A 57282-nucleotide genomic window follows, 5' to 3' on the forward strand; every position below is an offset into this window, starting at 1 on the left:
CGCAGCCCCTGGCGACATCATGACCCAATCCGCAATGTTGTCGGCCTGCTCCATGAAGGTGACAAATTTCTCTGCGGCTTCTGTCTCTTCGGTTTTTTGACCAGCAGTAATGGTTAGCGACGTCAGCATGCCGTAAACCGCGGAATTTTTTTCCGTCGGTACCATAAAGCCAACATTTTTAGGATCGCCCTCTTTGATCACCGCCGGGAGGATATAGGTGGAATAAATCGCCATTGGCGCCGTGCCGTTCATGAAAGCGTCTTTGACTTCCATGATGTCGTTAGAGCCCGGCATGGTGTTCATGGCAAGTTGGCGGTAATACTGCAGCGCCTGCGCCATCTCAGGTGTGTCGAGCGTAATCTTTCCCTGCGCATCAAAAACGTTGGCCTGGTTAGAGAGCGCGAACTGAGAGAATGACTGTTCGGTCAAAACGCTTTCTGCCGTGGGCAGCGCAATACCGTATTTCTTACTGCCAGGATTGTTGAGCTTCTGGGCCACGTTCAGCAATTGCTGCCAGTCTTTTGGTTCTTCCAGTCCAGCTTTTGCCAGCACATCCTTGCGATACCAGATCCCGCCAATCCAGGCGCTGACCGGAACTCCGGTCCATGCACTACCGTCTTCAGTGCGCACAATTCGCAGGACGCCATCATAAAAAGTACCTTCACCGACGCCGTTGATGACCTGCGCCACCGCTTTACGATCGATAAGGGATTCTTTATCCATAACTTTCGCGTAGTCATGGCTGGTTTCAATGACTTCAGGCAGTGAACCGCTGCGCGCCAGGGTAATGACCTTGGTGTTGTAAGCATCTTCTTCCACAGGAACCTGTTTGACGCTGATGCCCGGATTTTCTTTTTCAAAACGCTCAATCAGTTTTGCAATAACTGCTTGCCGCTCCTGCTCGACAGAAGAGTGCATAAATTCAATCGCGACAGAGGACTTTTTATCATCCTTACACCCGGAAACCAGGGCGCAGGAAACCAGTGCTGAAATCAGCACAATTTTAGCTTTAAGCATGAAATGTTCCTTTTTATTACTTAACCCACATGACCTGCCAGGCGTACAACGTTAATTCTTTACCTGAAATAGTTTCACCGCTAATCAAATCAAATCCATTTTCAATATCAATGCAAATGGTTTGCGTATGACCGCTGACATTAAATAGTCCAGTAATTTCCTCGCCTGTTTCCGCCGTACGTTTAATTTGCATGACAGCTGGTGTAACATTGCAAATTTGAAAATTACTATCAGGGTGGAATGCTTTATTATTACGACGTATTACAATGAGTCGGGATAACTCATGATAAATAGCGTTACGCAAACTGGTTTCATCTGCCAACTCCGTTTCTATTTGTCTTATCTGATATTTTTTGCGGTTGATCGCACGGTTATAACCTAACGTCTCAACACCTTTATAGTCATTGCGTGATCCAAGGATGCTTTGAATGTAAACCGCCGGCACACCAGGAAAACTCAGCAAAATGGCATGTGCGAGAATAAAGCGAGAAAACCGCTCAGCATCGCTACAATTTCCTGGCGTTAGCGCATCCATATATGTCACGTTAATTTCATACGGACTGCGAGTACCATCAGGATTATTTTTCCAGTTAACCAGCGCGCCTTCCTGTTGTAATTCTGTCACCAGACGCATGATCTCGTCTTCAGGCAACAAACCGCGCAATGGATTGAGACCAATACCGTCATGCGATGCGAGAAAATTAAACCAGGTGGTCTCGCCAGACGGCAGTTCCAGTGATTGCGCCCACTGGCACAATGTCGACGTGTCCTGGCGTTGTACCGCATGCAGCACCAGCGGCGGCAGCGAGAACTGGTACACCATATGCGCTTCATCACGGCCATTACCATAGTAAGACACGTTATCCTTATGTGGGACGTTCGTTTCGGTAATAATCGCTGTGCCAGGCGCCGCACAGTCAGCAATAGCGCGGAATAGTTTGATAAGCTGATGCGTTTTTTCCAGATGAATACAGCTCGTTCCTGGCTCTTTCCACATAAAGCCAACTGCATCCAGGCGGACATAATCTGCGCCCTGCTCAAGATAGCTCAATAGCACATCGACCATCGCCAGTAGTACTACCGGGTTGGCATAATTGAGATCGACCTGGTCGTCGCTGAACGTCGTCCATAAATGGCGTACGGTGTTATCTTTTAGCGTAAACGGCGTCAGTAACGGTAATGCGCGTGGACGTGTGACGTTGCTCAGGTCCGTATCAGGATCCATTGCAATAAAGAAATTTTCATAACCGTCAAGCTGTTGTAAATAATTATTAAACCACTCGCTTTTAGCTGACATATGGTTACAAACAAAATCAAACATCAGTCGACTGGATTCACCTAATTCCTTAATATCATTCCAGTCACCCGTTTCTTCGGCAACCTGATGGTAATTAATCACGGAAAACCCATCATCCGATGACCACGGATAAAACGGCAGCAGATGCACATGAGAAAATGTCGTCTTAAGCCATTCATTATAAAATTGATTAAATGTAGGCAGCGGTTTTTTACCAGCCCCGTGGAATTGATCGGCGTAGGTAATAAGAACGACATCACCCTCATCCCAATGCGCTTTACGGATCTTTTTAATTAATCCCTGTGACTTCTCTAAACGTGCAAGCAGCGCTTCATAGTGGCATGAAGTGAATGTATCACCATAAACTTCTGTCAGACATTTTTGGATTTTTTGGTTCACCTTCAATTCTCGTGGTAGCGGTCCCATGAATCAAGAGACTACTCTGAGGAAAATAAGCTGTCAATCAGCCGAGGTGGTCTGGAGGGGGGTAAAAAAAGAATTTTGGCAGCCAAAAAATCGTATTTGTGAGCTGCCGCAAATTAACTGAGGGAATGTTGATTAATTGTTGCTTGCTTTTGCTGATTCAGATATCAGGTTTGATTACCAGAATAGCGTTTCGACAATTTTGCTGCTGCCCGACTCAACACCGGCTCCAGAACCAACGCCAGCAGCATTTTTAGCGGGCGTCGGGCGACGGATTTCACCGCCCACCCTGCTACCCCTGCCGGGCCGTAACGAAGCGCCGTCAAAAGCACCAGCTTACCTGCTATTTTAAAGCCCGGCTTAACCCTTTGCCCGGCACGTTGCCAGCGATTGTTCATGTCTAACCTCACAATTGGCGGAAGCGACTACGTAATGAAAAAGTATCAGACGTCACATAACGTTCCATTTCACGCAAACGCTTTTCACTTGCTGCCAGCTCGCGATCGACAGCATCCAACAGCTCGCCGCTAGATGGCTGTTGCTCGCCACAGACCACATTGTCCGGCATCGGGTCTAACACAAACGTCAGCACGATGTAGGCGACGAAGGTGAAAAAGGCCAGGCCAAAAAAGACTGACAACACCACCAGGATCCGTACCAGCTTCACAGGCACATCGAGATAATGCGCAATACCTGCGCAAACCCCCTTCACCATGCCCTGCTGCGGAATACGCCACAGTTTTTTGTTCAGGTTAACGCCTCCCATTAGCGGTCCCTCCAGTTTGGATGTTCAGCATCAAGGATGTCTTCCAGCGCCTGAATGCGCTCGCGCATCCGCTGTGCGTCATCGTTGAGTTCGACCAGACGTTGCTGTTCACTTTGCGACAGTTCGCCACGACTGGAACGGTTGCTGTAATGCAGCCAGAGCCAAATCGGTAAAACGAACAACACAAAGATGGTTAACGGGATAGCCAGAAATAGCGCGCTCATGAGTACTCCTTACAGGTGATGAGCGGCGGCGCGTTCGGGCGCCGCCAGATGTTATTATTGCTTGTCTTGCTGCATTTTGGCTTTAAGTTGCGCCAGCTGCTCGCTGATTTCATCATCTGCTTTCAGGTCAGCAAATTGCTGATCCAGAGACTTTTGTTTACCGAAGTTATGGCTTTCAGCCTCAGCTTCCATATGATCGATACGACGCTCGAAAGATTCAAAGCGCGCCATCGCTTCATCCAGTTTACCGCTGTCCAGTTGACGACGGACATCACGCGAAGAACTCGCTGCCTGATGACGCAGCATCAGCGCCTGCTGACGAGCCCGGGTTTCACTGAGTTTATTTTCCAGCTCACCAATCTCTTTTTTCATACGCGCCAGCGTATCGTCAACCAGCGTCACCTCATGCTCCAGAGAGGCAATCAGGTCAGTCAGTTTCTGTTTTTCGATTAACGCAGAACGCGCCAAATCTTCTTTCTCTTTACGCAGCGCCAGCTCGGCTTTTTCTTGCCACTCTGCCTGTTGCGCGCTGGCCTGTTCAATACGGCGAGATAATTGTTTCTTTTCTGCCAGAGCGCGTGCGGAATTTGAGCGCACCTCAACCAGCGTATCTTCCATTTCCTGGATCATTAACCGCACCAGCTTCTGCGGATCTTCAGCCTTTTCCAGCAACGCATTAATGTTGGCGTTCACGATGTCGGCAAAACGAGAAAAAATACCCATAATGTAATCCTCACTTACTGTTCTGATATCGGGCTATGCCCTGCTGATTTCGTAATGCACTTGGCGTGCCAACTTTTTATCTCATTGATTTTAATAATTATATCTAATTTTACCTGTCGAGATAATTAGGGTAAATTGGTGAATAACACTAACAAATGGTGAATTTCATCATGGCAGAATACAAAGATAATCTTCTGGGTGAAGCAAACAGCTTTATTGAAGTGCTGGAGCAGGTTTCTCATCTGGCGCCACTGGATAAACCTGTGCTGGTTATCGGTGAGCGAGGTACAGGGAAAGAGCTTATTGCCAACCGCCTGCACTACCTCTCTACGCGTTGGCAAGGTCCGTTTATTTCACTTAACTGCGCGGCGCTCAACGAGAACTTACTCGATTCCGAACTGTTTGGTCACGAAGCGGGTGCCTTTACCGGCGCGCAAAAACGCCACCCTGGACGTTTCGAGCGCGCCGATGGCGGCACGCTGTTTCTTGACGAGCTGGCGACTGCCCCCATGCTGGTGCAGGAAAAACTGTTGCGCGTCATTGAGTATGGCGAGCTGGAGCGCGTTGGCGGCAGCCAGCCGTTGCAGGTTAACGTACGCCTGGTTTGTGCGACCAATGCCGACCTGCCACGTATGGTCAGCGAAGGCACTTTCCGCGCAGACCTGCTGGATCGTCTGGCCTTTGACGTGGTGCAACTTCCCCCGTTACGCGAGCGTCAAAGCGACATCATGTTAATGGCCGAACACTTTGCCATTCAGATGTGTCGCGAGATCGGGTTACCGCTGTTCCCGGGGTTTACCGCCGAGGCCAGGGAGACCCTCCTCCACTACCGTTGGCCGGGCAATATTCGTGAACTAAAAAACGTCGTGGAGCGTTCCGTATACCGGCACGGTACCAGCGATTACCCGCTGGATGAGATAATCATCGACCCCTTCCGTCGCCATGTTGCGCAGCCGCAGGTAGAGGAAACAACGCTGGCATCTGCAGCATTACCGCTGGATTTGCGTGAATTCCAGCAGCAACAAGAGAAAGACTTTTTACAAACCAGCTTGCAGCAAGCGAAATTTAATCAGAAAAAGGCCGCTGAACTACTGGGTCTGACTTACCATCAGCTTCGTGCCTTGCTGAAGAAACACCAGATTTAGGACACTTTCGCCGACGTTATACTGGAGGATTTGACGCATAGCGTTAAAACAGATTACCATGATGAAATCACTGTATAAAAAAACAGGCATATCATTATGACTCTGGCACTAGTCAGCGAAAAAATTGACAGAAACCGCTTCACCGGGGAAAAAGTTGAAAACAGTACTTTTTTTAACTGTGATTTTTCAGGGGCCGATCTTAGCGGCACTGAATTTATCGGCTGTCAGTTTTATGATCGCGAAAGCCAGAAAGGGTGTAATTTTAGTCGCGCAATGCTGAAAGATGCCATTTTTAAAAGTTGCGATTTATCCATGGCGGATTTTCGCAACGTCAGTGCCCTGGGAATTGAAATTCGCCACTGCCGCGCGCAGGGTTCAGATTTTCGCGGCGCGAGTTTTATGAACATGATCACCACGCGGACCTGGTTTTGCAGCGCATACATCACGAATACCAATCTAAGCTACGCCAACTTTTCGAAGGTTGTCCTGGAAAAGTGCGAGCTGTGGGAAAACCGCTGGATGGGAACTCAGGTAGCGGGTGCAACGTTCAGTGGATCAGATCTCTCGGGCGGTGAATTTTCAGCGTTCGACTGGCGGGCCGCAAACTTCACGCACTGTGATTTGACCAATTCAGAACTGGGTGATTTAGATATTCGGGGTGTAGATTTACAAGGCGTCAAATTGGATAGCTATCAGGCAGCGTTGCTGATGGAGCGCCTTGGCATCGCGGTGATTGGTTAGCATTCTCGGAGCGGTAAGTACCGCTCCCGCCCTTATACACTAGTGTCCGTCCTTGCCTTAAAAGTCACTTTCGACGTACAGAGAATAAACGCTAGAGGGTTCCGGTTCCCCCATCAGAACACCAGACCTGACCAGACGTATAGCTGTTCTCCTGAGCGGCCAGGGTGACATAAAGCGGCGCGATTTCCACCGGTTGTCCAGGACGTCCCAGCGGCGCATTTGCCCCAAATTTCTCCACCTTTTCCTGCGGTTGACCGCCACAACACTGCAGCACCGTCCAGTATGGACCCGGCGCGACGGCATTAACACGGATCCCTTTCGGGGCCAGCTGTTTCGCCAGCGATTTAGTAAATGCCACGATAGCTGCTTTAGTCTGAGCATAATCAAGCAAGATTTCACTTGGCTCATAAGCCTGTACCGAGGAGGTATTAATTATCACGCTGTCTGGTGAAAGATGGGGTATGGCCGCTTTGGTGATCCAAAACATAGCGTAGACATTGGTCTTAAATGTTGCGTCGAAATCTTCTGTGGTGAGTTCCTCAATTGACTCACAAAATTGCTGACGACCCGCATTATTGACGAGGATATCCAACCCTCCCAGTCCTTTTACCGCCTGTGTTACCAGATGACCGCAAAAAGCTTCATCACGGATATCTCCGGGGATGGCCAAAACATTTCTGCCTGCTTTTTTTATCAGGTCGACCACTTCACGCGCATCGTCTTCTTCTTCAGGTAAATAGTTGATCGCAACATCAGCGCCTTCACGAGCATAGGCAATAGCAACAGCACGACCAATCCCTGAATCCCCACCGGTAATTAATACCTTGCGCCCATTCAGGCGACCGCTTCCCTGATAGCTGTCTTCTCCATGGTCGGGACGCGGTTGCATTTTCCCCGCCAGCCCAGGAAAGGGCTGCTGCTGCTGTTGAAAAGGCGGCGCCGGAAAACGCGCAGAATTGGTTTTATTGAAGGTCTTTTTTTCCTTGTTTAAGCCAGCCATGCAATTACCTCTCTTTATTTATCACAAAGACTAATAAGCGTAGACCAAAATGAATGGCATGACCTATATTATCCAGCTGTACTTAATTTTCTCGGAATATTACCCTCCCTACTTCCCCCTACCGTTACGCTTATATCCCCACCAACGTTATACTTAATTTAAACAATGTCATTTGAGACTTTTCCAGTTCGCAGTATTAATAAATAGCAACCACAATTTACATCTCAACCCAGGCAAAAGGGAGAACGTATGAAATTATCCATAACGCCATTATTATGTTGTTTTTTATTGTCGCCAGCGCTTGCTGATGATAACGGCGGGTTGAAAAATGATACAGCTCCACCGCCAGCCCACGCTCTGGATGAAGGTTATCGTGGGACCGAAGATGCAAGAATCATGACTGTCGAACAGGCCAAAACGATGCATGACGGTGCGACCATTTCTCTACGAGGTAATCTCATCGAGGATCAAGGCGGAGACAAATTTATCTTTCGTGATAAAACCGGCAGTATCCAGACTTTAATTCCACACGCGGTTTTCGATGGCCGAACGGTTAAACCCGATCACATGATCAGTATTAACGGTAGCCTCGATGCGAAAATGCAACCACCAGTTGTTCGCGTAAATAAGATCCAGAAGTAACGCAATAACCGGGAAGGAAGCCACTCTTCCCGGTCGATTTTCTTTATTCCTACGATTTTGCTAATGCTCACTTCTGCCCGTCATGGTCATTTCCTCCCCTCTTTTCCCTCACGTTTTTCTGTCTGCCAGCGAATCACGCGTTTAAGCGAGTCAGATGGGTCATGAAAATGCTAAGATAGTTAACAGAGTAGATTCAAAGTGGATAGCGGGTATGAATGTTGAACATGTCGCGATGTTGAATTCGCGTTTATCACCCTTGCTGCCCCCAAACACAAACGGTAATGGCAAATGTCATTAAGTATTAGTAAGATAGCCTCTTTATTTATAATCCTTTAAAATTATGCGCCTGGTTTTATCATCTCTGATCGTGATGGCTGGATTTCTGAGTGGTCAGGCTGCTGCCGCGCCTGAACAGGCTTCGCACGCCGATATTCGTGACAGCGGCTTTGTCTATTGCGTCAGCGGGCAGGTCAATACGTTCAATCCGCAAAAAGCGAGCAGCGGCCTCATCGTCGACACGCTGGCGGCCCAATTGTATGACCGACTGCTTGATGTCGACCCGTACACCTATCGACTGGTGCCTGAGCTGGCCGAAAGCTGGGAGGTGCTGGATAACGGCGCAACCTACCGCTTCCACCTGCGTCGTGACGTCCAGTTTCAGAAGACTGCCTGGTTTACCCCCACCCGTAAACTGAATGCGGACGACGTGGTGTTTACCTTCGAGCGCATCTTTGATCGCCAGCATCCGTGGCATAATGTGAACGGCAGTAGTTTCCCCTACTTCGACAGTTTGCAGTTCGCCGATAATGTCCAAAGCGTACGCAAGCTGGACAATAACACCGTTGAATTTCGTTTAACCCAGCCCGATGCCTCCTTTATGTGGCACCTTGCCACGCACTATGCTTCGGTGATGTCAGCAGAATATGCGGCTAACCTTGCAAAACAGGATCGCCAGGAACTGCTCGACAGACAACCCGTCGGCACGGGCCCGTACCAGCTTTCGGAGAATCGCGCCGGCCAATATATTCGACTGCAGCGCCATGAAAAATTCTGGCGTGGTACTCCGCTGATGCCGCAGGTGGTTGTGGACCTTGGCTCCGGCGGCACCGGACGCTTATCGAAACTCCTGACCGGCGAGTGCGACGTTCTGGCCTGGCCTGCCGCCAGCCAGCTCAGCATTTTGCGTGATGACCCACGCCTGCGTCTGACACTGCGTCCGGGGATGAACATCGCGTATCTGGCATTCAACACCAATAAACCGCCGCTGGATAACCCTGCCGTGCGGCATGCGCTGGCGCTGGCCATTAATAACCAACGGCTGATGCAGTCCATCTACTACGGGACGGCGGAAACCGCAGCATCTATTTTGCCTCGCGCCTCGTGGGCATATGACAACGAAGCTAAAATTACAGAATACAACCCGGCAAAATCGCGCGAACAGTTAAAAGCGCTGGGGCTGGAGAACCTGACCTTGCAACTTTGGGTTCCCACCAGCTCACAGGCCTGGAACCCAAGTCCGCTGAAAACCGCCGAGCTGATTCAGGCAGATATGGCTCAGGTGGGTGTGAAAGTGAAAATCATTCCGGTAGAAGGTCGATTTCAGGAGGCGCGATTAATGGATATGAACCATGATCTGACGTTATCCGGCTGGGCGACGGACAGTAACGATCCTGACAGTTTTTTCCGACCGTTGCTAAGCTGTGCCGCCATCAACTCGCAAACCAACTTCGCCCACTGGTGTAATCCGGAATTTGACAGCGTTCTGCGCAAAGCCCTCTCGTCGCAGCAGCTCTCATCGCGAATTGATGCCTATGACGAAGCGCAAAATATTCTCGCGAAAGAGTTACCAATCCTGCCGCTGGCCTCTTCACTGCGTCTGCAGGCTTACCGCTACGATATTAAAGGGCTGGTGCTCAGTCCGTTCGGTAATGCCTCTTTTGCCGGGGTTTCCAGGGAAAAGAAAGATGAGGTGAAAAAACCATGATTATCTTCACCTTGCGCCGTTTTTTATTGCTGCTGATCACCCTGTTCTTTCTGACCTTTATTGGATTCAGTCTGAGCTACTTCACACCTCATGCGCCGTTACAGGGCGCATCACTGTGGAACGCCTGGGTATTCTGGTTCAATGGCCTCATCCACTGGGATTTCGGCGTCTCCAGTATTAATGGCCAATTGATTTCAGAACAGTTGAAGGAGGTGTTCCCGGCGACGATGGAACTGTGCATTCTGGCCTTTGGTTTTGCGCTGATGGTCGGGATCCCCGTTGGTATGTTGGCAGGCATCACGCGGAACAAATGGCAGGACCGCTGCATCAGCGCATTAGCGCTAATGGGTTTTTCGATTCCGGTTTTTTGGCTGGCGCTGTTGCTGACATTGCTCTTCTCACTGACCCTTGGCTGGCTTCCCGTGTCGGGGCGTTTTGATCTGCTCTACGAAGTAAAACCCGTTACCGGTTTTGCCATTATTGATGCGTGGATCTCCGACTCGCCCTGGCGCGATGAAATGCTGGTCAGCGCAATCCGGCACATGGTGCTCCCGGTGTTGACGCTTTCCGTCGCCCCTACTACCGAAGTTATTCGCCTGATGCGTATCAGCACCATCGAGGTCTTTGATCAAAACTACATCAAAGCGGCCGCCACGCGTGGTCTGTCACGCTTAACAATTCTGCGCCGTCACGTCCTGCACAACGCCCTCCCGCCGGTGATCCCGCGCCTGGGTTTACAGTTTTCCACCATGCTGACGCTGGCGATGATCACCGAGATGGTCTTTAGCTGGCCTGGCCTTGGCCGTTGGCTGATTAACGCGATTCGCCAGCAGGATTACGCGGCGATTTCGGCGGGCGTTATGGTGATTGGCTCACTGGTTATCATCGTCAACGTCATCTCTGATATTTTGGGTGCTATGGCTAACCCTCTGAAACATAAGGAATGGTATGCCTTACGATAGCGTCTACAGCGAAAAGCGCCCACCGGGAACGCTGCGCACCGCGTGGCGTAATTTTTACGGCGATGCGACGGCGATGATTGGCCTGTATGGTTGCGCGGGATTAGCGATTCTGTGTGTTTTTGGCGGTTGGTTTGCCCCTTATGGCATCGACCAGCAGTTTCTCGGTTATCAGCTTTTACCGCCGTCATGGTCGCGCTATGGCGAAGTCTCATTTTTCCTCGGAACTGACGATCTGGGGCGTGACGTGTTAAGCCGCCTGCTCAGCGGTGCGGCCCCGACCGTTGGCGGCGCGTTTGTCGTCACCCTCGCCGCTACCCTGTGTGGTCTGTTGCTGGGCGTGGTTGCCGGTGCGACGCACGGTTTACGCTCCGCGGTACTGAACCACATTCTGGACACTCTGCTCTCGATCCCTTCGCTGCTGCTGGCGATTATTGTGGTGGCCTTTGCGGGGCCGCATCTGACCCACGCGATGTTTGCCGTATGGCTGGCGCTGCTGCCGCGCATGGTACGCTCCGTCTACAGCATGGTGCATGACGAGCTGGAAAAAGAGTACGTTATTGCCGCTCGTCTGGACGGCGCAACCACACTCAATATTCTGTGGTTCGCCGTTCTGCCCAATATTACCGCCGGGCTTATCACCGAAATTACCCGTGCGCTGTCGATGGCGATTCTGGACATCGCCGCGCTGGGTTTTCTCGACCTTGGCGCACAGTTGCCGTCACCAGAATGGGGAGCCATGCTGGGCGACGCGCTGGAGCTGATTTATGTCGCGCCGTGGACGGTGATGCTGCCAGGTGCAGCGATTATGATAAGCGTACTGCTGGTTAACCTGCTGGGTGATGGCGTGCGCCGCGCAATTATTGCGGGGGTGGAATAATGCCATTACTGGATATCCGTAACCTGACCATTGAATTCAGGACCGGCGACGAGTGGGTAAAGGCGGTTGACCGCGTCAGCATGACCCTCAATGAAGGTGAAATCCGCGGGCTGGTCGGCGAGTCCGGGTCCGGAAAAAGTCTGATCGCCAAGGCCATTTGCGGCGTTGCTAAAGATAACTGGCGCGTAACCGCAGACCGTATGCGCTTTGATGATATCGATCTGCTGCGCCTTTCAGCTCGTGAACGACGCAAGCTGGTCGGTCATAACGTTTCTATGATCTTTCAGGAACCGCAATCGTGTCTCGACCCCTCCGAGCGCATCGGACGTCAGCTGATGCAAAATATTCCGGCATGGACCTACAAGGGCCGCTGGTGGCAGCGCATTGGCTGGCGCAAACGCCGCGCGATTGAACTCCTGCACCGCGTCGGGATAAAAGATCATAAAGATGCCATGCGCAGCTTCCCGTACGAACTCACCGACGGCGAATGCCAGAAGGTGATGATCGCTATCGCCCTGGCTAATCAGCCACGCTTGCTGATTGCCGACGAACCGACGAACGCGATGGAACCCACCACTCAGGCACAAATTTTCCGCCTGCTGACCCGGCTAAATCAAAACAGCAACACCACCATTTTGTTGATAAGCCATGACTTGCAAATGCTCAGCCAGTGGGCAGACAAAGTTAACGTGATGTACTGCGGGCAAACGGTAGAAACTGCGCCCAGTAAGGACCTGGTGACGATTCCGCATCATCCTTACACTCAGGCGTTGATTCGCGCCATTCCTGATTTTGGTAGCGCAATGCCGCACAAAAGCCGCCTGAATACCATGCCAGGAGCAATTCCATTGCTGGAACAATTACCTATCGGCTGTCGTCTGGGGCCGCGCTGCCCTTATGCTCAGCGCGAATGTATCGAAACCCCAAGACTGACCGGAGCAAAGAATCATCTCTACGCCTGTCATTTCCCGCTGAATATGGAGAGAGAGTGAGATGGTAGAAACCCTGCTCGAAGTTCGTAATCTGAGCAAAACCTTTCGCTACCGGACGGGCCTATTTCGCCGTCAGACCGTTGAAGCCGTTAAGCCCCTGAGCTTTACCCTGCGCGAGCGTCAGACGCTCGCTGTGATAGGCGAAAATGGTTCTGGTAAATCTACTCTGGCGAAGATGCTGGCCGGTATGATTGAGCCCACCAGCGGTGAGGTACTGATTGACGATCACCCGTTAAAATATGGCGATTACTCATTCCGTAGTCAGCGTATCAGGATGATTTTCCAGGATCCGTCAACGTCACTTAACCCGCGGCAGCGTATCTCACAGATCCTCGATTTCCCGCTACGTCTTAACACCGACCTCGAGCCGGAACAGCGTCGCAAGCAGATCGTCGAGACCATGCGTATGGTGGGTCTGCTGCCTGACCATGTGAGTTATTACCCGCATATGCTGGCCCCGGGACAAAAACAGCGTCTGGGCCTTGCTCGAGCGCTCATTTTACGACCCAAAGTAATTATCGCCGACGAGGCTCTGGCCTCTCTCGACATGTCGATGCGTTCGCAGCTCATCAATCTGATGCTGGAATTGCAGGAAAAACAGGGTATTTCATATATTTATGTGACCCAGCACATTGGCATGATGAAGCATATCAGCGATCAGGTATTAGTCATGCACCAGGGGGAAGTGGTTGAACGTGGCAGCACAGCAGATGTTCTGGCCTCGCCGCTGCATGAGCTTACCCGTCGCCTGATTGCAGGCCATTTCGGCGAAGCGCTTACCGCTGACGCGTGGCGTAAAGATCGCTAGCAGATGCAGCCCTCCTTCAGCGGAGGGCAATTTTGCAATCAGTGGCAAACGCTGGGTAAGAGCAGTGTATCTACCTCGCTAAAAGCAACCGAAGGGAAAAGGGTTCCCTGCATCACCCAAACACCCGCAGCGCCTGCCTCGTCGATAAGACGTGCTGTTTCCACGCCCTCCACTGCAATACGGTCGCAATATTCACGAATGTTTTTCATTAGCACCGGGAACATTGGTTTTTCAACCTGCTCCAGGAAGAAACCACGATCCAGCTTCACAACGTCAAAACGACCGCACACCAGCGGACTGGCACCAATGCTGCCGGAACCCAGATCGCCCAGCCATAATGCGTTTGGGCCGTCGCGAAGTGAATTAATCAGTAGATTATTCAGACACACGGTATTCGTCAGAAAACGTTCTGAAAGTTCCAGTGCAACAAATGGCATTGCATGTAATGCCGATTTGACGATCGGGTCTCCAATCGCCAGTAGCGCCATTTCATCAATAAGGTTCAGAGTACAGAAAAGGTTGTGGCTTTCAAACCAGTCACGTTTTTCGGCAATTAATCGAATTTGCTCGAGCATGAAATGACGTTTTTGTTCGCTATTCCACGCTGAAATGATGAACTCCGGATGTAACGGAGAAACCGTATCTGAAGCAAACCGGGCGCTCATCTCAACTCCCAGTAACGTATCAGTTGTGTCTCTCATCGGTTCCGCGATGAAATGATAGTGCATAAGACCACTCCAATTGATCATAACTTCCTGATAATGCACTTTTAATCACAATCAATCAATAATATCGATCAATGTATCAATATCGATCGATAAAAACAATATATCATAAAGAACTGAATCTGGTCATATTTTTTGTTTTAAGAAAGTTCCTACCTTGCTATGTTTATAAACATAAGCTAGCAGTTAATAATACCATTGAGATGCCTTTAAAGCCTTGTATTTTCTCCATCCTTCCGCGCTTGTATAATCCTCATATGTCATGGGTAGTGATTGTCACTGCGGGCTGATTACTCTTCTACAAGGAACAAAGAGTGGGATATAATTGCAGCCCCATTTCGGGCAAGCTTGAAATTGTGATCATAACTCATTGATTGCTAAAAATAAGCAATGACCATAAGGATTAAAACTATGGGTTTCCTTTCCGGTAAGCGTATTCTGGTAACGGGTCTTGCCAGCAAACTTTCTATCGCCTGGGGTATCGCTCAGGCAATGCATCGCGAAGGCGCTGAACTGGCTTTCACATACCAGAACGACAAACTAAAAGTCCGCGTGGAAGAATTTGCAGCTCAACTGGGTTCCAGCATCGTACTGCAGTGTGATGTGGCGGAAGACGCCAGCATTGATGCAATGTTTTCGGAACTAAGCAAAGCCTGGCCGAAATTCGATGGTTTCGTTCACTCAATTGGGTTCGCACCTGCTGACCAACTGGATGGCGACTACGTGAATGCAGTCACCCGCGAAGGCTTCAAAATTGCTCATGACATCAGCGCTTACAGCTTTGTAGCGATGGCAAAGGCCTGCCGTTCCATGCTGAATCCAGGCTCTGCGCTGCTGACGCTATCCTATTTAGGCGCTGAGCGCGCCATCCCTAACTACAATGTGATGGGCCTGGCGAAAGCCTCTCTGGAAGCGAACGTTCGCTACATGGCTAATGCGATGGGTCCTGAAGGCGTGCGTGTGAACGCTATTTCCGCAGGTCCTATCCGGACACTTGCCGCTTCCGGCATTAAAGATTTCCGTAAAATGCTGGCGCATTGTGAAGCGGTTACGCCGATTCGCCGCACTGTAACCATTGAAGATGTGGGTAACTCCGCGGCATTCCTGTGCTCCGATCTCGCTGCCGGCATCTCTGGTGAAGTCGTTCACGTCGATGGTGGCTTCAGTATCGCGGCTATGAACGAGCTGGAACTGAAATAATCGTAAGTCCTCAATGGGCGGAATTAACCCGCCCATGACTCTTCTCTACCCGCCGCCATATATGCTTTTCTGATATTTATTATCACGTAACAATCTTTCATCCCCTCTTCTGCTTACGTCAGGATATTGCAGCGCAAACGATCCGGCGTAGTGGTATGACGACGTGTCCGGGTCGCCACTTTTTAGACCAAGGACCGCCCATGGAACAACGCCGAATTGAAGGCAAAAGCCACTGGTATCATGAGACGCAATCCAGCACGTATCCGCAAGATGTTTTGCCGCTGGTGCCGGAAGCCGCTCATGTCGACGACAGCTTTTTACTGGATCTGGCGATACCTGATGACGCCCTTTTGCCTTTTCAATCCTGGTTAACTCCTGCCCGTAAACTCGCCCAGACCCTCTTCCCGGCTCATGTAAACCAGGATCAGATGCACACATTCAGCGCCTATGATCGGATGAGTACAGCCTTAACTGTCGCTCAGGTGTATGGCGTCCAGCGATTGTGTAATCACTATGCCGCACGTTTAACACCGCTTCCTGGGCCGGACTCCTCACGGGAGAGTAACCATCGACTGGCGCAAATCACCCAATATGCGCGTCAACTTGCCAGCTCTCCTGCCGTGATAGGTGCACGCGATCGCCAGCATCTGGATGCTGTCGGGCTGACCACCAGCGATACCATTTTGATGAATCAAATTATCGGATTCGTCGGTTTTCAGGCCCGTATCGTAGCCCTGTTTCAGGCCTGGTCCGGACATCCGGTACGCCGAATTCCGGGACTGGATATACAGCAATTCGCTCACGCTGCGCCATTTAATGCAACAAACACAACCTGGCACGCTGCGCCATTCCCGATAGAAAAACATCCTGGTCTTGATGAGGCGGCGACCAGACGTTATCCCGATGAACTGCAAGCTCTGGCGCCATTACTGATACATTCACCGGTCATTTTGGATTTACTTGCGACGCTTATTTCCAGTACCCGGCGCAGCGCTGTACCGGCGCGGGCATTTTCTCTGACGGTGCTAATGACGTCACGGATTAACGGCAGCGTGGCCTGCTTTAATGAACATACTCACACAGCAAATGAATTAGCCGAGGTCATCGCCCTGCTTCGCCTGGATGAGCGTGAATTACAGCGTTGGGAACAACGACATCCGGTTGAGCGCGTCACCCTGCAGGCGGTACAATGGCTAACCCGAGCGCCTGACCGCTTTAGCGCCACGCTGTTAACTCCCTTGTTCGATCAGGACATCTCCTCTGAACAAGCGATTAACCTGCTGGCCTGGAGCGGATTGTGCGGATGGTTGAATCGCTTGAAAATCGCGCTGGGCGAGACTTGTTAACCGATCCACTTACTGAAAGAGCGCTTGCCGCAACTGATAGAATCGCGTAAAACTGTCAGCCGCTCTTTTAGCCACGAAAATAGACAATTATGCTTCAGGACAACCCGCTGCTAGCGCAGCTTAAACAGCAACTGCATTCCCAGACGCCACGTGCTGAAGGGGTGGTAAAAGCCACGGAAAAAGGCTTTGGCTTCCTGGAAGTCGATGCACAAAAAAGCTATTTCATTCCGCCCCCGCAGATGAAAAAAGTCATGCATGGCGACCGTATAGTAGCGGTTATCCATACAGAAAAAGATCGTGAATCTGCCGAGCCGGAAGAACTGATCGAACCCTTCCTGACGCGCTTCGTGGGTAAAGTTCAGGGCAAAAATGACCGCCTGGCGATTGTGCCAGATCATCCGTTACTGAAAGATGCTATCCCTTGCCGTGCCGCCCGCGGCGTCGAGCATGAATTTAAAGAAGGTGATTGGGCCGTAGCTGAAATGCGCCGCCACCCGCTGAAAGGCGATCGCACCTTCTATGCCGAGTTAACCCAATTTATCACGTTTGCTGATGACCACTTTGTTCCGTGGTGGGTCACGCTGGCACGCCATAATCTCGAAAAGGAAGCACCGGACGGTGTGGCAACTGAGATGCTGGATGAAGGTCTGATTCGTGAGGACTTAACCGCCCTCAACTTTGTCACCATCGACAGCGCCAGTACCGAAGATATGGACGATGCGCTGTATGCTGAAGAACTGGCCGACGGCAAACTGCAATTAACAGTCGCCATTGCCGATCCTACCGCCTGGATTGCAGAAGGCAGCAAACTGGATAAAACGGCAAAAATTCGCGCGTTTACTAACTATCTGCCGGGATTCAATATCCCGATGCTGCCACGTGAACTGTCTGACGATTTGTGCTCTCTACGTGCAAACGTTGAGCGTCCGGTTCTGGCATGTCGGATGACCATCACCGCGGATGGCGCGATTGAAGACAACATCACGTTCTTCGCAGCAACGATTGAGTCGAAAGCGAAGCTGGTCTACGACAACGTCTCCGACTGGCTGGAAGGCGCAGGCGACTGGCAGCCTGAAAACGACGCGATTGCTGAACAAATCCGCCTGCTGCACCGTATTTGCCTGAGTCGTGGTGAGTGGCGTCATAATCATGCACTGGTATTTAAAGATCGCCCGGATTACCGTTTCGTTCTGGGTGAAAAAGGCGAAGTGCTGGACATCGTCGCAGAACCGCGCCGCATCGCAAACCGTATCGTGGAAGAATCCATGATTGCGGCGAACATTTGTGCCGCCCGCGTGCTTCGCGACAAGCTGGGCTTCGGTATTTATAACGTCCATATGGGATTTGACCCCGCTAACGCCGACGCTCTGGCCGCGCTGCTGAAAACCCATGGCATGCACGTGGATGCCGAAGAGGTCCTGACGCTGGAAGGTTTCTGCAAACTGCGCCGCGAACTGGATGCACAGCCTTCTGGTTTCCTCGACAGTCGAATTCGCCGCTTCCAGTCTTACGCTGAAATAAGTATCGAGCCAGGTCCGCACTTTGGGCTGGGTCTGGAGGCTTATGCCACCTGGACATCTCCTATTCGTAAGTATGGCGATATGATCAACCACCGCCTGCTTAAGGCCGTCATCAAAGGTGAAAACATCGCCCGCCCTCAGGATGATACCACCGTGCAAATGGCGGAACGTCGTCGCCTGAACCGGATGGCTGAGCGTGATGTTGGTGACTGGTTATACGCCCGTTTCCTGAGCGACAAAGCCGGGACCGATACCCGCTTTGCAGCCGAGATCATTGACGTCAGCCGTGGCGGCATGCGTGTGCGTTTAATTGATAATGGCGCTGTTGCATTTATTCCTGCCCCGTTCCTGCACGCCGTTCGTGACGAACTGGTATGCAGCCAGGAAAGCGGCACCGTACAAATTAAAGGTGAAGTGGTTTACAAAGTCACGGATGTGATTGACGTAACTATCGCCGAAGTGCGGATGGAAACTCGCAGCGTTATCGCACGTCCCGCTATGTAAAATGTCGTAATCCAGCGACCTTTCTCATTTTGTGAAAGGTCGTTTTCTTTTTTCCGCCCAAATTCCCACCAGGCACTACACTTCTTTCAATCGGTCAAAATTATTTTTTTACTATTTTCAGTTCCGTTTGCTTTGCTTTTTACGGATTCTGGATTACACATAAATATATAAAAAAAACAATACGTTCAGCCATAATCACCCTGAATGAATCATGGCTACCCTTACTTTTGAGGCTCTATGCGCTTTAAACGGGATAGTACACATCATGAAAGACGTCCGGGAGCTGGTTACGTTGTATAGCTATGTGGGCACTCATAACCCCTACTGGCGTTTGTCAGAGGATTGCAACATCCTGCATTTCTCTATCGACGAAACGTCAGGCGCCGATCAGACCATCGAGTTATCACCTGAACAAGCCGATCGCATTCGCGAGATGACGGTGATTACGTCAAGTCTGTTAATGACGTTGCCCATTGAAGATGACGACATACCTGTGCATCTGGTCGGTCGAAAAATCAATAAACGCGAATGGGCCGGAAGCGCATCCGCCTGGGATGACACCCCTTCCGTCGCCCGCGACCTGGCTCACGGGCTCTCTTTTGCCGAACAGGTCGTTTCTGAAGCCAATTCCGTTATTGTCATTCTTGACCGGATGGGCAACATTCAGCGGTTTAATCGCCTGTGTGAAGAGTACACTGGCCTCAAAGAACGTGAAGTTATTGGCCAAAGTGTATTCACATTATTTATGAGTCGACGTGAGGCTGCGGCTTCACGGCGCAATATCGAGGTCTTTTTCCGCGAAGGTAATTCGTATGAGGTTGAGCGCTGGGTGAAAACCTGCAAAGGCCAGCGTCTGTTTCTGTTTCGCAATAAATTTGTGCATAACGGTAGCGGCAAGAACGAAATATTTCTGATCTGTTCCGGGACCGATATCACTGAAGAACGCCGCGCGCAGGAGCGACTACGGGTGTTGGCAAATACCGACTCCATCACAGGCTTACCTAACCGCAACGCAATTCATGAACTGATCGGCAATGCGATTGAGAACGCAGGCGATACGCAGGTCGGTATTGTGTACCTCGATCTGGATAACTTCAAAAAGGTAAACGATGCCTACGGGCATATGTTTGGCGATCAATTATTACAAAGCGTATCGCTGGCAATCCTCAGTTGTCTCGACGACAACCAGATACTGGCGCGGTTTGGCGGCGATGAATTCATTGTCCTGGCCACCGAAACATCCCAGGGCACACTGGAAGCTACCGCATCACGCATTCTGACGCGCCTGCGCCAGCCATTTCGCATCGGCCTGATTGAAATCTATACCGGATGCTCTATTGGTATTTCCCTCGCACCTCAGCATGGTCAGGACTGCGAGAGCGTCATTCGTAATGCGGATACAGCCATGTACACCGCAAAAGAAGGCGGTCGCGGACAGTTTTGTGTTTTCTCTCCGGAAATGAATCAGCGCGTATTTGAATATCTGTGGCTGGATACCAATCTGCGTAAGGCGCTGGAAAACGATCAGTTGGTTATCCATTATCAGCCAAAGATAACCTGGCGCGGTGAAGTGCGTAGTCTGGAGGCGCTGGTACGCTGGCAGTCCCCGGAACGTGGCCTCATTCCCCCACTGGAGTTTATATCCTACGCCGAAGAATCGGGGCTCATCGTCCCGCTGGGTCGTTGGGTTATTCTCGACGTAGTGCGCCAGGTCGCGAAATGGCGCGCCAAGGGCATAAACCTGCGCGTGGCGGTAAACGTTTCTGCCCGCCAGCTCGCCGACCAGACGCTTTTTACCGCACTGAAGCAGGTACTTCAGGAACTCAACTTTGAGTATTGCCCCATCGATGTTGAATTAACGGAAAGCAGCCTGATTGAAAATGAACAACTGGCGTTGTCCGTTATTCAGCAATTTAGTCAGTTGGGAGCGCAAATCCATTTGGATGATTTTGGTACCGGTTATTCGTCGCTGTCGCAACTGGCCCGCTTCCCGCTGGATGCAATTAAACTGGATCAGACCTTTGTCCGAGATGTACACAAGCAATCCATTTCACAGTCGCTGGTGCGAGCCATTGTTGCAGTAGCACAGGCGCTCAACCTGCAGGTGATTGCTGAAGGCGTGGAAAGCGCGAAAGAGGATGCGTTTCTGACCAAAAATGGCGTCAATGAGCGTCAGGGGTTTTTATTCGCTAAACCAATGCCAGCAGCCGCATTTGAACGTTGGTATCGCCGACATCTGAGTAAAAAAATGCGTTAATGTAGAGAAATTATACGTAGTGAATAGCCATAAATGGACATTACATGGAGATCTTATCTGCATGTAATCACAGAATATATAATATTCTCCAATCGTTCAGGTTAATACTATTTTTCCCTTCTCTTTTGCCATGAAATTCTGCATCATGAAATTCAAACTCTATTGCCATTAGGATGATGACCATGTCTGATATCGACGCTCAGCGTCTGGCCGAACGTATTGATACCGTGCTGGATATCCTCGTTGCAGGTGATTACCACTCAGCCATCCATAACCTTGAAATTCTGAAGGCTGAACTGTTAAACACTGTCAAAGAAGATACCGAATCTTTGGCGAAAAAGCCTAAGGCTCCGTGGGAGATCTGATGACATCGCACTTTTGATGTCGCTGCTATCAGCAAACTGCGGATAATGCAGTTTCCGTTTAATTTCCGATACGATATCGCTATAAAATTAATACTATGAATTCCCGACAACAATCTATTTTGCAGATGGTGACCGACAAAGGTCAGATGAGCGTCGCCGATCTGGCAAAACTCACCGGCGTATCAGAAGTGACGATCCGACAGGATCTGAACACGCTGGAAAAACAGAGTTATTTACGCCGAGCGCACGGCTTTGCTGTTTCATTGAACAGCGATGATGTTGAAACACGCATGATGACCAATTTCACCCTGAAGCGTGAGCTGGCTGAATTCGCCGCATCGCTGGTAAGCCCAGGCGAGTCCGTGTTCATTGAAAACGGCAGCAGCAATGCGCTTCTGGCCAGAACATTGGCTGAGCAAAAGGATGTCACCATTATCACTGTGAGCAGCTACATTGCCCATCTGCTGAAAGAAACCCCCTGCGAGGTAATTCTTCTCGGTGGAATTTACCAGAAAAAAAGCGAGAGTATGGTCGGCCCTTTAACTCGCCAGTTTATCCAGCAGGTACACTTCAGCAAGGCCTTTATCGGCATTGATGGCTGGCAAGCAGACACCGGCTTTACCGGACGCGACATGATGCGTTCTGACGTGGTTAACGCGGTGCTGGAAAAAGGCGCAGAAGTCATTGTGCTAACCGACAGCTCAAAATTCGAAGCCATCCACCCTTACACGTTGGGTCCGTTAGAGCGATTCAGCCGTGTAGTGACGGACTCCAGACTCAGTGCCAGCGTGCAAATGCAGCTCGAGCATTCAGGATTGACCGTCAATATCATTGATGCCCACGCATAAAATCTTCAGCAGATGATTTGTCAGCAGGCAAATCATCTCCTCTCTGAGAGTTATCTGACAGTCCAATTAAGACTTTTTACCTGTCGTTAACAGGATAAAGTCGTAAAATTAATGTTAGCGATATAACAGGAACGAACATCCAACTTCAGGATAGTGTTTGTAATGCCTTCGCTACACGGTTTCACGGAAATATCTTCTATAGTCTTAATTTAGCGCTATTCTTAAAGAACACTGGATTCCGTGAATCAATAATTCAGGAGAAAGTATTATGTTAGTAACGAGCAAAAAAATGACCGCCGCCATTCTGGCAATTACTCTGGCAATGTCTCTGAGTGCCTGCTCTAACTGGTCCAAACGAGACCGTAACACCGCTATCGGCGCTGGTGCGGGTGCAGTGGGTGGCGCAGTCCTGACTGATGGCAGTGCGCTGGGTACGCTGGGTGGTGCTGCAGTAGGTGGTATAATTGGCCACCAGGTGGGTAAATAATCTACGGTTGAACGGCTCGATATAATAATACGTTTACTTTTTCAGGTCTGTATTATTAAAAAGCCACGGATTTTTTCCGTGGCTTTTTTTATTAACCGCCTGCCAGTTTAACCTTCATTCCTTTGGCTTCCAGCAACGATTTAATCAGGTCGCGTTTGTCACCCTGTATTTCAATCACACCGTCTTTTACCGCTCCACCACACCCACACTTTTTCTTCAGTTCAGCGGCTAATTTGGTCAGTTCGGCATCGTCTTGATCAAGACCGGTAATCAGACACACGCCCTTACCTTTGCGGCCACTGGTCTGGCGCTGGATACGCACAATGCCATCGCCTTTTGGACGCTCAGGCGCCGTTTTCGGTTCATCAATACGCCCGGAGTCGGTTGAATAGACCAGACGAGAGTTTGAGTCGTTCATTTACGCACCTCGTTTCAGGGAGGCGTTGATCATCTTCAGCGTCTGCGCGGGATCCGCAGACTGCGTGACCGGACGACCAATCACCATGTAATCCACACCGGCTAACTGCGCCTGCTCCGGCGTCATAATACGACGCTGATCGCCCGCCTCGCTACCTTCCGGACGAATCCCTGGCGTCACCAGCTTAAATGCCTGACCAAACGCCTGCTTGAATCGCACCGCTTCCTGCGCTGAACACACTACCCCGTCCAGACCACAATTTTGAGTTAAGCGCGCCAGTCTCTCAGCATGCTCTGCAGGTGACAACGTCACGCCAAGATCGGCGAGGTCGCTGGCTTCCATACTGGTCAGAACCGTTACCGCAATCAGCAGCGGCGCGTCCTTGCCAAAAGGGAGTAAGGCTTCACGGGCTGCGGTCATCATACGTGCCCCGCCAGAGGCATGAACGTTAACCATCCACACACCAAGATCGGCTGCGGCTGCAACGGCATGCGCGGTGGTATTGGGAATATCATGAAATTTCAAATCAAGAAAGACATCAAAGCCACGCTGTTGTAAATCGCGAACCATCTGAGGTCCAAAAAGCGTGAACATCTCTTTGCCCACTTTCAAACGGCAATCACGAGGATCAATTCTGTCGACAAAAGCTAATGCTTTATCACGATTGGAATAATCGAGAGCGACAACGACAGGAGAATCAGTAACAGCACGAGAAGAAGATGAAGCAGTAAACGTCATGACCAGACCTTCTTGAGGATGGGCGCCTCCGGCGGCGCGAAATGGGTAAACGGCGTGCATTCTACCTGCGGTAATAGAAAATTAACAGGCGCGATTACATTTCTGCCAGGCGAAACTGGCAGCGGAGGTGAAGGATGGATCTATTAAATATAACTAGTATGTTGTAACTAAAGTGAGGTTTTTTTAAAAATTACAGCCCATCAAGTCCGCGAATGGGCTTAATGCTTGACCATGAACGGCAAGATGGGCAATGCCAGTACAGCGTATACGCGGTAAAACCACATTTCTGGCAGCGGTAGCGCGGCTTGCTGCGTACCTGCTCCCCGACCATATCGCGCAGAACCATCAGGCTTTCTTTGGCACGCCCTTCTTCTGCTTCGTTGAGATGGTAATCCATCAGTTTGTGGAACACGCGCATCGTAGGATGGCGTTGCAACTGCCGAGTGATATAAACCTGAGCTGTCTCAGCACCCTCACGCGCTTCAAGAATATCAGCCAGCATCAGTTCGGCGGCGGCGCCAGTATTCTCCTCAACGGCCCGACGCAAAAACTCCACCCACTCATCGTTTTTCCCCAGATGCTGGTAGCAGCTTTGCAGCATTTCCAGCGTTTCACTGACCAGTTCTTTATCCTGGGAAATCACCCGCTGTAGGCTTTCAACTGCCTTTGCGTAATCACCTTTCTCCATATACACGCGCCCCATCATGATGGATACCCGCGCACTGTTTTTATCTGCCGCTGCGCCTTTTTTCAACAGCGTCATGGCGCGATCCAAATCGTCGCTACCCATTTGCTGTAGGGCCAGTTCGCAATAGAAGTGGGCTATCTCATTACGCTGCTTGTCTTTACCAAGCTTCACCAGACGCTCCGCGACATCAATGGCTTTTTGCCATTCGCTGGTGGCCTGATAAATTTGCAACAGCTGCTGTAATGCGCCGACGCGAAAATCAGTTTCATCGGTCAGCTGATTGAACATGTCTTCAGCGCGGTCATACAAACCCGCGGCCATGTAGTCGCGTCCCAGTTGTTGCACGGCCAGTAAACGCTGCTCGTAGGTCAGCGAGGCACTTTCCATTAGCGTTTGATGGATGCGGATTGCGCGATCGACTTCACCGCGAGAGCGAAACAGGTTTCCGAGGGTGAGATGAGCCTCAACGGTGCCTGTGTCCTCTTTTAGCATATCAAGGAACAGATCCACCGCTTTGTCTTGTTGGTTGCTCAGGAGGAAGTTAACCCCGGCGACATAGTCACGGGAAAGACGGTTAGCTTCATCCTGCTTGTTTTGTTGCGCACTTCTGCGACCCATATACCACCCATAGGCAGCGGCTACAGGTAAAAGCAGAAACAACAACTCCAACATAAATAATTATTCCTTCACAACCGACGAATCGGCAGAAACCGCAACGTCGGTCGCAGGCGCAAGCTGGTTTTCCAGTCGTTTGATTTTACGTTCGGCGCGCGCAAGAGACACACGAACCTTCAGCCAGAAAAGGCCGCAAATTAACCAACCAATCGCAAAACCTGCGGCAAACAATACAGCAAGCAGCGTAGAGATACGATACTCACCCTGAGCCAGCAGGTAATTAAACGTAACCTGTTGATCGTTTTGCGCGCCTAATGTCACCGAAATAACAAAAATCGCCAACACCAGTAAGAAAATGAGTAAATATTTCACATTACTTCCCGTTATGTGGTTTGAGCGAATAAATCGTGTCCAACTTACCGCATTGAGCCCTTTAAATTACCATTTTCACAACGAGTGCGAAACGGAAAAGCGCTTTCCACTTTCTGATTTAAGGGCAAAATTTGAAAAATCAATCATCGCTAGCTTTCTTGTTCTCGCTGCGCAATTTCTTTTTTCTCCTGTACTGGCGGTGTTAATGGCCCGCATACCCGCTGCGCAAGCCACGTCGCCAACGTCACCAGCAGCCACGAAATCAGCGTTGCCACCACCAAATCACGGGGCCAGTGCATGCCTAACAGCAAGCGGCTACCCATAACGCCGGTGGCCCAGGTCAGCAAAAACACAATTGTCAGCGTACGTCTGCGCGGCCATAACAATCCTACTGCCAGTAAAGCCCAACTGGCGGCAAACATCGTATGCCCGGATGGAAAAGCGAACCCCGTTTCTTTTTGCCAGTGCTTGCGTAAAAACGTTGGAATATCCTGCTGTTCTGCCAATTGTTCTTTGACTAAGTGCCCACGATCTTTACGTTTTAAAGTGTAGAACTCATCAACCGGAATATGGTGCGTTTTTTCCAGCCACATGACAAAAGGTCGCGGCTCTTGCACCCTGTCTTTGACCCAGGACTTCACGCCCTGCCCGACTAAAATCGCTGCCGCCAGAATAGCAAACAACATCACTGCGGCTTTCAGACGAAAGCGCAGGCACCACAGAAACCATGCGCAGAGAACAACATGAGTGATAATTCCCCACGGCTGCGTCACCGTTTCCGTTACCCAGTACAAGGACTTTAACCACCAGACATTGTGTCCCGGCTGCCAGCTCCAGCCAGATACCCATACGGCAACCGGCATGATAAGTAGTAGTCCAGCCCCAACTGCGGTGCGCTTTGCAATAGAAAGCATTGCCTCTCCTTTCGTCGATAAGTCTCACAATCATAACTGAAAATTGCGCATGCCGGGAAAATTGACAATTTTGTGCCATTCCAAAAGCGAATCCTTGGTCGCGATTAGGTGAACGTCGTTGCCTTATGGCAAAATAGTGTAATACAGAACAGAAGCCGACAGGCGAAGGCACGACGAGTGCCAGCATAATCTGGAGAATTACATGCAGCTTAAACGTGTGGCAGAAGCCAAACTGCCAACCCCCTGGGGTGATTTCCTGATGGTGGGATTTGAAGAACTGGCAACCGGACACGATCATGTCGCATTGGTTTTTGGCGATATTACAGGCCAAACGCCTGTCCTGGCGCGCGTCCACTCGGAATGTCTGACTGGCGATGCACTGTTTAGCCTGCGTTGCGATTGCGGTTTCCAGCTCGAAGCGGCCCTCACCCATATTGCTGAAGAAGGGCGAGGGATACTGCTTTATCACCGTCAGGAAGGACGTAACATCGGCCTGCTCAACAAAATCCGCGCTTACGCGTTGCAGGACCAGGGTTATGATACCGTTGAAGCTAATCATCAATTGGGATTTGCGGCAGACGAGCGCGATTTCACGCTGTGTGCGGATATGTTCAAGCTGCTGGGTGTGGATGAAGTTCGTTTGCTGACCAATAATCCGAAGAAAGTAGAAATCCTGACCGAAGCGGGAATCAATATTGTTGAACGTGTGCCGTTGATTGTGGGCCGTAACCCAAACAATGAACATTACCTGGACACCAAAGCCGCCAAGATGGGACATTTGCTGAGCAAATAAGCATTGCCAGCACTGGTAAAAAAGCCTGCCCTCGCAGGCTTTTTGCATTTTAATTCAACATATTACGAATCACGTAATGCAGAATACCATCGTTTTGATAGTACGTTAGCTCCGTTGCGGTATCAATACGACAGCGGCATAGTATCACCTCTTTACGCCCATCCGGGCGTACCATACTCACCGGGACTGTCGCCCCCGGCTTAATGTTTTGTAAGTCCGTGATATCGATCGCTTCCTCACCGGTTAATCCCAGCGTTTTACGCGTGACGCCCTGCGGGAATTCCAGCGGTAAAATCCCCATACCAATCAGGTTAGAGCGGTGAATACGCTCAAAAGACTCAGCGATAACTACGCGAACCCCTAGCAAGCGCGGGCCTTTCGCCGCCCAGTCGCGGCTGGAGCCGGAGCCATACTCTTTCCCGGCAATAACTGCCAGAGGTACGTTCTCCTGCTGATATTGCATGGCCGCATCATAGATAGCCACCACTTCAGTTCCCGGCAAATGACGCGTCATGCCGCCTTCCACGCCGGGTACCATCTCATTGCGAATACGAATATTGGCAAAGGTACCACGCATCATCACTTCATGATTCCCGCGTCGTGAACCGTAGGAGTTAAAATCTTTACGTTCAACGCCGTGACTTTGCAGATAACGCCCGGCCGGGCTGTCCGGTTTAATACTGCCGGCAGGAGAAATGTGGTCGGTGGTGACGGAATCCCCGAGCATTGCCAGAATACGCGCGCCGTGAATGTCCTGAACCGGATCCGGCGTAGCCTGCATACCATCGAAGAATGGCGACAAGCGGATATAGGTCGAGTCAGACTGCCAGCCATAGGTATCAGCCCGATCAACCTGGATTGCTTTCCATTCTGGCGTGCCTTCAAACACTTCAGCATACTCTTTATGGAACATGGCGGTAGAGACCTGCTCTACGGCACGGGCTATTTCCTGGGCTGTCGGCCAGATATCTTTCAGATAAACGGGATCGCCTTTCCTGTCATGGCCTAACGGATCTTTCGTCAGGTTGATATTCATATTTCCCGCCAGCGCGTAAGCCACCACCAGCGGCGGAGACGCCAACCAGTTAGTTTTCACCAGCGGATGGATACGACCTTCGAAGTTACGGTTGCCGGAAAGTACCGCCCCTACCGTCAGATCGCCTTTTTTGATGGCGGTCTCGATAGGATCGGGTAAAGGCCCAGAGTTACCTATACAGGTGGTACAGCCATAACCTACAAGATTGAATCCCAGCTCATCAAGATATGGTGTGAACCCGGCCTGTGCCAGATAATCAGAGACCACCTTCGATCCAGGCGCCAGCGAGGCTTTTACCCACGGCTGACGTTTCAGACCCAGCGTCACTGCTTTTTTCGCCAGTAGCCCCGCCGCCATCAGTACGCTTGGGTTGGAGGTGTTGGTACAGGAAGTGATAGCGGCTATCACCACCGCACCGTCCGGCAGCTTATACTGCTGGCCGCTCATGGTGTAGTCCACGGGCTGACGGTCTTTCAGCGAGCTATTCACCTCAAGTTCATTACTGGCCGAAAAAGCTTTCGGTACATCAGCCAGCGCCACCCGATCCTGCGGGCGCTTTGGTCCGGCAAGACTTGCCTCCACGCTGCCCATATCCAGCTCCAGCGAACTGGTAAATACGGGTTCATCGCCGGCGTTACGCCACATGCCCTGCGCTTTGGCGTAGGCGCTGACCAGCTCAACCTGCTCCTCACTTCGCCCACTCAGACGCATGTATTCGAGGGTGATGTCATCGATCGGGAAGAAACCGCAGGTTGCGCCGTATTCCGGCGACATATTCGCAATGGTTGCCCGGTCGGCCAGCGGTAAGGTGTCCAGCCCATCACCGTAGAATTCAACAAATTTACCGACCACGCCGTGCTTACGCAGCATCTGGGTGACGGTCAGAACCAGGTCAGTCGCGGTGATACCTTCCCGCAGCTTGCCCACCAGTTTAAAGCCCACAACATCGGGGATAAGCATTGAGACGGGTTGACCCAGCATTGCCGCTTCGGCTTCAATGCCTCCAACGCCCCAGCCCAGTACACCGAGACCATTAATCATCGTCGTATGAGAATCGGTACCGACCAGCGTATCGGGATAAGCCACCCACTCACCGTCCTGTAACTCGCTCCAGACGGCTTTGCCCAGGTATTCAAGGTTAACCTGATGGCAAATCCCCGTCCCCGGCGGCACAACGCTGAAGCGACTAAATGCCTGCTGTCCCCATTTCAGGAACACATAACGCTCATGGTTGCGTTCCATTTCCAGACGAACGTTTTCTTCGAAAGCATCATCATCACCGAAACGATCCACCGTTACCGAGTGGTCAATGACCAGATCCACTGGCGAAAGCGGATTCACTTTTGCCGTATCCCCACCCAGACGTTTCACCGCTTCGCGCATGGCGGCCAGATCGACCACCGCCGGCACGCCGGTAAAATCCTGCATCAAAACGCGAGCAGGTCGATAGGCAATTTCACGATCGGCATGGGCGGTTTTCAGCCAATGCGCGAGCGCATGAATATCTTCTTCAGTAACAGAATTTCCGTCCTGCCAACGAAGCAGGTTTTCCAGCAAAACTTTTAGCGACTTAGGTAGGCGGGTGATATCACCCAGTGATTTCGCGGCCAGCGGCAGACTGTAGTAACGGTAGGTTTTATCTTTAACCTGCAATGTGTCCTTACTGGCTTCTCGTAGGGTCGACGACATAGCTCCTCCTTAAATGACAGGGTTGGATCCCCTGATTTTCTTCAGGGTTAGTATTAAAGATAACACAAACAAAATGTAACGCTTTGATAACAACTCAAATTGATAAAAGTGGCAGGTGAAGTCAATGGCGAGAGAAAGGTTAAAGCAATGAAAATTTAAACGGTGAATGTGTAACAGACAACGGCCACTCGATAATACGCGGATTAGCGTGGCTGATGGCGCTTGTTCGGAATTAATTAGTAGAGATACAAGACGGTGGGCTAATAATAGTAATAAAAAACATATTAATTATTGTTTCTGTTCATCATCATCAGCATCAGCAAACAGATCGATAAAGGCCCGCTGTTCAGGAGAGAGTTTCCAGGTCAGAGGAATATTCGGCTTATTCTCTGCGTCGCGTTGACTCTCATGTTCACGAGAGTCAGGAGATGGCGTTGCGGTGGAGCGTTGTTCCGGTGTGGACATCACCTACCCCCACACATTCCAGGCCACGAGCGCGACGATGATCCAGAATATCGCAGAGCCAAGAAACACAGCGAACCAGGCTTTACGTTTCATTGCGGGATCCCGGCGTGCTGGCTGGTTTCCTGAAGGCATCGCTAACCTCATACTATCGAAATCACTTATCATTTAGGCACCAAACAATTGGTACAATTAATCATCAGATAGGAGGAATCCTAATAAAAAAGGTGAAAAAAAGCCAGATAATTTTCGTGCTCGACCTGATAAATAAATTAATAGTTTGATCGGTTATAAATATTTGTGAAGGATTTTTGGCGCGCTTAGTAATTTGAAACTACTTTAGTGAAACTTCACCATAAACAATATACGGTTAATATAGAGATGAAAAATAATGAATAGTTCAGATTCTGTCGTCGGTATCGCTTTATGTTTAAGGATACCGACGAGGTTACAGTCGTTATTATTTCTCAGGTAATTTAATATCTTTAAACATGGCTTCAATATCGTCGTTGGAACGCAGCGCCACCGCCGTATCCACCACATCACGCGTCAGATGCGGTGCGAAACGTTGAATAAAATCATACATGTAACTGCGTAAAAAGGTGCTGCGACGAAAACCAATTTTGGTGGTGCTATGGCTGAAAATGTCATGCGCATCAACGCGAACCAGGTCAGGGTCGGACACAGGATCAACCGCCATACTGGCAATGACCCCCACGCCGAGACCCAAACGGACATAGGTCTTGATGACATCGGCATCGGTCGCGGTAAAAACAATGCGCGGCTCCAGTCCGGCACGATTGAACGCGGTGTCCAGCTCCGAACGCCCGGTAAATCCAAAGGTGTAGGTCACCAGTGGATACTGCGCCAGTTCCTCAATAGATACGGAAGATTTGCCCGCCAACGGATGGTCCGGCGTAACGACAATCGAACGGTTCCAGTGGTAGCAAGGCAGCATCACCAGGTCGTCATACAGGTGCAAAGCTTCCGTCGCGATAGCAAAATCTGCATTCCCTTTCGAGACGGCTTCGGCGATTTGCGTCGGCGATCCTTGATGCATATGCAATGAGACGCGAGGATAACGTTCAATAAAGCCTTTAATCACGTTTGGCAGCGCGTAACGCGCCTGAGTGTGGGTAGTAGCGATATACAATGAGCCCTTGTCCGGCCAGGTATGTTCGCCAGCTACGGACTTAATGGCCTCGACCTTGGACAAAACTTCGCGCGCAATACGAATAACTTCCTGTCCCGCTGGCGTAACCTGGGTCAGGTGCTTACCGCTACGGGCAAAAATCTGGATGCCAAGCTCATCTTCCAGCATGCGAACTTGCTTACTGATACCTGGCTGGGAGGTATAAAGCCCTTCCGCGGTTGAGGAGACATTAAGGTTGTGGTTCACCACCTCAACAATGTAGCGAAGCTGCTGTAATTTCATGTTAAGCCATCCCGATTTGCGCCATCAAATCATCGTTTCAGAGCAGGCTCGTTGGCGCTGCTAATACGATTTAATAATAAAAAGTGTGTTAACTATAACCACTATATCATTTCTATGTGAGCTGTATAGTGATGAAAAAAAATAATACGCCAGAAACAAAAAGGGCCGCTTACGCGACCCTTTGAGGAGAAATTCAGCCAGAATGCTGTTATTTCTTTCCTTCTACCCATTTGCCATCAACGAAGAACGCGGACCAGCCGGTAGCCTTACCGTCTTTCTCAGCGGCAACATATTGCTGCTTAGTTTTACGGCTGAAACGAACCATGGACTTGTTGCCGTCCGGATCGGTCTGCGGCGCATCTGCCAGATAGCGCAGTTTTTCCGGCAGACGATCGCGGAAGCGGTACAACTCTTCCACTAACGGCGCACGGGTCTCACGTGATTTCGGGAACGTATTTGCCGCCAGGAAGATACCCGCAGCACCATCACGTAACACGAAATACGCGTCAGATTTTTCACACGGCAGTTCTGGCAACGGAACCGGATCCTCTTTCGGCGGAGCGACTTCACCGTTACGCAGGATCTTACGGGTATTTTTGCACTCGTCGTTGGTACACGCCATGTACTTACCGAAACGTCCCATTTTCAGGTGCATTTCAGAGCCACATTTCTCGCACTCAACGATAGGACCGTCATAACCCTTGATACGGAATTCACCCTCTTCGATCTCATAGCCGTCGCAGGTAGGGTTATTACCACATACATGCAGCTTGCGCTTAGGATCGATAAGGTAGCTGTCCATCGCCGTGCCGCACTTCTGGCAGCGTCGTTTGGCGCGCAGCGCGTTCGTTTCCGCATCGTCGCCTTCCAGCACGTTCAGCACTTCGTTTTCCGGCACCAGGTTAATGGTGGTTTTGCAACGCTCTTTTGGGGAAAGCGCGTAGCCGGAACAACCAAGGAAAACGCCGGTACTGGCGGTACGAATACCCATCTTGCGTCCGCAGGTTGGGCAATCAATACTGGTCAGCACCATCTGGTTCGGACGCATACCGCCTTCTTCAGGGTCTTTCTCAGCTTTATCCAGTTGCTGAGTAAAATCAGTGAAGAAGTTGTCGAGTACGCCCTTCCATTCGGCTTCGTGATTTGCCACCTGGTCGAGACTGTCTTCCATCTGCGCGGTAAAATCGTAGTTCATCAGTTCGCGGAAGTTTTCTTCCAGACGATCGGTGACGATTTCACCCATTTTTTCAGCATAGAAACGACGGTTCTCAACGCGAACATAACCCCGATCCTGAATCGTAGAGATGATCGACGCATACGTGGATGGGCGACCAATGCCACGTTTTTCCAGCTCTTTAACCAGCGAAGCTTCGCTGAAGCGCGCAGGCGGTTTGGTAAAGTGTTGCGCTGGCGTCAGTTCGATAAGCGTCAACGTATCGCCTTTATCTACCGCCGGTAAAATGCGATCTTCATCGCCCTTACGCAGCGCAGGCATTACTTTGGTCCAGCCATCGAAGCGCAGAATACGGCCACGCGCCTTCAGACGGAAATCACCCGCGCCCACGGTCAGCGTGGTGGAGTCATATTTGGCTGGCGTCATCTGACAGGCAACAAACTGGCGCCAGATCAGCTGATACAGTTTCTGCGCATCGGCTTCCATATCTTTCAGCGATTCCGCCTGTACGGCGACATCAGAAGGACGGATAGCTTCGTGCGCTTCCTGCGAATTCTCTTTGCTGGCGTACTGGTTCGCGCTCTCCGGCAGATACTTGTTGCCAAAATTATCGCCGATGTACTCGCGAACCATGTTCACCGCATCCTGGCTCAGGTTGGTTGAGTCAGTACGCATATACGTGATGTAGCCCGCTTCATACAAGCGCTGCGCCATCATCATAGTTTTCTTCACGCCGAAGCCCAGACGCGTGCTGGCAGCCTGCTGTAGCGTGGAGGTGATGAACGGCGCGCCCGGCTTGCTGCTGGTCGGCTTATCTTCACGTTCCAGGACGCTGTAGCGCGCTTTTTCCAACAAGCTAACGGCGGCAAGCGTTTGTTCCCGGTTGACCGGGCGGAACGGTTTGTCATTCTGATGCGTTACCTGAAGCGGTAACGCGTCGCCGCCTGGCGTAGTCGTGCTGGCATCAATCTCCCAGAACTCTTCTGGAACGAATGCTTTGATTTCGCGTTCACGCTCAACCACCAGACGCACAGCAACCGACTGTACGCGGCCAGCGGAAAGACCGCGCGCAATTTTTTTCCACAGCAACGGCGACACCATATAGCCCACAACACGGTCCATAAAGCGGCGCGCCTGTTGCGCATTCACACGGTCGATATTCAGTTCGCCCGGTTTTTCAAACGCCTGACGAATAGCGTTTTTAGTAATTTCGTTAAACACCACGCGGCTGTAGCGGGTGTCATCGCCGCCGATCACTTCCCGCAGGTGCCACGCAATGGCTTCCCCTTCGCGGTCAAGGTCGGTTGCGAGATAGATGTGGTCTGCTTTTTCAGCCAGTTGCTTCAGTTCAGAAACAACTTTTTCTTTACCGGGCAGCACTTCATAGCGCGCGTCCCAGTTGTGCCACGGGTCAACACCCATACGGTTGACGAGAGCGCCACGTTCATCCTTTTTGGGCTTTTTAGCCGTTTTGGTGGAGGTTGAGTCGGCGCTCTTTTTAGTTGCTGAGCCACTGGTCGGCAAATCACGGATATGACCGACGCTGGATTTCACCACGTAGTCATTACCCAGATACTTGTTGATCGTTTTGGCTTTTGCCGGGGACTCAACGATGACAAGAGCTTTACCCATATTCACCTTTACCTAATTTGATTCTTCCAGAATGCGTCGCACGTTGATTCACCTTCCACTGGCGACGAGACATCGATATGGTCTCTGCGTCGGCGGATATCAACCCCTTAAACTGATTCGCGCTTGTAATGTAGCTCTCATGTTACTGAGTTAACAGGATTTTTTGCTCACAAACGCTATAGCACGACGGAGTATTGGTCGAATGTCAAGCAAATCTGTTGCCAGATTGACGAAAGCGTCACACTGTACCTGATAAAATGCGTTACGCAACTTTATTAGCATGCAAAAACAAATCTCGCCAGTTGCAATCCCCTCCTAAAGCCTTCATTTAAGTCAGGGAATATTTGCCCACAAGCCGGGCTCGGCGTAGACTAATGTCCTTGTTTAAGGAGTAAATAATGCATAAAGACACTCAACCCATCGATCGCGAAACACTGCTGATTGAAGCCAACAAAATCATTCGTGAGCATGAGGACACGCTGGCGGGGATTGTCGCCACCGGCGTTACGCAGCGAAATGGCGTGCTGGTTTTCAGCGGAGATTACTTTTTAGACGAGCAAGGGCTACCAACGGCCAAAAGTACGGCGGTGTTTAATATGTTTAAACACCTGGCGCATGTACTTTCTGAAAAGTATCACTTGATCGATTAACGCGAGAAATGATTTGCCGGATGACGATGTTCGCGCCATCCGGCAATGACAATTTACATCAGCGGCTTTTGCCCCCGCTGCCACCAGCGCAGCAGTAAACGATCGGCGCTCTCGGCCGCACTGCCGGTAAAACGGTCCATCAGTTTTTTACGCTGCAGATAACGTACGTTAAACACTTCGCGACCTTTCATCAGGCTGAGAATCACCTCATCGCTGGTATTAATCTCATCCACCAGCCCGTTTGCCAGCGCCTGTTGCCCAAACCAGTGCTCCCCGGTGGCTACCTGCTCAATGTCCAGAGTCGGACGCATGCGCTGCACAAAATCTTTAAACAGGTGATGCGTTTCGTTCAGGTCTTCGCGGAATTTCTGCCGCCCTTCTTCCGTGTTCTCGCCAAGCAGCGTCAGCGTACGCTTATACTGTCCGGCCGTGTGCAGTTCGATATCAATGTCTTTCCCTTTCAGGAAGCGGTTAAAGTTCGGGATCTGTGCCACGACGCCAATAGAGCCGACGATGGCAAACGGCGCAGAGACAATTTTATCCGCCACGCAGGCCATCATATATCCGCCGCTCGCAGCGACTTTATCCACCGTGACGGTCAGTGGGATCTGCTTATCGCGCAGGCGTTGTAACTGCGACGCGGCCAGGCCATAGCCGTGTACCACACCGCCCGGGCTTTCCAGACGAACCACTACCTGATCCTGAGGTTTAACGACCGCCAGCACCGCCGTCACCTCTTCGCGTAATGCGCTAACCTCATGGGCATCCATACTGCCTTTAAAATCAAGTACCCATACACGCGGTTTATCAGATGACGTGCTGTCTCCCTGTTTTGCTTTAGCTTTGGCAGCCTTAGCCTCTTGCTTATGTTTCTTTTTCTGCGCCTTATGCCAGAACTTTTGTTGATGCCCATCCAATAGGGCCAGCGACAGGTCTTCTTTCATCTCTTTATATTGATCGCTGAGATTAATAACCCGCAATTCCCCACGCTGACGTTTGCGTTGTGTCGCGTTGACGATCAGCATAACTATCACCGCAATAGCCACCACGACAGTGACAATTTTTGCCAAAAACAGCCCATATTCAGACAACAATTCCACGAGACCCACCTTGGTTAAACAACGCTACTTTCGCTCAGTGTACAACAGCCTTGTTAACCCGTCTTGTTTCATCCACCCCGCAAGGAATCAGCAAAAAGCATGACAAAGCGTTCATTTTGCGGTGTTATTGCCTTTGGCTGATTGAAAAAGAACAGGGTTTAAGGCATAAAGCCCAAAAGTTATCGCGAACGAGATGGCCAGGCGTCGCCGAGGAGTAGCCGTGCATTATCAACCTAAACAAGACCTTCTACAGGACCGTATTATTCTGGTCACCGGTGCCAGCGACGGCATCGGACGTGAGGCCGCACAAACTTATGCGCGTTACGGCGCGACCGTTATTCTGCTAGGGCGTAATGAAGAAAAGCTGCGTCAGGTTGCCCGCACCATTGCCGATGAAAACGGTACGCAACCACACTGGTTCACGCTGGATCTGCTCACCTGTACTTCTGATGAATGCCACCAGCTCGCACAGCGTATTGCCGCGCATTTCCCGCGTCTGGATGGCGTACTGCATAATGCTGGTCTGCTCGGCGATATTTGCCCGATGAGTGAGCAAAACCCGCAGGTCTGGCAGGACGTGATGCAGGTAAACGTCAACGCCACCTTTATGCTGACCCAGGCATTGTTGCCGTTGTTGCTCAAATCCGATGCCGGATCGCTGGTCTTTACTTCTTCAAGCGTTGGCCGCCAGGGGCGCGCCAACTGGGGAGCGTATGCTACCTCCAAATTTGCTACCGAAGGAATGATGCAGGTTCTGGCAGATGAATATCAGAACCGTCACCTGCGCGTAAACTGTATCAATCCAGGCGGTACACGTACTGGTATGCGAGCCAGCGCGTTCCCGACGGAAGATCCGAACAAATTGAAAACCCCCGCCGATATTATGCCGCTCTACCTGTGGCTGATGGGCGATGACAGCCGCCGTAAAACCGGTATGACTTTCGATGCCCAACCGGGCCGTAAACCAGGAATTGCCCAATGAGTGAAGAACGCTATCAGCAGCGCCAGCAGCGCGTAAAAGACCGGGTTGACGCCCGTGTTGCCGCAGCGAAGGATGAGCGCGGGATTATTATTGTGTTCACCGGAAATGGTAAGGGTAAAACCACCGCTGCGTTTGGTACCGCCACGCGTGCGGTAGGCCACGGTAAAAAAGTCGGTGTGGTGCAATTTATTAAGGGTACGTGGCCAAACGGCGAACGAAACTTACTCGAACCCCACGGCGTAGAGTTTCAGGTTATGGCGACAGGATTTACCTGGGAAACGCAAAATCGCGAGTCCGACACCGCAGCCTGTATGGCCGTGTGGGAACACGGCAAGCGGATGCTGGCCGACGCTGAACTGGATATGGTGATACTGGACGAGCTGACCTATATGGTGGCATACGACTACCTGCCGCTTGAAGAGGTCATCAATGCCCTAAACGCGCGCCCTGCCCATCAAACGGTCATTATCACCGGTCGTGGATGCCATCGCGATATTCTGGAGTTAGCGGATACGGTCAGCGAACTACGCCCGGTCAAGCACGCGTTTGAAGCGGGTGTGAAAGCCCAAATAGGGATAGATTATTGAGTGCAGGCCGGATAAGGGTTTGCACCACATCCGGCTCCACGCTAACGCCTGATGGCGCTTTGCTTATCAGGCCTGGTCATGATTAACCGTTGTTGCTACGACCGCCCGGACGACGGCTGCTGCCGACCTGTGAGTGGCGCTTCACCGCACGACGGATCTGATTCGCCTTCATACGGCGACGATCTTTCTCGACGGCAACTTTAGAGGTCGTTTCCGGCTTCAGTTCTACCAGCTCACGCAGATAGTTGGTCTGGGCAAGATCAAGCTCCGTCCAGCCGCCACGCGGCAGGCCTTTCGGCAGCGGGATATCACCGTAACGGACACGGATAAGACGACTTACCTGCACACCCACGGCTTCCCACAGGCGACGGACCTCACGGTTACGCCCTTCGGTCAACGTAACGTTGTACCACTGGTTGATCCCTTCACCACCGCTGAACTTGATCGTTTTAAATGCCGCAGGACCATCTTCCAGCTGCACGCCACGGCTCAGATCGCGCAGTTTTGCATCATCAACCTGACCAAACACACGTACCGCATATTCACGTTCAACTTCGCGGCTTGGGTGCATCAGACGGTTAGCCAGTTCACCATCGGTGGTAAAGAGCAGTAAACCACAGGTATTCACGTCCAGACGCCCTACGGCAATCCAGCGCGCATCGCGCAGTTTTGGCAGACGATCAAACACGGTTGGACGACCTTCCGGGTCGTTACGGGTACACAGTTCACCTTCGGGCTTGTAATAGGCCAGAACGCGGCAGATTTGCTCCGCAGACTCTTTAACCGAAATCAGATGACCGTCGATACGGATTTTCAGACCCGGAGTGACTTCAACGCGATCGCCGAGCGTAGCAATTTTGCCATCAACGCTCACGCGACCCGCGGCAATTATGGATTCAATTTCACGGCGAGAACCGTGGCCAGCGCGCGCCAGCACTTTTTGTAACTTTTCGCTCATAGAGCTTCCTTTAGATGTCGCCTTCACAGGCGTCGAACAGGAGAATCAACGGCGCCAGTCAGCGCCATTTTAAGGCCGCGTAGTATAGCGGTTCGCGTCCTTATAAGAAAGGTTTAACGTCGCCGACGCCTTCACGCAACACGACCGGAGAATCGTCGGTTAAATCGATGACCGTGGTCGGCTGTTGGCCGAGATATCCGCCGTGGATAATTAAATCCACCTGTTTCTCCAGACGATCTTTAATTTCTTCCGGATCTGACTCGGTAAATTCGCTGCCCGGCAGCATCAGCGACGTAGAGAGCATCGGCTCGCCCAGCGCTTCCAGCAACGCCAGCGCAATGGGATTCGAGGGTACACGCAGGCCGATGGTCTTACGTTTTTCCTGCAACAGTCGACGTGGTACTTCTTTCGTCCCTTTCAGGATGAAGGTGTAGTTGCCCGGCGTGTTGTTTTTAATTAAACGAAAGGCCACGTTGTCGACAAACGAATAGGTCGACAGTTCAGACAAGTCACGGCACATCAGCGTAAAGTTGTGCCCGTCCGGCAGGTGACGAATGCGACAAATGCGCTCCATCGCGCCTTTATCTTCAATTTTGCAGCCCAACGCATAGCCGGAATCGGTTGGATAGACGATCACCCCACCTTTACGCACGATTTCAACGGCCTGATTGATCAGTCGCTGTTGTGGGTTTTCGGGATGAATATAAAAAAACTGGCTCATACTTTCCTCTCTGTGGTCTCGGGCTGTTCCCAGAGTTGCCAGACGCCTTCTACGCCTGCGGGCAACCAGAGTTTACGCCCCAGCTCAATCCATGGACAGGGTAGATGAAAATCAGACCCTTGCGATGCCCACAGTTGATGCGAACGCGCAAGCGTCGCCAGATGGGTGCGTTCATTGGGAGACTGCTGGCACTGTGCCACTTCCATCGCGTCGCCGCGATGTTCAGCAAAATGCGCAACCAGTCTTTTCAGCCACTTAGCGCTAAGATCGTACCGCCCAGGATGAGCCAGAACTGCCTTACCGCCAGAATGATGAATGACATCAATAGCTTGTTCTATTGTACACCACTGTGGCGGAACGTAACCGGTTTTCCCACGGGCAAGATATTTTTTAAAGACATCCGCCATGGTTGTGGCTTTTCCGCATTCCACCAGAAAACGCGCAAAATGGCCCCGGGTAACCGCCCCGCCATCAGCAAGACGTAACGCCCCTTCCCACGCCCCGGGAATATGCGCTTTATCGAGCCGTTCGGCAATCAGGCGTGCGCGCTGCTGACGACGTTCCGTTTGTTGCGCCAGAAAATCGCGCATCATTGGATGGGCGGTATCAATGTTCAGACCCACTATATGGATCTCATGATTTTCCCAGACCGTTGATATTTCGACGCCGGGGATCAAATTTAACGCTAAACCCGAACGTGAAATTTCTTCTCTTGCCGCCGCAATACCCGCCGTGGTGTCATGATCGGTGATCGCCAGTGTACCGACTCGCATCTCTACCGCACGGTGTACTAAGGCTTCTGGCGTTAATCGTCCATCGGAGGCTGTAGTATGACTGTGCAGGTCATAAATCACTGCGTAATTCGTGTCGCTCAAGGCGGCTCCCGTTTCAATAAATGTCTTAACACGCTCATCATAGCGGTTTCGACAAATATACTGAAATCAGGTGTTGACTTTATTCCATCGAACTAGTTAACTAGTACGCAAGTTCACATGAAGAAGGTATCTGAGATGAAAGCAACATTTTTTCTGCACGGTTGGTGGCGCACTTCCTGATTTCGGGCAGTGTCTTACGTCTGCAATATGCAACCAGATACCCGGCCCGCCAAATGAGCGGGCTTTTTTTTGAACAAAATTAATGAGAATAACGATGCAAACTCAAAAACCGACACTCGAACTGCTAGCCTGCGATGCCGCCTACCGTGAAAATCCAACGGCGCTGTTTCACCAGGTGTGTGGCGCACGCCCGGCCACGCTGCTGCTGGAATCTGCCGATATCGACAGCAAAGACGATCTGAAAAGCCTGCTGCTGGTCGACAGCGCATTACGCATTACCGCCCTCGGTGACGCTGTCACTATTCAGGCATTATCCGCAAACGGCGCATCGCTGCTGCCCCTGCTGGATGCCGCTCTGCCAGCTGGCGTTGAGAACGAACAACAACCAAATGGCCGTCATCTGCGATTCCCTGCCGTCAGCCCGCTGCTTGATGAAGACGCTCGCTTATGCTCCCTTTCCGTATTTGATGCTTTCCGTTTATTGCAGGAGCTGGTTAATGTTCCTGCGCAAGAACGTGAAGCCATGTTCTTCGGCGGTCTGTTTTCCTACGACCTGGTTGCCGGTTTTGAAGAGTTACCACAACTTGAAGCGGGCAACCGTTGCCCTGACTACTGCTTCTATCTGGCTGAAACGCTGATGGTGATCGACCACCAGAAGAAAAGTACCCGCATTCAGGCCAGCGTATTTACCCCTGACGATGTAGAAAAACAGCGACTCAACGCCCGACTGGCGCAGTTGAGCCAGCAGCTTACCGAGCCTGCGCCGCCGCTGCCCGTCACTGAAGTCCCGCAGATGCGCTGTGAATGCAATCAGAGCGATGAAGAATTTGGCGCCGTGGTGCGTGGGATGCAAAAAGCCATTCGCGCGGGCGAAATTTTCCAGGTTGTTCCGTCCCGCCGTTTCTCGCTGCCCTGCCCGTCACCGCTGGCAGCCTACTATGTCCTGAAGAAAAGTAACCCCAGCCCGTACATGTTTTTCATGCAGGACAACGATTTCACGCTGTTTGGCGCCTCCCCGGAAAGCTCACTGAAATACGATGCCACCAGTCGCCAGATTGAAATCTACCCGATTGCCGGAACCCGCCCACGCGGTCGTCGTGCAGACGGTTCGCTTGACCGCGATCTCGACAGCCGTATTGAGCTGGAGATGCGTACAGACCATAAAGAGCTTTCCGAGCACCTGATGCTGGTTGACCTTGCGCGTAACGACCTGGCGCGCATTTGTACGCCGGGCAGCCGCTACGTTGCTGATCTGACCAAAGTGGATCGGTACTCCTTCGTGATGCACCTGGTTTCCCGGGTAGTAGGCGAGCTGCGTAGCGATCTGGATGTGCTGCATGCTTACCGTGCCTGCATGAACATGGGCACGCTTAGCGGCGCGCCGAAGGTTCGCGCCATGCAGCTTATCGCCGAAGCCGAAGGTCGCCGCCGCGGCAGCTATGGCGGCGCGGTAGGTTACTTCACGGCCCATGGCGATCTGGACACCTGTATTGTGATTCGTTCTGCTCTCGTGGAAGACGGTATTGCCACCGTGCAGGCCGGCGCCGGGATTGTGCTGGATTCTGTTCCACAGTCTGAAGCCGATGAGACCCGTAATAAAGCACGAGCGGTTCTGCGTGCTATCGCCACCGCGCACCACGCACAGGAGACTTTCTAATGGCTGACATTCTGCTGCTCGATAATATCGACTCTTTTACTTATAACCTGGCAGATCAGCTGCGCACTAACGGTCACAACGTGGTGATTTACCGCAACCATATTCCGGCCCAGACGTTAATTGACCGCTTAGCAACCATGAAAAACCCGGTGCTGATGCTCTCTCCGGGTCCTGGTGCGCCAAGCGAAGCCGGCTGCATGCCGGAGCTGTTAACCCGCCTGCGCGGCAAACTGCCAATTATCGGCATTTGTCTGGGGCATCAGGCGATTGTTGAAGCCTATGGTGGTTATGTCGGTCAGGCTGGCGAAATCCTGCACGGCAAAGCGTCCAGCATTGAACACGACGGCCAGGCAATGTTCGCCGGTCTGGCAAATCCGCTGCCGGTGGCGCGCTACCATTCGCTGGTTGGCAGTAATGTGCCCGCCGGATTGACCATCAACGCCCACTTTAACGGCATGGTGATGGCGGTGCGTCACGACACCGATCGCGTCTGCGGCTTCCAGTTCCATCCGGAATCCATTCTGACTACCCAGGGCGCGCGTCTGCTGGAGCAAACGCTGGCCTGGGCGCAACAGAAGCTCGAACAGACCAATACGCTGCAACCCATTCTGGAGAAACTGTATCAGGCTCAGACGTTGTCTCAGCAGGAAAGCCACCAGCTGTTTTCTGCTGTGGTACGCGGTGAACTGAAGCCGGAACAACTGGCTGCAGCACTGGTGAGCATGAAAATCCGTGGTGAACACCCGAATGAAATTGCCGGTGCGGCAACCGCGCTACTGGAAAACGCCGCTCCGTTCCCGCGTCCTGATTATCTGTTTGCCGATATTGTCGGTACCGGCGGCGACGGCAGCAACAGTATCAATATTTCTACCGCCAGCGCGTTTGTTGCGGCGGCTTGCGGATTGAAAGTCGCCAAACACGGCAACCGCAGCGTATCCAGCAAATCGGGTTCTTCGGATCTGTTAGCGGCATTTGGTATCAATCTGGATATGAACGCCGATAAATCCCGTCAGGCGCTTGACGACCTCGGGGTGTGCTTCCTGTTTGCGCCGAAATATCACACCGGATTTCGCCATGCCATGCCGGTACGCCAACAGTTGAAAACCCGCACGCTCTTTAACGTGCTCGGCCCACTGATTAACCCGGCGCATCCGCCGCTGGCACTGATCGGCGTATACAGTCCAGAACTGGTGCTGCCGATTGCCGAAACGCTGCGCGTATTGGGATATCAGCGGGCAGCCGTAGTGCACAGTGGCGGCATGGATGAGGTTTCATTGCATGCGCCGACCATTGTGGCAGAGCTGCACGATGGCGAAATCAAGAGTTATCAACTGACGGCGGAAGACTTTGGCCTGACGCCATACCACCAGGAACAGCTGGCTGGCGGCACGCCGGAAGAAAACCGTGACATTCTTAGTCGCTTGTTACAAGGTAAAGGTGAAGCCGCTCATGAAGCTGCTGTTGCCGCAAATGTCGCCATGTTAATGCGCCTGCACGGTGAAGAAGATTTAAAAACCAATGCGCAAACCGTGATTAATGTACTGCGCAGCGGTGCGGCCTATGACCGCGTCACTGCACTGGCAGCAAGAGGGTAAATGATGCAAACCGTTTTAGCGAAAATTGTCGCAGACAAGGCGATTTGGGTAGAAGCCCGCAAACAGCAACAACCGCTGGCCAGCTTTCAGAATGATGTTCAACCCAGCTCTCGCGATTTCTACGATGCGCTGCAGGGTGCGCGCACCGCCTTTATTCTGGAGTGCAAAAAAGCGTCTCCGTCAAAAGGCGTGATCCGCGATGACTTTGACCCGGAACAGATTGCGGGGATATATAAACATTATGCTTCCGCAATTTCCGTCCTGACCGATGAGAAATATTTCCAGGGGAGCTTTGATTTCCTGCCCATCGTCAGCCGGATCGCACCGCAGCCGATTCTGTGTAAGGATTTTATTATCGATCCATACCAGATTTACCTGGCACGTTTCTACCAGGCGGACGCCTGTCTGCTGATGCTGTCGGTGCTTGATGATGAGCAATACCGTCAACTCGCCGCCGTCGCCCACAGTTTGAAAATGGGCGTACTGACCGAAGTCAGTAACGAAGAAGAGCTGGAGCGTGCTATCGCTCTGGGCGCCAAAGTCGTTGGTATCAATAACCGTGATTTACGCGATCTGTCGATTGATCTGAATCGCACCCGCCAGTTGGCGCCGCGACTGGGTCATGGCGTAACCGTCATCAGCGAGTCCGGCATCAATACCTATGGTCAGGTGCGCGAGCTCAGCCACTTCGCCAACGGTTTTCTGATTGGCTCCGCGCTGATGTCGCACGATGATCTGCATGCCGCCGTACGTCGCGTACTCCTTGGCGAGAATAAAGTCTGCGGTTTAACCCGGGCTCAGGATGCAAACGCGGCATACGAAGCGGGCGCCATTTACGGTGGCTTGATTTTTGTGCCCACATCGCCGCGCGCGATCGGCGTTGAACAGGCGCGAGAGGTCATGACCGGCGCGCCGCTGCAATACGTCGGGGTGTTTCGCAACACAGAGATTAGCGACGTGCGTGAAATAGCGGCTGCTTTGGGACTCACTGCCGTGCAACTGCATGGTAGTGAAGACCAGATCTATATTGATGCACTACGCGATGCGCTACCCGCGCAGGTACAAATCTGGAAGGCGCTGAGCGTCAGCGAGACCTTGCCAGCCCGTGATTATCAGCATGTCGATAAATACGTATTCGACAATGGTCAGGGCGGCAGCGGTCAACGCTTCGACTGGTCACTTTTAGGCGGACAATCGCTGGATAACGTTTTACTGGCTGGCGGACTCGGCGCAGATAACTGCGTTGACGCGGCAAAGGCCGGCTGTGCCGGTCTCGATTTCAATTCTGGCGTAGAGTCACAGCCGGGCATCAAGGATGCACGTCTTTTGGCTTCGGTCTTTCAGACGCTGCGCGCATATTAAGGAAAAGGACATGACAACATTACTCAATCCATATTTTGGTGAATTTGGCGGTATGTATGTGCCACAGATTCTGATGCCTGCCCTGCGCCAGCTGGAAGAAGCTTTTGTCAGCGCGCAAAAAGATCCTGAATTTCAGGCGCAGTTTACAGACCTGCTGAAAAACTATGCTGGTCGCCCAACCGCACTGACCAAGTGCCAGAACATTACTCAAGGCACTAACACGACGCTGTATCTCAAACGTGAAGATTTACTGCACGGCGGCGCGCACAAAACTAACCAGGTACTGGGCCAGGCGTTGCTGGCGAAGCGTATGGGTAAAACAGAGATCATCGCCGAAACCGGCGCGGGTCAGCACGGTGTTGCATCAGCTCTCGCCAGCGCACTGCTGGGGTTGAAATGCCGTATTTATATGGGTGCGAAAGACGTTGAACGCCAGTCGCCTAACGTTTTCCGTATGCGTCTTATGGGTGCTGAAGTCATCCCGGTTCACAGCGGTTCCGCAACGCTGAAAGATGCCTGTAACGAAGCGCTGCGCGACTGGTCTGGCAGCTACGATACCGCGCACTATATGCTCGGTACGGCGGCAGGTCCGCACCCCTTCCCGACCATTGTTCGTGAATTCCAGCGCATGATCGGTGAAGAAACCAAAGCACAGATCCTCGAAAAAGAGGGGCGCCTGCCGGACGCCGTTATCGCCTGCGTGGGCGGCGGTTCTAACGCTATCGGTATGTTCGCCGACTTTATTAATGAAGCCAGCGTCGGTCTGATTGGTGTAGAGCCAGGCGGTCACGGGATTGAGTCCGGGGAACATGGCGCGCCATTGAAACATGGCCGTGTCGGGATTTACTTCGGCATGAAGTCCCCCATGATGCAGACCGAAGAAGGACAGATTGAAGAGTCTTACTCTGTATCTGCGGGGCTGGACTTCCCGTCAGTCGGACCACAGCATGCGTATCTGAACAGCATTGGTCGCGCCGATTATGTTTCGATCACCGACGATGAAGCGCTGGAAGCCTTCAAAACGCTGTGTCTGCACGAGGGGATTATTCCGGCACTGGAGTCCTCCCATGCCCTGGCGCACGCATTGAAAATGATGCGTGAAAACCCGGAAAAAGAGCAGCTACTGGTGGTTAATCTCTCCGGTCGCGGCGACAAAGACATTTTCACCGTACACGATATTCTGAAAGCGCGAGGGGAAATCTGATGGAACGTTACGAAAACCTGTTTGCACAGCTGAAGGACCGCAAAGAAGGTGCTTTTGTCCCCTTCGTAACCCTGGGCGATCCGTCTGTAGAGCAGTCACTGAAAATCATTGATACGCTGATTGAAGCCGGTGCCGATGCTCTTGAGCTCGGTATTCCGTTCTCCGATCCGCTGGCTGACGGTCCAACGATTCAGGAAGCCACCCTGCGTGCGTTTGCCGCCGGCGTTACGCCGTCGCAATGCTTTGAAATGCTGGCGCTGATTCGCCAGAAGCACCCAACTATTCCCATTGGGTTGCTGATGTATGCCAACCTGGTGTTCAGTAAGGGCATTGATGAGTTTTACGCCCAGTGCGAAAAAGTAGGTGTGGATTCGGTGCTTGTAGCCGATGTTCCCGTTGAGGAATCCGCGCCATTCAGAGCTGCGGCACTGCGCCACAACATCGCACCTATTTTTATCTGTCCGCCGAACGCCGATGAAGAACTGCTGCGCCAGATTGCCTCTTACGGTCGCGGCTATACCTACCTGCTTTCGCGTGCAGGTGTTACCGGTGCGGAAAATCGTGCGGCGTTACCGCTGCATCACCTGGTCGAAAAATTGAAAGAATATGATGCGCCGCCTTCTTTACAGGGGTTCGGTATCTCTGCGCCTGAACAGGTAGCCGGTGCTATTGAAGCCGGCGCTGCTGGCGCAATTTCCGGCTCGGCGATTGTGAAAATCATTGAGAAGAATGTTGCGGTACCAGAACAAATGCTGGCTGAGCTGAAAGCTTTTGTCAGCGCGATGAAAGCCGCCACCCGCCAGTAAGCTACATCAACCGCCAGAAACTTCTGGCGGTTTTATCCCTCTTTCTTGTGCTTCATTTTATACATGGCGTTATCCGCATTCTGAATCGCCACATCCAATTCGCCGTTCACCTCTGCAATCCCCCACGAGACTGACAATGGCACGGTATGGCCGTCCACCACAAACACATGGCTGGTCACCTGCCCGCTAATACGTTGCGCGATCGCGAAGGCGTCATTAGCCTGCGAGCGAAACAGCAGGATCATAAATTCATCCCCGCCGGTACGGATCACAATATCGTGACTGGTGCGGGTGTTTGACAACATCCTGTTGGCAATAATTTGCAGCGCACGATCGCCCGCCGCATGGCCCCAGGTATCATTGACGGCCTTAAACTTATTGCAGTCCAGTAGCACCACCGAACAGTGTGATAAATCACGGCGCTTAATGATGTCGAGAATTCGACGATTAAAACAGCCGGTCAGCGTATCAATATAAACTTTAAGATCGCTTTCGTTCAGCCATGATTTTAACGAGAAACTAATGATGATGAAAAAGAACGGCGCCAGCAGCATAACGATTCCTGCATGCGGGTCGCGCGCCATAAAACGGCCTAATGAAAGTGAATAGTGCAGTGCATATTTCTCCGAAAAATTGCGCACCATAAAGCGGGATTGACCGTTACATTTACCGGATAAGCAGAGACTCTCATTATTGGTTAAATTCACCAACTCCACATTCAGCTCCGGTGGAATTTGGTCGTCAAAGGCCTGAGCCAACGCTTCCTGTAATTCTGGCTTTGAATGGTCATAGACCAGATAGGCCACAATTTGGTCTGATATCTCTTTACCAGACAGATCGTAGATATAGCTCACCACGCTATAAGCTTTTTCACCGGTAATTTTATCGGTATAAAAGTTCGTGGAACTAAGGGCTTTATTTTTGACATTTTTCTGCAACAGTCGGGTATAGAAATCGACCGGCGGATAGAAAAATTGGGTAATATCCCGCGCCATTTCAGAATTAGAGAAACTGAAATTGCGCGAATCAGAAGCCATAAACCAGTAAAAATAATCTGAATTTTTGGCAATAATATAACGATGTGCATCGAAGCTGCCTGGGTTCAGCTCATTGACCATGCCGCGAATAAACTCCGCCGCCGTATACATACACAGCGCGTTGTGACCGATTTGCTGGGCAACCATTGTCCCCGTCGCCGAATGCAGCCGCTTTGGGTCGGCGTTAATTCCCCATTCATTCTCATAGCGGGGAACAAATTGTGAAATATCGCCGCATTGTTCACCCGTTTTGATATGGTGATAGCGCTCACCAATCGCATCGGCGATCAGCTCGTTATCGTTAAAAATGTCCATCATGCGCGCTTGCAGGCGGTTAACACCTTCGCTGGCTGCAGCCATACGCTGCTCATAAATAATAAACAGAAACAACGAGGTAAATATCAACGTAATGAGCCCTGATACCAGCAGTGCCTGCCTGTTTCTGAGCTTGTCCTGCACAATCTTCACGAGTCCACCCTGATAGTTAACATATTGCCAAACCGGTTACCCGTTTTTGTTGTTGCATAACTGCGCTGTACGTTGATTGAGAATATTAACCTTCCCTAAGCTGATGAGTTAGAAGCCCGTTGTTATGCGAGCTAAAGTTACAGACTTATACAATAAAAGCGCATTTTTGTTAACATAAATGCAAACTAATCATCACCCTCAATCGGATATCCTGCCCGACGAATGGCCTCACGACAATCGCTCACGCCTGCGGCGTAGCCCGCTTCAATCTCACAAACCGGACTGGCGCTGCAAAAAGGTAGTGTAACCGGAGTCGCAATACGTTTTTCCAGCGTCTCAATTTTATCCATATAAATCAGTAAGTCACGCGCGGCACTCACGGCAAACGCTGCCGTTTGATCTTCGGTGAATGGTTCCAGAAGCGTGATTTTTTGTTGTAGCAGGTGGCGAGTCAACATCATTGTGAATGCCCTCAAAGCCAGTTTGCTTAAAGAGTAGCATTACATCGACGGGGAGAGTGGCTGGAAGAAATAAATGGGCAATAAAAAAAGCTGACCGTGGAGCGATCAGCCTTTCAGCATTTTAATCACGGACTTAGAAGCGATAACCCGCAGAGAACATAAACACCCACGGATCGAGGCGTACGCTGTCATGCTGCTGCGCGCCAGCCAGTTTGTAGCTCGCGGTGGTATCGATATCCATGTACCAGACCGATATACATCTGATTTTACACTATCAGCATGAATTAAAAGCGTTTTATTGATATTTTTCCATCTCTAAATCAACATTTAGAAGGTGTTGTAAGCTTATGATTAGCCGATAGATTTAAATAGTTTTGCAGAACGTATTTTATAAGATATTCATTGAGTACCTATACTTTCAGTCTGGAGACTGGAGGTGTCTATGTGTGGACGTTTCGTTCAATCAATGACGCGTGAAGATTATCTCGCCCTACTCGCTGATGAGGCCGAACTCGACATACCATACGATCCCGAACCAATCGGTCGTTTTAACGTCGCGCCAGGCACCAAAGTTCTGCTACTGAGCGAACGTGATGAGCTGTTGCATCTTGATCCAGTTATCTGGGGATACGCCCCCGGTTGGTGGGATAAACCGCCACTCATTAACGCACGGTCTGAAACTGCGGCCACCAGCAGAATGTTTAAACCACTCTGGCAACATGGTCGCGCAATTTGCTTTGCTGATGGCTGGTACGAATGGAAAAAGGAAGGTGACATAAAGCAGCCCTACTTTATTCATCGAGCCGATGGCCAGCCGATTTTCATGGCGGCGATCGGCAGCACACCATTCGAACTTGGAGATGAAGCTGAAGGATTCCTGATAGTAACAGCTGCTGCCGATAAAGGACTGGTAGATATTCACGACAGGCGGCCACTGGTACTGTCACCAGATGCTGCTCGCGAATGGATGAAGCAGGACGTTGGAGGGAAAGAAGCAGCGGAAATTGCAGCCGACTGTTCCGTGCCGGCTGATCAATTCATATGGCACGCTGTGACGCGTGCCGTTGGGAATGTTAATAATCAGGGAAATCAGTTAATTCAGCCAATATGACTAAACAGTAGTTAGATAGTTCAATTGCAACCATGTAATAAGTAACAATTTTACCGAATACATCGCCCTAGTCGATTCAATATACAATCTATTAGCATTGTCACCTTCTTGTTGAAAGGTATATAAAGGTGAGGGGTATAACCTCACCTTATTTATTATCATCTCAGAACGTGGAATATCAGAAACTACATTGTTCTGAGCGTTTTTGTACTGCCATAACAATTAAAAAACTTTCGACCAGTCAAAATTCGAAGACGCCTCCAATGATTTAGGCCAGTGAGAAAGATAAGATGGTGTAACTGGATTTTCCACCCTGTCAAGACTCGGTGTATAAGGTTTAAGATCTATAACCGGACTTCCATTGTTCGCGTCAATCCAGGATATAATCAAAATACCTTTGTCTAAATCAATATCAATTATTTGTACTATTGTGAGAGCAATTGGGTTTGGTCTCTGAGGGGTACGAGTCGAAAACACACCTAACGCTTCCTCAGAATATGGTGCTGACGTTATCATTTTCTGTCGAGATAATGGAGCATCACATCCATTACACCACCACAAAACATTGGTATGACTGAATTCTTCTAATCCTTTCAGACCAACGCGATAGGGGGGATCAAGAACAATGCTTATATCATCATTAATAACCTTAATTTTCCCTATGGCATCAATATATTTTCTCATAGCATCTCCTTAACAAAAATAATTAAAATTGAATTTATGTTCAGATATGCCGTCGACGACACTGACAATCCTGAATTAACTTTCAAGCTATTGCAACAGTCGAAAAATGAAACGCCCTTCTGTAGCCTCTTCACATCACCGGACAATCATCAAACTCCGCGTTCCTGGCATCATTAATGATGTACGTGATCACTCCAAATACCGTGAAACCATCATCATCAATAGGGTGCGCTTCCCTTCTCCCGTTCTCCAGATTAATCAGGTGGGGCTGAGGATGTTTTTGGTATCGCTTGATTCTGAACTCCCCGTCTATTGCACATATCAGCAGCGAACCATCACAGGCAGAAAGCGACGCATCTACAACAAGTAGCGCCCCCTGGAGTATTCCTTCCCTGAAATGTGAACGCGATGCCCGCATGAAATATGTCGCTGCGGGCTGGTCGATTAGTTGCTGATCGAGTGAAATCGTCGTTTCAACGTAACCGCTGGCTGGTGAAGGGAACCCCATATCTAAAGTCCTCCGTTTGGATTGAACAGCTGAAAGGTACGGTTCTCCCCTTCCTGCGTTGATACATCGCGGAATGTTGTCACATACCACTCGATCCATTCGTTGGCCTGCTTCATCGTCCAATTCCAGTTAACCTTGCTCAGTTCCTGGACAAACCGCTGTGTGGTGACGGTCTTCCGCCCATTTGGTTCTTGCTGTATCGAAGCATGCCAGGCCATTTCAATATCGCTACGTCGTGGCATCATTTAGCCCCTCTTGAATACAGGATAAAAACACAGCATAAACACTGTATATCCACCCAGTAAAGAGGCAATAAGCAATGTTCGTGGAACTCGTTTATGACAAAAGGAATTTTGATGGTCTGCCCGGTGCAAAAGATATCATTCCGGGAGAATTGAGTAAGAGAGTTCACCGGATTTTCCCGGATGCTGATGTTCGGGTTAAACCGATGATGACACTGCCGGCGATCAACACTGACGCCAGCAAGCATGAGAAAGAACAGATAAGCCGAACGGTGCAGGAAATGTTTGAAGAGGCTGATATGTGGCTGGTTTCAGATTAAACGCCTTGAACCGTCATATTGCTTAAGTACAATCCGCTGCGACTGGCAATCATTCAGTACTCGCACTATCGAACATTCGCCAGTCGGCCGTAGTCTATGCTTCCATGCAAAGTGGCAGCGGTTACCCCATCACACAAGACCCTCGTTAAAAAACCCGGATCGCGTATAGTTAAACATAAATTACGGATGCTATTTCAAAGTAACTTAGTTATAGTTATTCAGGAATTTCAGGGAGTATTTTATGAACAAAAGAATAGAATCTTTGCAGGCTCTACGTGGATTAGCCGCAATTTTGGTTATGTTGTTTCACTACCGCTTTTACCTAAGAAGTCAGGTTGAAAACGGCACAACCATTTGGGACGCATTATTCGGATGGGGAATTATCGGCGTTGATATTTTTTTCATCATTAGTGGATTTATAATGGTATACACCACTCAAAATTATACTCAGAGTCTGTTCTCAACAAAACGATTCCTGATTAATCGTGCTATAAGAATATTTCCAATGTATTACGTTGGCCTTTTGATAACATTTCTTTTGAGTGGAGCAATGAGTACTTTCCATTATCCTGAGAAAGTGCAAAATTTGCTAAGTGCTCTTACATTCACTGTCTATAAGACGGACATAACACCTCATTATATTGATGATGGTGGTATGTATAATATACGCTGGACACTTAATTATGAAGTCTATTTTTATATAGCTTTTTCCGTTTGTCTGCTTGTTAAACATCGTTTATTAGCTCTAATTGGTTTTAGTGCACTTATGATATGCCTCATTCCTGCCATTGCGGGATTCCAACCAACAACAAGTATACAAGGCTATCCCTTCCACTCCCCGACTCTTGGTTTGTTAACAAATCCTGTTTTCCTTGAGTTTATTATAGGGGCAATAGTTGGTTATTTATATTTAAAGCTCAAGAATATTACATCGTCAACTAAGATTCAAGCTATCGCCAGCTTTATATCATTATCTTTGTTCATGTATGTAATTTATGGAATATATAATGAAAGCTTGAGAGCGTTTAATACAGAAAGCGCTATTATTTTAGGTGTGTTTATTCTTTTTATCACTCTAGCCGATCCTTTATTAAAGAAATACATCCCTCACATATTAACATACCTTGGTGATATATCTTTCTCACTCTATTTACTTCATGGTGCTATAGGTTCCGCTGTCATGAAAAGAATGGAGCTGTTTGAATTATCCAATTACAAAGGAATCGTGACAGTTGTTATAGCTATTTCCCTATCTATATTCATTTCTCATTTAACGCATAAATATATTGAGATTAGATTAACCAGAAAACTAAAAAAGAGAATGCTTCCAGTAAGTTCATTAAGGCAAAAACCGTATAACTTAGCTAACTAATTCATGAAATGACATAACAGGCGGATTCTCTTCTCTGCCTGTTTCTAAGAATCATAACTCTGGTTTCTCCGGCCAGTCAGGATTTGAGGTGTCGACCCTACCCGGTGCAAAAGATATCATTCCGGGAGAATTGAGTAAGAGAGTTCACCGGATTTTCCCCGATGCTGATGTTCGGGTTAAACCGATGATGACACTGCCGTCGATCAACATTGACGCCAGCAAGCATGAGAAAGAACAGATAAGCAGAACGGTGCAGGAAATATTTGAAGAGGCTGATATGTGGCTGGTTTCAGATTAAACTCCTTGAACCGTCATATTGCTTAAGTTGTATTAGCTCTGACCTGGCACTCTTAAGGCACAGAGCGAAACCTAAGCTGACAGTCCACTCAGTGCCAAAGCGGACGTTGTTAAGCTCATTCAGTATGGATTCACGAAAAAAATACGTTATATTTTGTCCTGATTTACACGGGATGAAAGCTCCTGATGGCTTTCTTTTCGCTCGCTGTAACGATCTGCAAGATAACCGGTTTGTCCCTTAAGCAGCAGCGTGACTTTAAACAACTCCTCCGCTACATCGACGATGCGGTCATACCATGAAGAAGGTTTCATTCGTCCGTTTTCGTCGAACTCTTGCCATGCCTTGGCTACAGAGGACTGGTTGGGGATCGTAAACATCCGCATCCAGCGACCCAGAATACGCATCTGGTTCACGGCATTGAAGGACTGTGAACCACCGCAGACCTGCATTACCGCAAGTGTTTTGCCCTGCGAAGGACGAACCGCGCCTTCACTTAAGGGTATCCAATCAATCTGCGCCTTCATAACTGCGCTCATAGCACCGTGCCGTTCCGGAGAACTCCACACCATCCCGTCACACCATCTGACCAGACCGCGCAGCTCGGTGACTTTAGGATGCGTATCTGGCGCGTCATCCGGCAGGGGTAAACCTGAGGGGTTAAAGAGTTTTACTTCCGCGCCCATCGCTGTCAGCAGGCGACCAGCTTCTTCCGCAGCAAAGCGGCTGTAGGAGCGCTCTCTAACTGAGCCATATAGGATCAGAATCCGCGGCGGCTCGTGCAGGTGCAGGCGCTCGGCGATGTGTTGATCAAAGCATTCACTATTCAGGGCTGGAAATTGTTCCATTTTTCTACTCCGGAGAGATCAGATTATTTCAAATTTAATACATATGATTTAACATATGTATATTCTAAAGGGAACGGAGTGAAAAATGCTACAACCTGTTCAACTTTTCAAAATTCTGTCGGATGAAACCCGGCTCGCCATCATCATGATTCTCCGGGAGTCAGGAGAACTGTGCGTCTGTGATATCTGCGCAACAATTTCCGAATCGCAGCCCAAAGTCTCGCGACATATGGCTATCCTTCGCGAGGCTGGGTTGGTTCTGGATCGTCGTGAAGGCAAATGGATCCACTATCGTCTGTCACCCCACATACCGGCATGGGCAGCTGAGACAATCACAACGTCCTGGCAGTGTATGCGAGAGGATGTGCGTGAATGGCTGGATAAATCAGCCTGCACCTCCTGTTGAGAAAAGAAAACACATTTACATAATCATATATAATGGAGTCTGAGATGCTTTTGGCAGGGAGTATATTTTTACTGACGCTGATACTGGTGATCTGGCAACCCAGAGGCTTGAGCATTGGCTGGAGTGCGAGTATCGGGGCTGTGCTGGCGCTGGTAACCGGTGTCATCCATATCACTGATATACCCGTTGTCTGGAATATCGTCTGGAACGCGACAGCGGCATTTATTGCGGTCATTATCATCAGCCTGCTGCTCGATGAAGCCGGCTTCTTTGAGTGGACCGCACTGCACGTCTCCCGCTGGGGTAACGGGCGTGGTCGCCTGCTGTTTACCTGGATAGTGTTGCTCGGAGCCGCTGTTGCTGCTTTGTTCGCCAATGACGGCGCCGCGCTGATCCTGACACCAATTGTGATTGCGATGCTGCTTGCAATGGGATTCAGCAAGGGCACAACACTGGCCTTTGTGATGGCCGCAGGATTTATAGCAGATACGGCCAGCCTACCGCTCATTGTTTCTAACCTGGTGAATATCGTCTCGGCGGACTTTTTCAGTCTGGGTTTCACGCAGTATGCCTCCGTTATGATCCCCGTAGATGTGGCAGCGATTGCGGCCACGCTAGTCATGCTGCATCTCTTCTTCCGCAGGGACATTCCGGCGACGTATGACGTTTCGCTGCTGAAGACTCCTGCCAGTGTGATAAAAGATCCGGCAACGTTCAGGGTGGGCTGGATTGTCCTGTTATTGCTGCTTGTCGGTTTCTTTGTTTTGGAGCCTGTGGGGATCCCGGTCAGCGCGATAGCGGCTACTGGCGCAGCAGTACTGTTTATAGTGGCGAAAAGAGGTCATGCCATCAACACCGGTAAAGTCCTGCGCGGTGCGCCATGGCAGATCGTTATTTTTTCGCTGGGCATGTACCTGGTGGTCTATGGCCTCCGCAATGCAGGGTTAACGGAGTATCTGTCTGGCGTGCTAAACCTGCTGGCAGAAAAGGGATTATGGGCAGCAACGTTTGGCACCGGCTTCCTGACCGCTCTCCTGTCGTCGGCGATGAACAATATGCCGACAGTGCTGATTGGCGCGCTGTCGATTGATGGGAGTACGGCGACTGGCGTTGTCAAAGAGGCAATGATTTATGCCAACGTGATCGGCAGCGATTTAGGCCCGAAAATCACCCCGATTGGCAGTCTGGCAACCCTGCTTTGGCTGCATGTGCTTGCTCAGAAAAATATAACGATTACCTGGGGGTATTACTTCCGCACCGGCATTATCATGACTCTGCCGGTGCTGTTTGTCACTTTGGCCGCGCTGGCGTTGCGGCTCTCCATCACTTTGTAATGAGATACAGATATGAGCAACATTACCATCTATCACAACCCTGCCTGCGGTACTTCTCGCAACACGCTGGAGATGATCCGTAACAGCGGCAACGAACCAACGATAATTTATTATCTCGATACGCCACCGACCCGTGATGAGCTGATTAAACTTATTTCAGATATGGGAATTACGGTGCGTGAATTACTGCGTAAGAATGTTGAACCTTATGAACATCTGGGTCTTGATGAAGAGAAATTTAGTGATGAGCAGTTGATTGATTTTATGCTTCAACATCCGATCCTGATTAATCGGCCGGTAGTCATTACGCCGCTTGGCACTCGTCTTTGCCGCCCTTCAGAAATAGTGTTGGATATTCTACCGGAAGGTCAGAAAGGAGCGTTTAACAAAGAGGATGGCGAGAAGGTCATTGACGAAACGGGGAAGCGTGTTAAGTAATCTGCCCACATCAAAATATCGGACGCCTGTTCACGCTATGCGGGCGTCCGCTTTTCGCTCTCAACGGAGCTTTAACTCAGCCAGTTCGTTCGCTCTGTGCCGGGATCGAACGTTGGTGTCAGTGTTCTCAGGCGGAGGCACACCTGAACTGGCTACCTCCTGATAAAAGGGCGTTAATTTTAGATGTTATTTTTCATATCCGTATAAATTAATCCTACCTGATAAGTACTCACCTAAATATACCTCACTGATTTTATTGAAG

The 57282-nt window shown here is 50.6% G+C and carries 60 protein-coding genes, 2 pseudogenes and 1 other annotated feature (2 of these 63 running past the window's edge); of the genes and pseudogenes, 33 read left to right on the forward strand and 29 right to left on the reverse strand.

Annotated features, from left to right (window positions below; genetic code table 11):
• The 6 genes from OGV94_RS11795 to pspA all read right to left on the reverse strand — a co-directional run.
• Positions 1-1017, reverse strand: the 5' portion of a protein-coding gene (locus tag OGV94_RS11795) for an ABC transporter substrate-binding protein (RefSeq protein WP_047410938.1). 276 nt of this gene lie to the left of the window's left edge; the window shows 1017 of its 1293 coding nt (coding positions 1-1017); the start codon lies at positions 1015-1017; its stop codon lies beyond the left edge, outside the window.
• A 16-nt stretch (positions 1018-1033) separates the two neighbouring features.
• Entirely contained in the window at positions 1034-2740 is a 1707-nt protein-coding gene (locus OGV94_RS11800; protein ID WP_075146240.1) for a sugar phosphorylase, read from the reverse strand.
• Positions 2741-2904: 164 nt separating this feature from the next.
• On the reverse strand, positions 2905-3135 hold the full coding sequence (pspD, locus tag OGV94_RS11805; protein ID WP_047410921.1) for a phage shock protein PspD: 231 nt from the start codon (positions 3133-3135) through the stop codon (positions 2905-2907).
• Positions 3136-3143: 8 nt separating this feature from the next.
• Entirely contained in the window at positions 3144-3503 is a 360-nt protein-coding gene (gene pspC / locus OGV94_RS11810) for an envelope stress response membrane protein PspC (protein WP_043016173.1), read from the reverse strand.
• Positions 3503-3727 carry an envelope stress response membrane protein PspB gene (gene pspB / locus OGV94_RS11815; protein WP_003020509.1) on the reverse strand — a complete coding sequence of 75 codons (225 nt, stop codon included), beginning with the start codon at positions 3725-3727 and terminating at the stop codon, positions 3503-3505. The genes pspC and pspB overlap by 1 nt, the downstream gene beginning before the upstream one ends.
• Before the next feature lie 54 nt (positions 3728-3781).
• Positions 3782-4450 (reverse strand): phage shock protein PspA, encoded by a 669-nt coding sequence (gene pspA, locus OGV94_RS11820; RefSeq protein ID WP_043016172.1) that lies wholly within the window; start codon positions 4448-4450, stop codon positions 3782-3784.
• A 155-nt stretch (positions 4451-4605) separates the two neighbouring features.
• Here pspA and pspF point away from each other — a divergent pair, with 155 nt between their 5' ends.
• Both pspF and OGV94_RS11830 read left to right on the forward strand, forming a co-directional pair.
• On the forward strand, positions 4606-5595 hold the full coding sequence (pspF, locus tag OGV94_RS11825; RefSeq protein WP_167373448.1) for a phage shock protein operon transcriptional activator: 990 nt from the start codon (positions 4606-4608) through the stop codon (positions 5593-5595).
• 96 nt (positions 5596-5691) lie between these two features.
• Positions 5692-6336 carry a quinolone resistance pentapeptide repeat protein QnrB28 gene (locus OGV94_RS11830; RefSeq protein WP_032494875.1) on the forward strand — a complete coding sequence of 215 codons (645 nt, stop codon included), beginning with the start codon at positions 5692-5694 and terminating at the stop codon, positions 6334-6336.
• A gap of 91 nt (positions 6337-6427) precedes the next feature.
• On the opposite strand, the gene OGV94_RS11835 is transcribed toward OGV94_RS11830, so the two are convergent.
• Positions 6428-7336 carry an SDR family oxidoreductase gene (locus OGV94_RS11835; protein WP_286523391.1) on the reverse strand — a complete coding sequence of 303 codons (909 nt, stop codon included), beginning with the start codon at positions 7334-7336 and terminating at the stop codon, positions 6428-6430.
• 249 nt (positions 7337-7585) lie between these two features.
• Between OGV94_RS11835 and OGV94_RS11840 the strand changes: the two genes are divergently transcribed.
• The 6 genes from OGV94_RS11840 to sapF all read left to right on the forward strand — a co-directional run bounded on the left by OGV94_RS11840 (position 7586) and on the right by sapF (position 13601).
• Entirely contained in the window at positions 7586-7978 is a 393-nt protein-coding gene (locus tag OGV94_RS11840) for a YdeI family stress tolerance OB fold protein (RefSeq protein WP_043016169.1), read from the forward strand.
• Between the two features lie 340 nt (positions 7979-8318).
• Positions 8319-9962, forward strand: a complete 1644-nt coding sequence (gene sapA, locus OGV94_RS11845) for an ABC transporter substrate-binding protein SapA (protein ID WP_047410878.1) — start codon at positions 8319-8321, stop codon at positions 9960-9962.
• Positions 9959-10924 carry a peptide ABC transporter permease SapB gene (gene sapB / locus OGV94_RS11850; protein ID WP_043016167.1) on the forward strand — a complete coding sequence of 322 codons (966 nt, stop codon included), beginning with the start codon at positions 9959-9961 and terminating at the stop codon, positions 10922-10924. Before sapA ends, sapB begins: the two co-directional genes overlap by 4 nt.
• A complete protein-coding gene (gene sapC, locus OGV94_RS11855; RefSeq protein WP_043016166.1) occupies positions 10911-11801 on the forward strand; it encodes a peptide ABC transporter permease SapC in 891 nt (296 codons plus the stop codon). Before sapB ends, sapC begins: the two co-directional genes overlap by 14 nt.
• Positions 11801-12793 (forward strand): peptide ABC transporter ATP-binding protein SapD, encoded by a 993-nt coding sequence (gene sapD / locus OGV94_RS11860; RefSeq protein ID WP_043016165.1) that lies wholly within the window; start codon positions 11801-11803, stop codon positions 12791-12793. The genes sapC and sapD overlap by 1 nt, the downstream gene beginning before the upstream one ends.
• Before the next feature lies 1 nt (position 12794).
• A complete protein-coding gene (gene sapF, locus OGV94_RS11865) occupies positions 12795-13601 on the forward strand; it encodes a peptide ABC transporter ATP-binding protein SapF (RefSeq protein WP_043016164.1) in 807 nt (268 codons plus the stop codon).
• A gap of 38 nt (positions 13602-13639) precedes the next feature.
• Here the strand turns inward: sapF and OGV94_RS11870 are convergent, their stop codons facing one another.
• Positions 13640-14329: an EAL domain-containing protein gene (locus tag OGV94_RS11870; protein WP_043016163.1), complete on the reverse strand. Its 690-nt coding sequence runs from the start codon at positions 14327-14329 to the stop codon at positions 13640-13642.
• Positions 14330-14737: 408 nt separating this feature from the next.
• Here OGV94_RS11870 and fabI point away from each other — a divergent pair, with 408 nt between their 5' ends.
• The 7 genes from fabI to osmB all read left to right on the forward strand — a co-directional run bounded on the left by fabI (position 14738) and on the right by osmB (position 22853).
• Entirely contained in the window at positions 14738-15526 is a 789-nt protein-coding gene (gene fabI / locus OGV94_RS11875) for an enoyl-ACP reductase FabI (RefSeq protein WP_043016162.1), read from the forward strand.
• Positions 15527-15726: 200 nt separating this feature from the next.
• On the forward strand, positions 15727-16872 hold the full coding sequence (locus tag OGV94_RS11880) for a carboxymuconolactone decarboxylase family protein (RefSeq protein WP_080625246.1): 1146 nt from the start codon (positions 15727-15729) through the stop codon (positions 16870-16872).
• Between the two features lie 89 nt (positions 16873-16961).
• Positions 16962-18896 (forward strand): exoribonuclease II, encoded by a 1935-nt coding sequence (locus OGV94_RS11885; RefSeq protein ID WP_080625247.1) that lies wholly within the window; start codon positions 16962-16964, stop codon positions 18894-18896.
• 265 nt (positions 18897-19161) lie between these two features.
• Positions 19162-21153 carry a cyclic di-GMP phosphodiesterase gene (pdeR, locus tag OGV94_RS11890; protein WP_080625248.1) on the forward strand — a complete coding sequence of 664 codons (1992 nt, stop codon included), beginning with the start codon at positions 19162-19164 and terminating at the stop codon, positions 21151-21153.
• A 182-nt stretch (positions 21154-21335) separates the two neighbouring features.
• Positions 21336-21518, forward strand: coding sequence for a YciZ family protein (locus OGV94_RS11895; protein ID WP_047410865.1), 183 nt, complete (start codon positions 21336-21338; stop codon positions 21516-21518).
• Between the two features lie 95 nt (positions 21519-21613).
• Positions 21614-22366 carry a DNA-binding transcriptional regulator YciT gene (gene yciT, locus OGV94_RS11900; RefSeq protein ID WP_047410862.1) on the forward strand — a complete coding sequence of 251 codons (753 nt, stop codon included), beginning with the start codon at positions 21614-21616 and terminating at the stop codon, positions 22364-22366.
• Between the two features lie 268 nt (positions 22367-22634).
• Complete coding sequence (gene osmB, locus OGV94_RS11905) at positions 22635-22853, forward strand: osmotically-inducible lipoprotein OsmB (protein ID WP_043016156.1); 219 nt, start codon at positions 22635-22637, stop codon at positions 22851-22853.
• Between the two features lie 91 nt (positions 22854-22944).
• Here the strand turns inward: osmB and yciH are convergent, their stop codons facing one another.
• The 5 genes from yciH to pgpB all read right to left on the reverse strand — a co-directional run bounded on the left by yciH (position 22945) and on the right by pgpB (position 26598).
• Complete coding sequence (gene yciH / locus OGV94_RS11910) at positions 22945-23271, reverse strand: stress response translation initiation inhibitor YciH (protein WP_043016155.1); 327 nt, start codon at positions 23269-23271, stop codon at positions 22945-22947.
• Positions 23272-24009, reverse strand: coding sequence for an orotidine-5'-phosphate decarboxylase (gene pyrF / locus OGV94_RS11915; protein ID WP_105179604.1), 738 nt, complete (start codon positions 24007-24009; stop codon positions 23272-23274).
• Between the two features lie 190 nt (positions 24010-24199).
• Positions 24200-25369 (reverse strand): lipopolysaccharide assembly protein LapB, encoded by a 1170-nt coding sequence (gene lapB, locus OGV94_RS11920; protein WP_043016153.1) that lies wholly within the window; start codon positions 25367-25369, stop codon positions 24200-24202.
• Positions 25370-25375: 6 nt separating this feature from the next.
• A complete protein-coding gene (locus OGV94_RS11925; RefSeq protein ID WP_006684318.1) occupies positions 25376-25684 on the reverse strand; it encodes a LapA family protein in 309 nt (102 codons plus the stop codon).
• Positions 25685-25833: 149 nt separating this feature from the next.
• Entirely contained in the window at positions 25834-26598 is a 765-nt protein-coding gene (gene pgpB, locus OGV94_RS11930) for a phosphatidylglycerophosphatase B (protein ID WP_043016152.1), read from the reverse strand.
• Positions 26599-26800: 202 nt separating this feature from the next.
• Here pgpB and ribA point away from each other — a divergent pair, with 202 nt between their 5' ends.
• Positions 26801-27391 (forward strand): GTP cyclohydrolase II, encoded by a 591-nt coding sequence (gene ribA, locus OGV94_RS11935; protein ID WP_043016151.1) that lies wholly within the window; start codon positions 26801-26803, stop codon positions 27389-27391.
• A gap of 49 nt (positions 27392-27440) precedes the next feature.
• On the opposite strand, the gene acnA is transcribed toward ribA, so the two are convergent.
• The 5 genes from acnA to topA all read right to left on the reverse strand — a co-directional run bounded on the left by acnA (position 27441) and on the right by topA (position 34819).
• On the reverse strand, positions 27441-30116 hold the full coding sequence (acnA, locus tag OGV94_RS11940; RefSeq protein ID WP_043016150.1) for an aconitate hydratase AcnA: 2676 nt from the start codon (positions 30114-30116) through the stop codon (positions 27441-27443).
• A gap of 288 nt (positions 30117-30404) precedes the next feature.
• Positions 30405-30581 carry a YciX family protein gene (locus OGV94_RS11945; protein ID WP_167394267.1) on the reverse strand — a complete coding sequence of 59 codons (177 nt, stop codon included), beginning with the start codon at positions 30579-30581 and terminating at the stop codon, positions 30405-30407.
• A gap of 3 nt (positions 30582-30584) precedes the next feature.
• Positions 30585-30746, reverse strand: coding sequence for a YmiA family putative membrane protein (locus OGV94_RS11950; RefSeq protein ID WP_008784933.1), 162 nt, complete (start codon positions 30744-30746; stop codon positions 30585-30587).
• Between the two features lie 292 nt (positions 30747-31038).
• Complete coding sequence (gene cysB, locus OGV94_RS11955) at positions 31039-32013, reverse strand: HTH-type transcriptional regulator CysB (RefSeq protein WP_043016149.1); 975 nt, start codon at positions 32011-32013, stop codon at positions 31039-31041.
• A gap of 208 nt (positions 32014-32221) precedes the next feature.
• Positions 32222-34819, reverse strand: a complete 2598-nt coding sequence (gene topA, locus OGV94_RS11960) for a type I DNA topoisomerase (protein ID WP_087053392.1) — start codon at positions 34817-34819, stop codon at positions 32222-32224.
• Positions 34820-35217: 398 nt separating this feature from the next.
• Here topA and OGV94_RS11965 point away from each other — a divergent pair, with 398 nt between their 5' ends.
• Positions 35218-35469: a YciN family protein gene (locus OGV94_RS11965; RefSeq protein ID WP_043016147.1), complete on the forward strand. Its 252-nt coding sequence runs from the start codon at positions 35218-35220 to the stop codon at positions 35467-35469.
• A 53-nt stretch (positions 35470-35522) separates the two neighbouring features.
• Here OGV94_RS11965 and sohB read toward each other — a convergent pair whose 3' ends face one another.
• Positions 35523-36569, reverse strand: a complete 1047-nt coding sequence (gene sohB / locus OGV94_RS11970; protein WP_286523394.1) for a protease SohB — start codon at positions 36567-36569, stop codon at positions 35523-35525.
• A gap of 220 nt (positions 36570-36789) precedes the next feature.
• Here sohB and OGV94_RS11975 point away from each other — a divergent pair, with 220 nt between their 5' ends.
• Positions 36790-37551 carry a YciK family oxidoreductase gene (locus OGV94_RS11975; RefSeq protein ID WP_043016145.1) on the forward strand — a complete coding sequence of 254 codons (762 nt, stop codon included), beginning with the start codon at positions 36790-36792 and terminating at the stop codon, positions 37549-37551.
• On the forward strand, positions 37548-38138 hold the full coding sequence (gene cobO / locus OGV94_RS11980) for a cob(I)yrinic acid a,c-diamide adenosyltransferase (RefSeq protein WP_043016144.1): 591 nt from the start codon (positions 37548-37550) through the stop codon (positions 38136-38138). The genes OGV94_RS11975 and cobO overlap by 4 nt, the downstream gene beginning before the upstream one ends.
• Positions 38139-38220: 82 nt before the next feature.
• Here cobO and rluB read toward each other — a convergent pair whose 3' ends face one another.
• The 3 genes from rluB to rnm all read right to left on the reverse strand — a co-directional run bounded on the left by rluB (position 38221) and on the right by rnm (position 40692).
• Positions 38221-39096 carry a 23S rRNA pseudouridine(2605) synthase RluB gene (gene rluB / locus OGV94_RS11985; protein ID WP_003020625.1) on the reverse strand — a complete coding sequence of 292 codons (876 nt, stop codon included), beginning with the start codon at positions 39094-39096 and terminating at the stop codon, positions 38221-38223.
• A gap of 100 nt (positions 39097-39196) precedes the next feature.
• Positions 39197-39817 (reverse strand): L-threonylcarbamoyladenylate synthase, encoded by a 621-nt coding sequence (locus OGV94_RS11990; RefSeq protein ID WP_003020628.1) that lies wholly within the window; start codon positions 39815-39817, stop codon positions 39197-39199.
• Entirely contained in the window at positions 39814-40692 is an 879-nt protein-coding gene (gene rnm / locus OGV94_RS11995) for an RNase RNM (RefSeq protein WP_047410842.1), read from the reverse strand. Before rnm ends, OGV94_RS11990 begins: the two co-directional genes overlap by 4 nt.
• 135 nt (positions 40693-40827) lie before the next feature.
• On the opposite strand from rnm, the gene trpL reads away from it, so the two are divergent.
• The 6 genes from trpL (at position 40828) to trpA (ending at position 47496) form a co-directional block, all read left to right on the forward strand.
• Complete coding sequence (gene trpL / locus OGV94_RS12000; RefSeq protein ID WP_191229385.1) at positions 40828-40872, forward strand: trp operon leader peptide; 45 nt, start codon at positions 40828-40830, stop codon at positions 40870-40872.
• Positions 40849-40943: a sequence feature (Trp leader region), on the forward strand. (Overlaps the previous gene by 24 nt.)
• A gap of 23 nt (positions 40944-40966) precedes the next feature.
• A complete protein-coding gene (locus tag OGV94_RS12005) occupies positions 40967-42529 on the forward strand; it encodes an anthranilate synthase component 1 (protein WP_047410834.1) in 1563 nt (520 codons plus the stop codon).
• A complete protein-coding gene (trpD, locus tag OGV94_RS12010; protein ID WP_199994758.1) occupies positions 42529-44124 on the forward strand; it encodes a bifunctional anthranilate synthase glutamate amidotransferase component TrpG/anthranilate phosphoribosyltransferase TrpD in 1596 nt (531 codons plus the stop codon). Before OGV94_RS12005 ends, trpD begins: the two co-directional genes overlap by 1 nt.
• A gap of 3 nt (positions 44125-44127) precedes the next feature.
• Positions 44128-45486, forward strand: a complete 1359-nt coding sequence (gene trpCF / locus OGV94_RS12015) for a bifunctional indole-3-glycerol-phosphate synthase TrpC/phosphoribosylanthranilate isomerase TrpF (protein WP_043017898.1) — start codon at positions 44128-44130, stop codon at positions 45484-45486.
• Positions 45487-45496: 10 nt separating this feature from the next.
• Positions 45497-46690 (forward strand): tryptophan synthase subunit beta, encoded by a 1194-nt coding sequence (trpB, locus tag OGV94_RS12020; RefSeq protein ID WP_043016140.1) that lies wholly within the window; start codon positions 45497-45499, stop codon positions 46688-46690.
• The gene (trpA, locus tag OGV94_RS12025) at positions 46690-47496 is read left to right on the forward strand and encodes a tryptophan synthase subunit alpha (protein ID WP_199994759.1); all 807 of its coding nucleotides are present in this window, start codon (positions 46690-46692) and stop codon (positions 47494-47496) included. The genes trpB and trpA overlap by 1 nt, the downstream gene beginning before the upstream one ends.
• Before the next feature lie 32 nt (positions 47497-47528).
• On the opposite strand, the gene OGV94_RS12030 is transcribed toward trpA, so the two are convergent.
• The 3 genes and pseudogenes from OGV94_RS12030 to OGV94_RS12040 all read right to left on the reverse strand — a co-directional run.
• Positions 47529-49001, reverse strand: a complete 1473-nt coding sequence (locus tag OGV94_RS12030) for a GGDEF domain-containing protein (protein WP_043016138.1) — start codon at positions 48999-49001, stop codon at positions 47529-47531.
• Between the two features lie 185 nt (positions 49002-49186).
• Positions 49187-49462 (reverse strand): hypothetical protein, encoded by a 276-nt coding sequence (locus tag OGV94_RS12035; protein WP_193144823.1) that lies wholly within the window; start codon positions 49460-49462, stop codon positions 49187-49189.
• 133 nt (positions 49463-49595) lie between these two features.
• Positions 49596-49718: pseudogene (locus OGV94_RS12040) on the reverse strand (OmpW family outer membrane protein); the annotation flags it as partial.
• A 186-nt stretch (positions 49719-49904) separates the two neighbouring features.
• Between OGV94_RS12040 and OGV94_RS12045 the strand changes: the two are divergent.
• Entirely contained in the window at positions 49905-50573 is a 669-nt protein-coding gene (locus tag OGV94_RS12045) for an SOS response-associated peptidase (RefSeq protein WP_286523398.1), read from the forward strand.
• Between the two features lie 222 nt (positions 50574-50795).
• Here OGV94_RS12045 and OGV94_RS12050 read toward each other — a convergent pair whose 3' ends face one another.
• Positions 50796-51257 carry an SAM-dependent methyltransferase gene (locus OGV94_RS12050; RefSeq protein WP_075146250.1) on the reverse strand — a complete coding sequence of 154 codons (462 nt, stop codon included), beginning with the start codon at positions 51255-51257 and terminating at the stop codon, positions 50796-50798.
• A gap of 130 nt (positions 51258-51387) precedes the next feature.
• Positions 51388-51765 carry a HumD family translesion DNA polymerase gene (locus tag OGV94_RS12055; protein ID WP_080625253.1) on the reverse strand — a complete coding sequence of 126 codons (378 nt, stop codon included), beginning with the start codon at positions 51763-51765 and terminating at the stop codon, positions 51388-51390.
• A 122-nt stretch (positions 51766-51887) separates the two neighbouring features.
• On the opposite strand from OGV94_RS12055, the pseudogene OGV94_RS12060 reads away from it, so the two are divergent.
• The 4 genes and pseudogenes from OGV94_RS12060 to OGV94_RS12075 form a co-directional block, all read left to right on the forward strand.
• Positions 51888-51989 (forward strand): annotated as a pseudogene (locus OGV94_RS12060) (hypothetical protein); the annotation flags it as partial.
• Between the two features lie 95 nt (positions 51990-52084).
• On the forward strand, positions 52085-52327 hold the full coding sequence (locus OGV94_RS12065; protein WP_075146253.1) for a DinI family protein: 243 nt from the start codon (positions 52085-52087) through the stop codon (positions 52325-52327).
• A 241-nt stretch (positions 52328-52568) separates the two neighbouring features.
• On the forward strand, positions 52569-53699 hold the full coding sequence (locus tag OGV94_RS12070) for an acyltransferase family protein (protein ID WP_100194330.1): 1131 nt from the start codon (positions 52569-52571) through the stop codon (positions 53697-53699).
• 34 nt (positions 53700-53733) lie between these two features.
• Positions 53734-53997, forward strand: coding sequence for a DinI family protein (locus OGV94_RS12075; RefSeq protein ID WP_373870755.1), 264 nt, complete (start codon positions 53734-53736; stop codon positions 53995-53997).
• A gap of 146 nt (positions 53998-54143) precedes the next feature.
• On the opposite strand, the gene arsH is transcribed toward OGV94_RS12075, so the two are convergent.
• Positions 54144-54842, reverse strand: coding sequence for an arsenical resistance protein ArsH (gene arsH / locus OGV94_RS12080; protein WP_075146256.1), 699 nt, complete (start codon positions 54840-54842; stop codon positions 54144-54146).
• Between the two features lie 85 nt (positions 54843-54927).
• Here arsH and OGV94_RS12085 point away from each other — a divergent pair, with 85 nt between their 5' ends.
• The 3 genes from OGV94_RS12085 to arsC are packed head-to-tail and all read left to right on the forward strand — an operon-like array spanning position 54928 to position 57020.
• Positions 54928-55248, forward strand: coding sequence for a transcriptional regulator (locus OGV94_RS12085; RefSeq protein WP_047052019.1), 321 nt, complete (start codon positions 54928-54930; stop codon positions 55246-55248).
• Positions 55249-55292: 44 nt separating this feature from the next.
• Positions 55293-56582, forward strand: a complete 1290-nt coding sequence (locus OGV94_RS12090) for an arsenic transporter (protein WP_100194328.1) — start codon at positions 55293-55295, stop codon at positions 56580-56582.
• Positions 56583-56594: 12 nt separating this feature from the next.
• Positions 56595-57020, forward strand: coding sequence for a glutaredoxin-dependent arsenate reductase (gene arsC, locus OGV94_RS12095; RefSeq protein ID WP_286523405.1), 426 nt, complete (start codon positions 56595-56597; stop codon positions 57018-57020).
• A 186-nt stretch (positions 57021-57206) separates the two neighbouring features.
• On the opposite strand, the gene OGV94_RS12100 is transcribed toward arsC, so the two are convergent.
• A protein-coding gene (locus tag OGV94_RS12100; protein ID WP_080625255.1) for a DUF421 domain-containing protein crosses the window boundary here: on the reverse strand, positions 57207-57282 show its final stretch. 560 nt of this gene lie beyond the right edge of the window; 76 of the gene's 636 nt are visible here — the last part of the coding sequence; its start codon lies off the right edge, out of view; it ends in the stop codon at positions 57207-57209.

It is taken from the genome of Citrobacter sp. Ce006 (assembly GCF_030336535.1).
GTDB lineage: Bacteria > Pseudomonadota > Gammaproteobacteria > Enterobacterales > Enterobacteriaceae > Citrobacter > Citrobacter europaeus.

Bases quoted from the DNA above. Each gene is read 5' to 3' on its own strand.
- OGV94_RS11800 (WP_075146240.1), bottom strand. From the start codon at position 2,740: ATGGGACCGCTACCACGAGAATTGAAGGTGAACCAAAAAATCCAAAAA.
- pspD (WP_047410921.1), bottom strand. From the start codon at position 3,135: ATGAACAATCGCTGGCAACGTGCCGGGCAAAGGGTTAAGCCGGGCTTT.
- pspC (WP_043016173.1), bottom strand. From the start codon at position 3,503: ATGGGAGGCGTTAACCTGAACAAAAAACTGTGGCGTATTCCGCAGCAG.
- pspB (WP_003020509.1), bottom strand. From the start codon at position 3,727: ATGAGCGCGCTATTTCTGGCTATCCCGTTAACCATCTTTGTGTTGTTC.
- pspA (WP_043016172.1), bottom strand. From the start codon at position 4,450: ATGGGTATTTTTTCTCGTTTTGCCGACATCGTGAACGCCAACATTAAT.
- pspF (WP_167373448.1), top strand. From the start codon at position 4,606: ATGGTGAATTTCATCATGGCAGAATACAAAGATAATCTTCTGGGTGAA.
- OGV94_RS11830 (WP_032494875.1), top strand. From the start codon at position 5,692: ATGACTCTGGCACTAGTCAGCGAAAAAATTGACAGAAACCGCTTCACC.
- OGV94_RS11835 (WP_286523391.1), bottom strand. From the start codon at position 7,336: ATGGCTGGCTTAAACAAGGAAAAAAAGACCTTCAATAAAACCAATTCT.
- OGV94_RS11840 (WP_043016169.1), top strand. From the start codon at position 7,586: ATGAAATTATCCATAACGCCATTATTATGTTGTTTTTTATTGTCGCCA.
- sapA (WP_047410878.1), top strand. From the start codon at position 8,319: ATGCGCCTGGTTTTATCATCTCTGATCGTGATGGCTGGATTTCTGAGT.
- sapB (WP_043016167.1), top strand. From the start codon at position 9,959: ATGATTATCTTCACCTTGCGCCGTTTTTTATTGCTGCTGATCACCCTG.
- sapC (WP_043016166.1), top strand. From the start codon at position 10,911: ATGCCTTACGATAGCGTCTACAGCGAAAAGCGCCCACCGGGAACGCTG.
- sapD (WP_043016165.1), top strand. From the start codon at position 11,801: ATGCCATTACTGGATATCCGTAACCTGACCATTGAATTCAGGACCGGC.
- sapF (WP_043016164.1), top strand. From the start codon at position 12,795: ATGGTAGAAACCCTGCTCGAAGTTCGTAATCTGAGCAAAACCTTTCGC.
- OGV94_RS11870 (WP_043016163.1), bottom strand. From the start codon at position 14,329: ATGCACTATCATTTCATCGCGGAACCGATGAGAGACACAACTGATACG.
- fabI (WP_043016162.1), top strand. From the start codon at position 14,738: ATGGGTTTCCTTTCCGGTAAGCGTATTCTGGTAACGGGTCTTGCCAGC.
- OGV94_RS11880 (WP_080625246.1), top strand. From the start codon at position 15,727: ATGGAACAACGCCGAATTGAAGGCAAAAGCCACTGGTATCATGAGACG.
- OGV94_RS11885 (WP_080625247.1), top strand. From the start codon at position 16,962: ATGCTTCAGGACAACCCGCTGCTAGCGCAGCTTAAACAGCAACTGCAT.
- pdeR (WP_080625248.1), top strand. From the start codon at position 19,162: ATGAAAGACGTCCGGGAGCTGGTTACGTTGTATAGCTATGTGGGCACT.
- OGV94_RS11895 (WP_047410865.1), top strand. From the start codon at position 21,336: ATGTCTGATATCGACGCTCAGCGTCTGGCCGAACGTATTGATACCGTG.
- yciT (WP_047410862.1), top strand. From the start codon at position 21,614: ATGAATTCCCGACAACAATCTATTTTGCAGATGGTGACCGACAAAGGT.
- osmB (WP_043016156.1), top strand. From the start codon at position 22,635: ATGTTAGTAACGAGCAAAAAAATGACCGCCGCCATTCTGGCAATTACT.
- yciH (WP_043016155.1), bottom strand. From the start codon at position 23,271: ATGAACGACTCAAACTCTCGTCTGGTCTATTCAACCGACTCCGGGCGT.
- pyrF (WP_105179604.1), bottom strand. From the start codon at position 24,009: ATGACGTTTACTGCTTCATCTTCTTCTCGTGCTGTTACTGATTCTCCT.
- lapB (WP_043016153.1), bottom strand. From the start codon at position 25,369: ATGTTGGAGTTGTTGTTTCTGCTTTTACCTGTAGCCGCTGCCTATGGG.
- pgpB (WP_043016152.1), bottom strand. From the start codon at position 26,598: ATGCTTTCTATTGCAAAGCGCACCGCAGTTGGGGCTGGACTACTACTT.
- ribA (WP_043016151.1), top strand. From the start codon at position 26,801: ATGCAGCTTAAACGTGTGGCAGAAGCCAAACTGCCAACCCCCTGGGGT.
- acnA (WP_043016150.1), bottom strand. From the start codon at position 30,116: ATGTCGTCGACCCTACGAGAAGCCAGTAAGGACACATTGCAGGTTAAA.
- OGV94_RS11945 (WP_167394267.1), bottom strand. From the start codon at position 30,581: ATGTCCACACCGGAACAACGCTCCACCGCAACGCCATCTCCTGACTCT.
- OGV94_RS11950 (WP_008784933.1), bottom strand. From the start codon at position 30,746: ATGATAAGTGATTTCGATAGTATGAGGTTAGCGATGCCTTCAGGAAAC.
- cysB (WP_043016149.1), bottom strand. From the start codon at position 32,013: ATGAAATTACAGCAGCTTCGCTACATTGTTGAGGTGGTGAACCACAAC.
- topA (WP_087053392.1), bottom strand. From the start codon at position 34,819: ATGGGTAAAGCTCTTGTCATCGTTGAGTCCCCGGCAAAAGCCAAAACG.
- OGV94_RS11965 (WP_043016147.1), top strand. From the start codon at position 35,218: ATGCATAAAGACACTCAACCCATCGATCGCGAAACACTGCTGATTGAA.
- cobO (WP_043016144.1), top strand. From the start codon at position 37,548: ATGAGTGAAGAACGCTATCAGCAGCGCCAGCAGCGCGTAAAAGACCGG.
- rluB (WP_003020625.1), bottom strand. From the start codon at position 39,096: ATGAGCGAAAAGTTACAAAAAGTGCTGGCGCGCGCTGGCCACGGTTCT.
- OGV94_RS11990 (WP_003020628.1), bottom strand. From the start codon at position 39,817: ATGAGCCAGTTTTTTTATATTCATCCCGAAAACCCACAACAGCGACTG.
- OGV94_RS12005 (WP_047410834.1), top strand. From the start codon at position 40,967: ATGCAAACTCAAAAACCGACACTCGAACTGCTAGCCTGCGATGCCGCC.
- trpD (WP_199994758.1), top strand. From the start codon at position 42,529: ATGGCTGACATTCTGCTGCTCGATAATATCGACTCTTTTACTTATAAC.
- trpCF (WP_043017898.1), top strand. From the start codon at position 44,128: ATGCAAACCGTTTTAGCGAAAATTGTCGCAGACAAGGCGATTTGGGTA.
- trpB (WP_043016140.1), top strand. From the start codon at position 45,497: ATGACAACATTACTCAATCCATATTTTGGTGAATTTGGCGGTATGTAT.
- trpA (WP_199994759.1), top strand. From the start codon at position 46,690: ATGGAACGTTACGAAAACCTGTTTGCACAGCTGAAGGACCGCAAAGAA.
- OGV94_RS12035 (WP_193144823.1), bottom strand. From the start codon at position 49,462: ATGATGTTGACTCGCCACCTGCTACAACAAAAAATCACGCTTCTGGAA.
- OGV94_RS12045 (WP_286523398.1), top strand. From the start codon at position 49,905: ATGTGTGGACGTTTCGTTCAATCAATGACGCGTGAAGATTATCTCGCC.
- OGV94_RS12050 (WP_075146250.1), bottom strand. From the start codon at position 51,257: ATGAGAAAATATATTGATGCCATAGGGAAAATTAAGGTTATTAATGAT.
- OGV94_RS12055 (WP_080625253.1), bottom strand. From the start codon at position 51,765: ATGGGGTTCCCTTCACCAGCCAGCGGTTACGTTGAAACGACGATTTCA.
- OGV94_RS12065 (WP_075146253.1), top strand. From the start codon at position 52,085: ATGTTCGTGGAACTCGTTTATGACAAAAGGAATTTTGATGGTCTGCCC.
- OGV94_RS12070 (WP_100194330.1), top strand. From the start codon at position 52,569: ATGAACAAAAGAATAGAATCTTTGCAGGCTCTACGTGGATTAGCCGCA.
- arsH (WP_075146256.1), bottom strand. From the start codon at position 54,842: ATGGAACAATTTCCAGCCCTGAATAGTGAATGCTTTGATCAACACATC.
- OGV94_RS12085 (WP_047052019.1), top strand. From the start codon at position 54,928: ATGCTACAACCTGTTCAACTTTTCAAAATTCTGTCGGATGAAACCCGG.
- OGV94_RS12090 (WP_100194328.1), top strand. From the start codon at position 55,293: ATGCTTTTGGCAGGGAGTATATTTTTACTGACGCTGATACTGGTGATC.
- arsC (WP_286523405.1), top strand. From the start codon at position 56,595: ATGAGCAACATTACCATCTATCACAACCCTGCCTGCGGTACTTCTCGC.